This is a genomic window from Candidatus Abyssobacteria bacterium SURF_5, from assembly GCA_003598085.1.
In the GTDB taxonomy this organism is placed as follows: domain Bacteria; phylum Abyssobacteria; class SURF-5; order SURF-5; family SURF-5; genus SURF-5.
Window position 1 is genome coordinate 57,672 of sequence record QZKU01000068.1, and the last position, 57,671, is coordinate 115,342.

Below are 57,671 nucleotides of genomic sequence, written 5' to 3' on the forward strand. Positions count from 1 at the left end.
GAAATACCCATAGTCATCAGCGCCACGAGACAAGAGCAACCCATCACCCAGTCGCCCTCCTCCATCAGCATAATAACGGCGGAAGACATCCGTCGCTCAAGCGCTACCACTGTTGTGGATCTCCTCCGGAGCGTGCCGGGGCTCGATGTCATGAGGATCACTCCCTCAGACGCCAGTGTCTCCGCCCGCGGTTTCAATGAACCGAGCAATAACGACATGCTCCTTCTTATTGACGGCCGCTCGGCATATGTCGATTTCTTCGGGATTGTCGTCTGGGACGATTTGCCGATCGTACTTGAGGAGATTGATCGGATCGAGATAATCCGCGGCCCGGGGTCCGCCCTGTATGGCGCAAACGCATTTTCCGGAGTCATCAACATTATTACAAAATCGCCTGAACAGCTCAAGGGAACATCAGTCTCCGCGACAGCGGGTGAATTCCATACCAGAATCCTGTCCGTAACCAATGCCAATGTGTTCGACAACTGGAGCTACAAACTTGTCGCCGGATGGGACGAGGCAAATTCCTTCGAGGATTCCGGCGACAACGACCGCCGAACCTTCCGGGGTAACGTCCTGGTGAATTACAACTTCGACCCGACGCAACGAATCTATTTTTCGGCGGGGGGAACGGAAGGCACCGGCAATACTTTGACGCGTGTTGCTCAATTCGAGCGCGACGGGTTGAACGGTTTTGCGAAACTGAATTACGATTACGAAAATTGGAAGTTACAGACGTTTTACAACCTTATCGACATCGACGTTGAAGCCGACGATGAAAACGAGCGATCCATAATGAACAACGTCCTGGACTTCGAGCTCCAGCATTCGCTCTCTCCATGGGAAAAACACATGATCACGTGGGGAAGCAATTACCGCTTCAACAGCATAATCTCACATGAGATCATCGGAGACGACGAGGAAGAAAGTCTGTTTTCTCTCTTTGTTCAGGATCAGTACGCCATACAGGATGATATGACATTGACCGCCGGTCTTCGCTTCGACTCCCACCCGCTGACGGGGGTTCATTTTTCTCCACGCGCAAGCATAGTCTACGAACCATGGCGCGATCATATCTTTCGCGCCTCCGTCGCCCGGGCTTTCCGAAATCCCTCATTTGTGGAATCATACCTGAATCTTACATTTGTAGAACCGCCGGTCACAGTGTTTAGCAGAGGGGACACAGACCTGGATGCCGAGGAAATGACTTCCTTTGAGATGGGATACCAGACTCGCCTGTTCGACAGCCGCCTCGAATTCAAGGTGGACACTTTCTACAATATCCTGGACGAAATTATCGAATTCAGGAAAGCGTCCTCGCCGGATCCAACGACAATCCACCTGGAATTTTTCAATGCTGGAAAAGCAATCGCTTACGGCGGCGAGATCGGCCTGGTTTATCGTCCTGCAGCATGGTTTTCCACCTACTGCAATTATTCGTTTCAGGAACTGGAGGCTCGCAGCGACGGCGTCCAATTTCAGTTGAATGAAGAGGGAGAGAGGATAGAGTCGTCACCGCGACATAAATTCAACGCGGGCCTCTTTGCTTCTTCGGAAAGCGGTTGGAACGGCGCCGTAGAACTGAATCTTGTGAGCGAGGCGACCTTCGGATATCTTGACAGCGCTGCAGGCTTTGAGCCGGTCGAAACAGAACTGGACGATTATAGTCGCGTGGACGTCAGGATCGGCTATAGATTTACCAAGTACGACGTGGAGACCTCACTGATCATCCAGAATGCGCTTAACGACGTGCATCGGGAGTTCCCGATCGGTGAACGCTTACAGCGGATAGTGCTCCTCGAAGTCTTCGGCCGTTTTTAATTGAGATGAATTTAATCGAAAAAATACTTGCTCTCATCGCTCTCGCAGTCGCGGCCGTTTCAGTTCCATTTGATGCGGCGGTTGCAGAAGATAAGGAATGCAGGATAGCGATTGTCAGAAGCTGGGACCTGCCCGAATATAATACCGCGCTGGAAGGATTCCTGGAAATATTGAACCAGCGGGATCTAACCTGCAAAACGCTAACCTATAATCTGAAAGGCGGCGGAGAAGACGCACAGGCGATGTTGCATGAAATCCGCAGTTTCCGGGCTCAGTTGATCTTCACCGTCGGTTCGAGAGCGACCGCGCTGGTCTCCAAGAATGTGCGTGATATCCCGGTCGTCTTCTCGATGGTGCTGTATCCGGCGGCTAGCAGCTTCATCAAAAACATGGATCGTCCGGGAGCAAATGTGACGGGAGCCGCAATAGACATTCCGATCGGAAATCAATTTCTACTTCTCTCACGTATCGTGCCGAATCTCAAGCGGGTTGGCGTCATGTACAGCCCCGAAGAAACCCAACTCGTTGTGGAGGAGGCCAAGCGGGTGGCTACTTCGATGGGACTGGAATTGATTACCGAACAGGTATCTTCGGAAACTGATGTCCCTGACGCATTGAAAAACCTTGAACGCCAGAATATTCAGGCGTTATGGTCGGTGGCGGACGGAAAAGTATTCTCTCCTCAATCCACCCGTTATATCATCGAGCAGGCGCTGCGAAAGGCTCTTCCTTTCATGGGCCCGCACAGAGGCTTCGCCCGCGCCGGCGCTCTCGTTGCGCTTACCCCCGATTATAAGGCAAATGGACGACAGGCAGGCGAAATAGCAATCCGCGTATTAAAGGGAGCGAACCCATCATCAATTCCTGTGGCGACTCCGCGAGATATCGAATTGGCGATCAATCAACGCGTCGCCAACCACATCAGGCTCAGTATCCCTCCTTCCGTCCTTGAGGAATCGGATCAGGTTTTTGAGTAAGCCCAGGGCCGCTTCGCAGAAGCATAAGCGCCAAACCTAACCAGCATGCGCCTCCAACACAGGAAACAACGGCGCCGGCAACCAGACTCTTCGGCTCGAAGTTGATCTCGACGGTATGCCTGCCTCCGGGGACGGCAACTGCCTGAAAAATATAATTCGCCCGAAGTATTCTTGCTTTCCGCCCGTCGATCATCGCCTGCCAGCCGGGATAGTAACTGTTCGTTACAACCAGCAAAGCATCAGCCTGTGCTTCCGTCTCAATAAGAACCCGGCTTTCCGTACTCTCAAGAATCCTCGCCCCCTCATCCACGCCGATCTCGCCCGCAAGGGCGGCAAGACCCGGGTCTTCTTCGAGTATCACCTCGGAAGCAGGCTCAAAATCATCTTGTAATGCCGAGAGCACTGCATCCGGCGGTATGGTTCTAAAACGGCGAACGAGAAATGCACGAGCCAGGGGCTTGAGCGGCATCAGGTTGATCGATACGCCTGTGCGGTCGCTCAACGGCGGATTGAACGGACGCCCATGCTGATCCCGCTGATAAATAACACTGTACTTAACGCCACACAGCGAAGCAATTTCCGGCTTCTCCAGCAGCGGAAGAAATTCCACATGTTGCAGCAGGGGAAATGGATGATGCCCGCCAGCCGATTCCAGTCCAAACAAAGCAAAATAATTCGTATGTGCCGTGTTGTAAACCATGATCCTGGCATCGCGTGCCTTTTCTTCCAGGAGACGGGCCGCCTCATCTTTGACAAACAAATCGTCCACCCGAGCAGCAGAAAAGCTCCCTCCGTAATGCAGCCCGAGATCGAGCGCAAGCAGCACAATAAGAAACCAGGCGGAGTAACGGCTCAGGCGCCGGGAAAAAAACAGGAAATAGGCGAGGAAGATCGATGCCGCGGCGCTCGCGAGTGAAAACCATATTTTGTAATCGACGTCCGCCCACCGCAAGTCAGAGGCTCTTGCTGCCGCGGCGAGTCCGACAACCAAAACAATGGTTACCACTCCGAAAAGCAGAATGGCTTTTTTGCCGGCCGATTTGATGGAAACGGCGAATGCGCCGCCCGCCAATGCGAAGACAGAGAGGTTAAAGAGAATCGCGGCCCGGAACGGCCCGCGGAATTCGCGAACTAACGGCAGATCGGCCAGAAGGATCGAAATCCGGGTGTTCCCTCCCAGAGAATACGTGATTGAGAGCACTCCCAGCGCTACGAAAAAATACTTGCGGCTATCTTTCCAGAAAACGGTTGAAAAAGAAGCAAGAATAATTGGAATGATCCCAAAATAGCACAAGCCCTCTCCCGAAGGTATAAGATAATTAAGCAACTGTTCAGGTTGCGCCCCCCAAACACGGAACCAGTCGAAATCGGAAGAACGCAGGCTGAGACGGCTGTATTCCCATTGGGGCGCCAGTTGGATGCCGGCAAGAGCAAGCCCGATTGCGACGGCAGATGCGAATCCGAGGGACAACAGCAGGCGCTGCTTGATCGATTGCGGATAGAGAAGCAGGAAACCGGCGTACGCCGCTGCGGCCGCCATCGTATAGAAGGCAAATTGTACGCCCCCGGAAAGCGACTGGAGCGAAAAGACGATCGGAAGAAACAGGAGGTAAGCCGGCCTCAATCCGGACGCGAAAGCGGCCTCAACAAAATAAAAGACGACCGGCGTCAGAAGCATTGCCCGTATGTTCAGAGCATCTCCGATCAGCACCGAATTGAGGAAAAAGATGTTCCAGAACCAGAGCGAACCGAACGTCGCGCCCAACCGGCTGCCGACCAGGCGCCTGAAAAAGAGAAATGAGAACACCTGCGCGAGAATCAGGTGGATCAGCAAATCCCAGTTGAACGCCGTCGGCAACGGCAGGTTGGCCGCCGCGAATAATAGATCCGGCGGATAGAAAGGCGTAGCCAAAAAGGAACCGAGCAGGGGCATTCCGCAGTATATGTACGGCATCCACAGCGGAAGGTGTCCCCTGTGCAGGAGATCATAGGATACCTTCCTGAAGAGGTACACACTTCGACGGATGTCCAATTCGCCGTATATAAGGCTGTCGGTCCACAGCAGTGATCGAAAGTAAAACAGGAGCACCGCGACAAACACCAGGATTATGCACCAGTCGATTCTGCCGAGACGGCGGGTGTTCGCGCGAGAATCCTCCTCATGCGGAATTCCTTCCCGGAGAGGAGGCGTGCCCTCAGGAAGCGCAGAAACAGAAGGAAGTTGATCCGGTTCTTTCATGCATCTTAGGCGACAGCCATATTCCTCTTATAAGGATTCAGCGGCTTTCGTGGAGAGATATTTTCTTTCTTCAGAATCAGGAGGTTCATGCCCGGCATCGAGTTCTCGCGCAAGCGCCACCAAAAAATCCATGGCTTTGGAGAGATTCTGCGGTCCTATGTTCTCAATACGATCGGTTATTTGATGCCAGTGAGGCACTTCATCGCTCCCATGAGGGAACGCCATAACAGTGATTCCTTTATACCCCCTTCCCGCCACGATAGCCGTTTCGGTATACCCTCGCGTCAATCGGATAGCCTCGATACCGCCGCCTACGACCTCGGCGGCTGCGGCGGCAGCCCGAAGAATGCCGGGATCGCTGTAATATTTCTTCAGCATTCCCTCGCACGTTACGTACCGCAATTCTCCGATGCCGAGGCATTCCAAATCAACGAAATAGGCGTTCCTCAACCGCTCGCCATGTCTGTTAAGGAACGCCCTGATTCCGGTGAGCGTCGCTTCCTCGCAGCCGGTGCAAACGATCCACACCTCTGTCAGCTCGAGCGGGTCGCGCGCAAAAAACTCGCCCAGGCTCAAAGCAAGCGCTGCTCCCGTAGCGTTATCATTCGCCCCTTCTGTAAACGGCGAGAAAAAATCTCCGTGAATCATGACAACCAGGAGAATGAGAACAGGCAGATCCAGCAAAAACGCAGCACTCGCTCCGGCTGCGAAAGCTCCTCCAACAGAACCGAATATGAAAACCAAAATCTTTAACACGACGCATACAAACACAAAGACAAGGATTCCCGGAAGGTGTCTGACTATTCTCGGGTGAAAAAGCTTTGGGGTCCGATTGGTATCGAGATGACCGATCACCACAAGCTGATTGCGCGCGTCCCTTTTGGGAGACACTTTCGCGTACACGTTTTGCGAAATTCGCTTGCAGAGAAGGTTGCTGAGCGAATATTTCCAGAAACTGAATTCACCGATGATGACGGCCAGGGCAATCAGGCAGATGAGGACACACCAAGGCCAAAATCTTCCATGTGCCGGCAGGTAAACAAGCGTTGCCACAAGAACGAGGATGCAAGCTATCTCCAGCGCGCGCCAGAGCGACGGCACACTGCGAAAGGTTTCAATCGCAACTTCACGTGCACCGCATTGCTCCAGTTCCGAGGCGGCGTAGGCTGCAGCGCGAGCCTCCGCCTCGGTCGTCGGCCCCCGAGGACCTATTTCCGCGCTGAAGAACTTCACACGTTCGAACGGGTGCTTTGACAACATTACGTTCTTTCGAGAAGCCTCAATCACGCTGGCATATTTCGAGAAGCACCCCCTTGGTGCTTTTCGGATGGAAAAAGGCGATGCGCGCGCCACCGGCGCCTGGTCTCGGTTTTTGATCGATAACTTGCAGGCCTTTCGCCTTCAATTCCTCAAGCGATTTCTCGACATCGTCCACCTGTACGGCGATATGCTGTATGCCCTCCCCGCGCTTCTCGAGAAATTTCGCCAAAGCGCCTTGCGGGTCGGTCGGCTGCAAAAGCTCAAATTCGGTGTCTCCAATCGGAATGAATGCGATCTTCATTCCTTCAAAGTCTTCAACATGCTCTACATTAAGTCCCAGCATGTCGCGGTACAGCTTCAGAGCGTCCTCGAGATTCGAAACGGCTATGCCAATGTGGTCCAATTTCCGTATCATGTCTCTTCCTTCCTTTCTCCTCCCCCGCTATCGCTGCATTGCTTTCTTCAAAATGCGGACAGATTCGATGGGGTCGACCGAGTGTACTTCAAGAACCACCGGGCCTGTAAACGAGATTGCTCGAAGCAATCCGATTACCGCGTCCACGTCGATGATTCCGGAACCCAATCCCTGGTGGTCGTCCATGACCGTCACCCGTTTGTCAAACAGCTTCTTTGTGACTCCGTGAAGGTGAACCTGTCCGAGGCGTTTTCCGTACGTCGTCGCGAACTTGTCGATCGACTCGTTTCGGAGTTTGATGTGCCCCACATCCATGCAGATCTTCGTGTCGAACTGTTCGACCAGTGGATTGATTTTCTCGAACGATATGTATTCCAGATTTTCCAGACACAGCTTTTTCGGTGGAATGATCTTCACGATTTTCGAAAGGCTGTCGGCGGCGCATGAAAGATATGTTTCTACTACCGCGTCATCCTTCAAGCCGACGCCCATGAGGTCTTCCAGCAGGCCGGCAATGTGCAGGACATACGTCAGCGGTTCGAGCGGAGCGCATTGTTCGGCGATCTCTTTGACCACCTGAAATGATGCCTCGCGGATCGCCTCGATGCTGGTGGTGAAATTGACGCCGCCCATGAACGGCAGATGAACCGAAAAGGTTATTCCGTCCCTCTCATGCAGCTCGCGCAATCCGGTGGAAGCTTCGTTTCGGAACTTGTCCCCCAAGACGGCGGGCAGCGCTGCAACGGCTTCGCCGCTGATCTCAATATGATTCGCTCCGGCCTCAATCAGTGCGCGCGCCTCGCGAGCCAGCGAATATTCGGGGCCGCCCAAAAAGGCGCGGGCAATTTTCTTCGGTTCGATCATGGTGCCGATTCTCATACTAATTTCCCTTCAATCTGATTTGAACGGTCAGCAACACCGGTTGCCCATGCACGGACGCCCGGACAGAATTCGAGCCGAACGGAAGGCGCAGTACCGGCATTATATCATTTGGGCGGAATGGCGCTCAAGCCGGTTTACTTCGAGTGGAGGAAATGATTTATTGTAACATTAGGACGCGCCCAATCCGAGGGGCTCGCTCGAATAAAGACCCCGGTAAATCGCGTAGGTTCTGAAGACCTTCTTTATGTACCTGCGCGTCTCATCGGCGGGGATGCTCTCAACGAAGGCATCGAAATCCTGTTTCGGCGCGCCCTCCATCCAGTTCCTGAGGTTGGTCTCCCCCCAGTTATACGCAGCAGCCGTCAGCATCAGGTTGTCCCCGAATTTGTTGAGCAGGTAGCGCAGGTAGTAACTGCCAAGCTCGATATTGACGGACGGCAGAAACAGGTCCGATCGCTCGAAAGAGGGCAATCCTAAATGATCCTGCGCCAGCCATTTGCCTGTCCGCGGCAAAATCTGCATCAGACCGCAGGCGTCCGAGGATGAGACCGTGGTCTCTCGAAAATGGCTTTCCTCTCGCATGACCGCAAGCGCAAACAGGGGGTCGATTCGGTATCGCGAAGCGCTTGCACCCAGGATATGGGGATACGCAACCGGGTACAAGAAGTGCCTGATACGATCGGTTCGAGGGGAATCGGTAAAAACCGTACTGAGCGTGGATGCAATGCGGAGCGAATCGTTGTAAGCCTGTAACTGATACAGGACAAGCGCCAGGGCGTACTGAGTTTCGGAGTCCTGTTCGGCGCTGGAAGCAAACTCAAGCTCCAGCTTCGCCTCCGGAAGCTCATTGACCACTAGAAATTGAAGACGCTGCATTGCCTTCTCATCCAGCCCTTCAATCAAGGGTTTGACGGCATCGATAATGGTTTCGCCAGCCGCATCGACAAAGCGTATTTGCGTCTCGTCAACTGCAAACAGGGAGTTCCAGTCGGCAGAATAGGGCTGCTCGTAGACCAAGGCGCCCGCTTCAAGCAATCGCAGAATCGCGCGCGCGCGAAAAGCTTGATACGAATCGCCGTACCTGGCAATGACCGTAGCAAAGGCCGATCTCGCGCCGTCAGAATCTCCGGCGCCCAGCAAACACTTTGCCCGCCAGAAAAGGGCGGCGGCATTGGCATCGGCGCTCTGGTTAAGCCGCAGCAACCGGTCGAAAACAGCCTGTGCTTTCTCAAAATCTTTCGCGAGGTAAAGATCCACCCCCCAGTGCTCCGCTGCAAAAAAGGCCGCCGCCGAACGAGGATAATCTCGAAGAATCCTCTCGTACTCCGCATATTCGCGAGGATCAGCCAGTTTCTCAAAAATCCGTGCGCGCTGTCGCAGCGCCTGTGATGAGAGAGAGTGCGAAGGAAAGCCCATAACTACCCGCTCGTATTCGGAGAGCGCATCATCCAACGATCCATTGACTCGAAAAATCTCCGCCCGGCTGTATAATGCGGTCGGCACAAAACGGTGGGCCGGGTGTTCATCGATTATCCGCTGATATATCTCTGCGGCCTGCCGCTTTTGTCCGTTCAGCGATACCGCCTGCGCCAGGTAAAGGAGTGCATCGGGCTTCAGGTGCGGCGCATCAGGATTATTCACCAGAGCGTCCAGGAGAGCAAACGCTTCGCTTCCCCTCTTGTTCTGCAGATATACTTTAGCCACAGCTATTTGTTTTTCCGGGGTGTCCACGCGCCGCACCATGCCGACCGCCTCAAGCGCTTCCGCCGTTGCCGGTCGGCCATGGATCAACTGCCAGCAGATGCTGTCGCTCATGTCCGGATCATCCTTCTCCAGGAAAATTTTTGCCAGCACCAGCTTCAACGCAGTCGCCTCGCCCGAAGAACTGACCTTGGAAAGCGCGGCTTTTATGACGGGGAGAGCTCGAGCAAACTCGCCTGCTTCGAAATAAGCAAGTCCAAGCTGTACCTGAGCGGAATTCCGGACGGGTGACGCCGGATGCCTGTCGATGAGGTTTTCAAGAGCCGAAACTGCCAAAGTATTGTCCTGCAGCTTCACCGCACATTGCGCCATTCGATACAGAGCATAATCGGCGACAACTGAATAAATATCCGAAGCGGCGCGGTATTGCTCGATCGAGGCAGTATATTCTCCCGCCTCCTGCAGCTTCACTCCTTCCAGAAACTCGCGTCCTCCCGGAATGATTTCGTCTGCGGCATAAGATGGCTGGATGAAAATGAGAACATTCAGCAGGGATATGAGAAGAAGTGTGCGCATGCCGAAGCGTATCTCAGATACATATGACGTCGATGCCGGCCCGAACCAGCGCCGCCGCACATACACCGTTTCCTTCAGTGAGTTCTCCCCCAATATGAATGCGGCCGAATCCGCACGAGGGGCTATTGCTCTTAACGTAAAATACTTTTATTCCGAGCTCCCCCGCCACTCGTACCACCTCGCCGGCTCCACGAAGATATTGAAGCGTAACATCCGTCCCGTCCTCCGACAGAACCGCTGACTTGCCATCGATCACATCCTCGCCCGTTCCGGCCGCAATCTCCGCTCGCAAACGCGGCGTGCTGAGCCCGCCCAATTGCTCCGGACAAAACGGAATGACTTTTCCCTGAAGAAACAGCTCATGGACGCGGCGATCGGTCGCCGAAGTTCCGTCATATCGGGTCTTCAAGCCGACAAGGCATGCGCTTGCCCCAATCACTTTACCTCCGTCCCGCTAAGTATGCGCAATTTGATTACATCCATTATACTTATCCCCTCCTGCTTCCGCAAGAAGAAAGAGCCGTCTTCGCAGTATTTTCTGAGGTTCCGTTTGTGTCGAAGATGAGAGCCCCCATCAACCGCCCATCCGTTCCTCCAGCAGTTAACCAAAACGCAAATCATTGACAAATATCTCATGAAAAGATAAACTTTTTCGGAGGGAAACGGCTGTCGCCGTTCCGCTGTTGCAGTTTCTCTCCATGAAATAGAGGGTAGAACCCGCTTTGGACTCATAGGATTCTTCATACCGTCAAATGCGACGCGGCCGTTAATACCGAAGTTGGAGAAACGCGAACGGAAACTCCAGGTACACCATGATCGCGAACCCGTAGGGGCTAGCGAAAGCCGTTGCAGGCGCGGCGACTGTATGGGTGGCGGTTTAGGTGAAGGGAGAAAATCTATTCCTTGGGGGGGAACAATGAGAACGAAATTAATTATCGTCGTGGTGTCAGTATCCGTATGCTTTGCGTTGATGCCGCAGAAAGCTGCAGGCGACCTGATCAAGTTCAGGCACGGCGCGAAAAAACAGTGTGTCGTTCTGGAGGAGACCGAAGATTGGGTAGTCTTCCTGACTGCGTATGGCGAGATGAAGATGCCGATGAGCCGTATCGAGTCGATTGAGCGCGAGTCGGAGGAGACAAATAAGTCGCTCAAGGAGCAATGGAACCGGCAACCAAAAACGCAAAAGGAAGAGCCGGAGAAACAAGAGACCGTGAAAGAAGAAAAACCACAGGTAAAACGCACCTACAAGGTTGAAGCCAAGAGACGGAGGGTAATGGTAGGAGCCCGTAGTTCCGGATTAAGCTCCAAAGAATTGGAGTCTTCTTTCACTATAAAAGACATGGGAATGGTGCAGGGCAGCCGCCTTTTCCACGTTTCCGTCATGTCTTACAAGAACGCGTCGATAAGAATTTCTCCGCCTGATTTCTATGCATTTTCAGTCAACAACATGAGAATCAATCCCCACCCTCTGGACGGGTACCCCGATCTGGACGCTAAAGTCTCCTTCAATCAATCGGCGTCCGGACACATAAGTTTTCCCACAGCCGTGAAAATTGAGAAACTTGTTCATAAGTCGGAATTGGCCGAATTTGAATTGAATCTGGAAACCGGCGAGGCTGTCGCCAAAGAAACCGGTCTGTAACCGAATGGCGCGCTCGCCATAGCTGGACCGTTATAGTGTATGGAAAGGCGCTCTCCGAAATGTCCCCCATCGAATCGCTGAATGAAAAGAAGAAGCGGGCGCGAAAAATATTCTCGCTCCTGAGAAAAGAATATCCGGACGCGCGCCCGGAACTCGAGTACTCGAATCCGCTGGAACTGCTGGTAGCCACCATTCTCTCCGCACAATGCACGGATGAGCGCGTGAATCAGGTGACAAGAATCCTCTTCAAGAAATATCGTTCTCCTCAGGATTACGTGAGGGTGCCGGACGAAGAACTGGAGCGTGAAATCCGCTCGACCGGCTTTTTCAGAAGCAAAACCAAAAGCATTAAAGGATCGTGCCGGATGCTCATCGAGAAATTCCGTGGTGAAGTTCCCCGCACCATGGATGAGATACTCGAGTTGCCCGGCGTGGCGAGGAAGACCGGCAACATTGTCCTCTCGCACGCGTATGGTGTTATCGCCGGAATAGCGGTGGACACGCACGTCAAGCGGCTCTCTCAGCGGCTGGGTCTCACCGAGCACACGGAGCCCGGCAAGATCGAAATCGACCTGTGCGCGCTCCTGCCGAAGAAAGACTGGCCCATGTTCTCCGACGTGCTGATCTTCCATGGCAGGCGCGTGTGCTACGCCCGCAAGCCGGCTCACGATCGTTGCGTCGTGCGGGATTTATGTCCGTCTCGCGACATCTGACTCCTTTTTCACCCCACGAGTTCGTCTTACAACAGCCCATCGCAATCGCTCATCCGGCGTTTGCCGATGTTGACACGGTCCCAGCCATCTGGTATTCTAACATACTGTGGAGCGTCCGGAGAGGTGTCCGAGAGGCTGAAGGAGCACGCTTGGAAAGCGTGTGTAGGGGTAACTCTACCGAGGGTTCGAATCCCTCCCTCTCCGCCATTTTTGGCTGTGCCAAGGATTGGCAGAGCAATTGAATAACGCAGCAATAGAACCATAGATTGTCGGTTCAATTGCGTCTATTTTCCATTGCTCCCCTGTTCTCAAAGAAGGCGAAAATTTGCTGTTCCTGTTTGAAGCAGCTTGACGGAGCCCATTTCGGTTCCATTCCGCTTTTTCATGCTTCTTAACCTGCCTTCACTTTCCAATTCAGGTAAATGAGCGTATATTTATCTGGGAGATTGCACAGGATACGGGCTTTTGTTCACGATTGTCTGATTTCTGCCTAAGCCTTCTCCGTCGAACTACCGGTAACTTCGGACTTCTACACCTTGAAAGGGAGGAAATATGGTTGATACTCGTCAGGTACAAGTGGCGGAAGGTGTCTACTGGGTCGGAGCCGTCGATTGGAATGTCCGCACTTTCCATGGATTCACATACACCACTCCGCGCGGAACAACGTATAATGCATACTTGATCCTGGACGACAAGATCGCTCTCGTGGATACTGTCTATGCGCCTTTTACCAATGAGATGATGAGCAGGATCGGCACGTACGTAGACCCTTCGAAGATCGATTACGTCATCGCTAACCACGTCGAGACCGATCATTCCGGCGCGCTGGCGGCCATACTTTCGGTCGCAAAAAACGCCAAGCTGGTCTGCGATGCCCGCTGCAAGGATGGCCTCGAGAAAAATTATTTCGGCAACTGGGATTACCAGATCGTCAAGACCGGCGACACTATCAGCCTGGGGAAGAAAACCCTCAGCTTCATTGAGGCGCCGATGCTGCACTGGCCGGACAGCATGTTCACTTACATACCTCAGGAGGAACTTCTGCTCCCGAACGACGCGTTCGGCCAACATCTTGCCTCGACGGAACGCTTTGCCGAGGATTACGACCGGGCGGTACTGATGGAGGAGGCGGCAAAATATTATGCCAACATCCTCATGCCGCTCTCGCCCCTTGTTCTCAAAAAAATCGAAGAGATCGGCAAGCTGAAATTGAGCATCAAGACTATCGCCCCCAGCCACGGCCTCATCTGGCGCAATCCCGAGACCATTATTACGGCCTATACTCGCTGGGCGAGCGGCGAATCCGAAAAGGCCGTGCTGGTTGTGTACGACACGATGTGGGGCGCCACGGAGAAGATGGCGAAGGCCATTGTGGAAGGTATTGTATCCGAAGACGTGTCGGCAAAGCTTGTTCGCATCGCCGTCTCCGACCGCAGCGAAGCCGTAAGGGATTGCCTGTTGATGAAGGGGCTGGTGGTCGGCTCTTCCACAATCAATGCCGGAATGCTGCCCACGCTGTCGCCTTTCCTGGAAGATCTGCGGGGGCTCAAGCCGCGGAAAAAGATCGGCGCTGCATTCGGCTCGCATGGCTGGGGCGGCGGAGGCGCAAAGGCCGTTGATAAGATACTGCGGGAAATGGGAGTCGATGTCGCCGCAGATCCTGTTACCGTCAAGTACATGCCGGACCAGGATGAACTGCGCAAGTGCTTTGAACTGGGCGCATCGGTCGCTCGCAGAGTCAAGTCCTGATTACTTCAGATGATGAAGCACGAAGATTACATGCAGGTAGCGCTGAGAGAGGCGCAGAAGGCTCTCGATATCGAGGAAGTGCCGGTTGGTGCGGTCATCGTCCATGAGGGCCAAATAATCGCCAAGGCGCACAATCAGCGGGAGTTGTTGCGCGATCCGACAGCCCACGCGGAAATGATCGCGATCACTCAGGCGGCCGAGCATTTGAAGAGTTGGCGCCTCGAAAAAACGGTGATGTATATAACGCTGGAGCCCTGCCCCATGTGCGCGGGCGCGATCGTGCTTGCAAGGATTCCTCAAGTGGTCTTCGGCGCGAGTGATCCGAAAACCGGGGCGGCCGGCTCATTGATGAACATCCTGCAAGACGCTCGCCTCAACCACCAGGTGACGTTGGTGAAGGGCGTTCTGGAGGAGCAGTGCGGTTTGATCCTTCGTGATTTTTTCATTCGGCTTCGCGGGCGGGGCTATTGAGGACAGACGGCGGGTGCGAAGGCATTTCCTCTATCTTTTTGAGCAGTGAATCGTTTTCGGGATCGAGTTCTCGAGCGCGCTCCCACTGTTCCTTCGCCTTCTCCGGCTGGTTCAACTTCAGGTAGATATCGCCGAGATGTTCGCGGACGATCGGGTCGTCTTCCTCAACGTTTTCCACTGCCTTCTCAAGAATCTCCAGCGCCCTCTGATAATCGCTGCGTTGATAGTATATCCAGCCGAGGCTGTCAAGGAAATAACCATTATCGGGCTGGATCTCGAGTGCGCGGTTGACTAAAGATTCGGCCTCCTCGAGGTGGATTCCCTTTTCCGCAAACATGTACCCGAGGTAATTCAGCGCCTCGGCGTTTTCCGGGTTGAGTTCAATTGTTTTCCTCAACTCTTCGACCGACTCATCAAACCGATCCGTTTCTTCATACACAATGGCAAGGCGGAAATGTCCAACCTCGCTCTCGGGCCGTATCGAAACCGCTTCCTTGAACGCCGCGATCGCTTGCTCGTAATCCTGCCGTTGATGATATGCGGCGCCAAGCATCAGATAAACCGGCTCGTTTTTTGCCCCGAGCTCGATTGCTTTGGTGAATGCCTTTATCACCATATCGGGCATGTCCTTTGCCCCGTAAAGAGTCCCGAGCCGCAGATACGCGCGCAGCGCGTCTTCATCCAGTTCGGTCACCTGCGCATAATGGTTCAGCGCTTCATCCAGTTTTCCCTGCTCTTGATAAACCGTCCCCAGCAGGTAGTGCGAAGTGGCGTCACTGGAATCCTTTTCAATCGTCTCTTCAAACTGCAGGCGCGCCTTTTCAAGTTGTCCCGTCCGCATATAAAGGAGACCGAGCGCTTTCTTGAAATTAAGCATGAACGGCCGCATTTCTACGAGGGCTTCATACTGTTGAATGGCTTTGTCCCAGTCTTCTCTGCCTGAATACAAGAGGCCGAGTTTCTTTCGCGCCTCGGTGTTGTCCGGCGAGAGGGATATAAGCGTTTCGTATTGCGCTATGGCCTCATCGACATCTCCCTGCATCTCATAGACGACTCCGAGATTGTAGATGAGGTTGGGGTTCTGCGGGAACATCTCCAGCCCCTTCTGAAGTTCTGCGGTCGCCTTATCGGGATGCCCGAGTTTCAGATAGGTAAGGGCCAATTTATTGTACGCCCACTCGAGGTCCGGTCTGATTTCGATGACTTTTCGGTATATCTCGATCAAGTTATAGAAGTCGCGGTTTGCTTCGAAGACCTCCGCAATCGAAGTGATGGCGGTAATATCATTCGGTCGAATGCGAACGACTTCCTGAAAATGTTCGTTTGCCTCGTCGTACCGCGCCTGGTGCGCATAAAGAGCGCCGAGTAGCATGTGGGCGTTGTAATCGTCCGGGTCAAGATTGATTGCGCGCAACGCCTCTATGACCGACATCTCATTCATGCCTTTTGCCAGATATGCCCTCGACAGGTGCACGTGGATGCGCGCGGCTTCAGGATCGATCTCGGCCGCCTTCTTGAGAGACTCGATCGCCCCGTCAAAATCTTTCGCCTGCAGTTGAAGCAGGCCGTGCAGATAATGGGAATAGGCCTTGGAGATAGGAGCCGGCGTCGCCCCCCCGGAAAACTGCACGGACGATGCGCCCGCGCCTCCCGCACGCGCTCCCGTCGCACACCCGGCGGATATCAAGACCAGCATGAATATTTGAGCGAGCAGATATATCTTCTTCATAGCAATAAGGGATTCAAAAATTCCTTTACCGGCGCAAAGCTCCGGCGGTGAATGGCGGATATTCCATGCTCCTTGAGGGCGGCCAGGTGATCGGAGGTCCCATATCCTTTATTGTGCGCGAAACCATACACCGGATGCTTCCTATCGAATTCAAGCATCATCTCGTCTCTGGTCACTTTCGCGACAATGGAAGCAGCCGCCACCGACATGGAAAGACGGTCGCCCTTGATTATCGTCCGCTGTGGGATACCGAGCGTGCTCCGGTGGCGCCCATCGATAAGCACTAGATCCGGGGCGGCATCAAGATCCTCGATTGCCAGCCGGAAGGCGAGAATGCTTGCATTATGGATATTGATGCGATCGATCTGCTCGACACTGACCACGCCCACTCCCATGTCAGCCGCTCCGGCTATTAAAGCAAGAGCCTCACGCCGCTGCGCATCAGTGAGTAACTTCGAGTCATTTATGGCGGGCAACCGCTCGAGAGACGATGTCAGGATAACGGCGGCCGCTACTACGGGTCCGGCAAGGCACCCGCGTCCCACCTCGTCGACTCCGGCCACTACCGCAAAACCTTCCGCTTTCGCCTGCGCCTCGTGCTGCAACATATGCTGCACGCGCCGCCTGACCTGCGCGTCGGCGTTCTGTTTTGCCTTCAATTCCCTCCACAGCTTGACGGCGCCGGCTCGCGAATCGCTCTCCAGGGCATCGAGGAGCTTCCTCGGGTAGGGCGGGCTCAACGATGCCAGAATTTCCTTGATCTCACAAAGATTTTTGCCGGCAAGATCTTCAATGAAGGCCGCCATTTGTCGCCTCGTCCAGCGGCTCATGGAATACTCCGATCGATAATGCGCTACTCGGGAGTTTTCCCGGCGAAACGCGCCCGTTTGGTGCGCACGCGCGCTTTCTTCCCGACGCGCTCCCTGAGATAATAAAGCTTCGCCCGTCTCACTCTCCCGCGAGTCACAACTTCAACTTCCTGAATTTTTGGAGAATGCAAAGGAAAAACGCGCTCGACACCGATACCGAATGTGACCTTCCTGACGGTAAACGTTTCACGCAACCCGGTTCCTTTGCGCCCGATCACAGCTCCCTCAAAGACCTGAACGCGCTCTCGCCCCGCTTCAAGCACTTTCAGATGGACGCGGACGGTATCACCTATCGTAAATTCGGGGATGTCCTTCCGAAGCTGTTCCTGTTCGATTGTGTCAATAATGTTCATGTCGCTGACTCCTCCACCCGATTCACCGATCCCTGCGGGTCTCGGGCATTCACCTTTCCGCTCGCTTAAGCTCCTCGATAAATTGCTTTTCCTCTTCTGACAGCGAAGTCCTCTCGAGCAACTCTCTCCGGTTTTGAAATGTCTTCCGTATTGCCTCGCGTCGGCGCCATTTTGTTATCTCGGCGTGATGGCCCGAAAGCAGGACATCCGGCACTCGCATACCGCGAATGTCCGGGGGCCGCGTATACTGTGGGTATCCGAGCAGCCCTTCACTGAAAGAATCCTGTTCGAGCGACTCGGGCGAGCCGATCACTCCGGGAATCAGCCTGCATATGGCGTCGATCATCACGAGTGCCGGGACTTCGCCTCCCGTCAGAACATAATCTCCGATCGAGAGTTCATCGGTCGCCAGTCCGGCGACCACCCGCTCGTCCACTCCTTCATACCTGCCGCAAATGATGACCAGGTCGCGCTCGAGGGCCAGCTCGCGCGCCTTCTGCTGATTGAACAATTTGCCCTGCGCACTGGTCAAAATTATGCGGGTGCGTGTCACATCCAGCGGGAGTGACTCAACAGCTTTGAAGATGGGCTCGGGCATCAGAACCATCCCCGAGCTGCCGCCATACGGCTTATCGTCCGCCTGGCGATGCTTTCCCCCGCAATAATCCCTCAAATCAACAAGTGTAACGGAAATGATCGCTCGTTCGACAGCGCGCCCGATGATGCTTTCCGAGAGCGGCCCTGCAAGCATGCCGGGGAAAAGCGTCAAAACGAAAATATTCATGCTGCGGCAACCCCTACTCGAGAACAGATACGTCCGCTATGAGTTCGCCGCGCTCGATGTCGACCTCAACGATCACATCTTCAATCGCCGGCAACAGCGTCTCCCTGCCCCGGTCGTCGAGCACCCGGTAGATATCGTTTGCCGGTGTGCGCCATACGTCGGTAACCCGGCCGACGATTTGCCCGCCCGTGTCCTTCACAACAAGGCCGACCAGATCGTCAATATAATACTCATTCTTGGGAAGAGGAAAGCGCTCCGCGCGCAAAACATATACTAGCGCTCCCCGTGCCGCCGCTATCTCATCAGCGCTCAGGTTGTTCACCTGTACGATTACCCGGTTTTCAATCACCCGCACCGAGGCGACGGGGAAAACGAGGGTTTGATTCTCCCTGGTCTTGAGGCGGAGCTGGCGCAGTAAATGGAAACGTTCAGGATGGCTTGTGTCGGGCGCGATTCGCAACTCGCGCCGCGGGACATTGACCGAAATTACCTTGCCAATAATGACGTCGTCTTTGTCAGGGCTGCGACTGCCATGGCCCTTTCCTCGGCTACTCGACAATCTCAAGCACCACTCGAATATTATCTTTGGTCGCGGCCGCATTGAGCAACGTGCGCATCGATTTTGCCGTGCGCCCGTGCTTCCCGATAACCTGCCCCATGTCATCCGGATGAACTCTCAACTCGAGCACTTTGGTTTTCCCGCCCTCGACTACATTGACTTGAACGGCTTCGGGGTGGTCAACGAGCGCCTTCGCGATGTACTCCACCAGCTCTTTCATGGCTGTGCCTCCGCTGTGACGTTGCTGCCCCTTGAGGGTCAGCCCGGCCCCGCAAATTGAACGTCAAACCTACGATTTCACTCTGCTTTCGTCGATTTTGGCGAGGAAACCTTGCTGAGGATACCTTGCTTCTTCAGCAGGCTATGCACCTTCTCCGAGGGAATTGCTCCCTTGTCAAGCCAGTAAAGAGCGCGTTCTTCATCAATCACCACTTTCGACGGCTCTTGCTGGGGATGATAGTATCCAATGTTTTCCAGAAATCGCCCGTCGCGCGGACTTCTCGAATCTGAAACAACCAGACGATACTGATCCACCTTTTTCCTTCCGACTCGCATCAGTCGGATCTTCACCGGCATCGTATTCCTCCCATTCTTGAAGACTTCAATTATTTTCTAGTTTAACAAAAAGAAAAACTTTGGTAAATAGCGCAGATCCACTAAATCTTAAAGTTCATACCCCCCATGCCCTTCAGCAGACCTGAACGGCGCACCTGTTTCATCATTTTCTGCATTTGCTGAAACTGTTTGAGCAGTCTGTTGACGTCCGCCACGCTGGTTCCGCTGCCCTTCGCGATCCTGCGCTTCCGGCTGCCGTCTATGATGCCCGGCAGTTGCCGTTCTTTTCTGGTCATCGAGTTGATCATGGCTTCAACCTTCACCAGGTCCTTTTCCTGCGGTTGCAACCCTTTGAACCGGGACATCCCGGGCATCATGGCCATAAGTTCGTCAAGCGGCCCCATCTTCTTTACCTGCTGGAGCTGCTGCTGGAAATCTTCAAAGGTGAACTGCGCTTTCAGAAGTTTTTCCTGCAGTTCCATCGCCCGTTTCTCGTCGATTGTTTCCTGCGCCTTCTCAACGAGCGACAAAACGTCCCCCATCCCCAGAATGCGGGAAGCGATTCTATCCGGATGAAAAACGTCGAACGCATCCAGTTTCTCGCCAAGGCCCGCGAATTTAATCGGCTTCCCGGTGACCGATCGAATGGAGAGTGCGGCCCCGCCACGTGCGTCTCCGTCCAACTTCGTCAGGATCACTCCCGAAATGCCGACCCTTACATGAAAATTCTCCGCCACATTGACCGCATCCTGCCCGGTCATCGCATCGGCCACCAGCAGGGTCTCAGTCGGTTGTACGACATCCCGGATTTGCTGCAACTCCTGAATTAATTCGTCATTAATATGGAGGCGTCCGGCTGTATCCAGAATAATTACATCACACCCCTGTTGCCGCGCATATTGAAGTGACGCTTTGCAGATTCTTACGGGATCCGTTGAGGCATCCTCGCTGTAAGCCGGCAATCCCACCTGCTCCGCTAATATTTCAAGCTGCCGGACTGCGGCGGGTCTGTAGACATCCGCTGCAACCAGCAAAGGACGATGGCCCCGGCTGCGCAGAAAGCGGGCGAGCTTCGCCGCTGTAGTCGTTTTGCCTGAACCCTGCAGCCCAATGAGCATTATGACGGTCGGTGGCGACGAGGAAAACTCAAGGGACTCGGCGGTTGTTCCCATTAGAGCAACCAACTCGTCGTGAACAACCTTGACTAGTTGCTGTCCAGGAGTGATGCTCTGAAGCACTTCCCGGCCGACCGCCTTCTCTTGAACCTGATTGATGAAATCTTTGACAACCCGATAATTAACGTCGGCCTCCAGCAACGCGAGGCGGACCTCCCGCAGTCCCTCTTTCATATTCTTCTCGGAAAGCTTCCCAAGTCCGCGGAGGTCCCGAAAAGTCTTCTGCAGTTTTTCGCTCAGGCTCTCAAACATTGATATAACTCACCCACTATAAAATAGCCGGGAAAAATTCCCGGCCTCAAATCAGTATAGTACAGAACTGCTTAAATGTCAATGAAGTTGATCCTCTATTGGAGGGATTTCAGGCGACGAAGGCGAGAAGCCGCTGCGGGGGAGATTTCTCTCCCCCGCAAAGAAAACTGAGAATGAAGTCCTGCTACTCTGCAGCGGCGACTACTGATTGTTGTCCGGAAATGAGCTGGCTGACATAACACTTGAGCGTGTTATCCCAGTGGATGATGTACCATAACCCAGTTTTCTGGTCATAGTAGCGCATGCTTTCTTTTTCCAAGCTCTTTACATCTCCTTTCCTGATGACAATCGATCCATTATAAAGCACTCAAGAGCTGAGGCCTTTGCCTGTCGAACAGGATACTGCGTCGCAAGAAGTAAAGCCGCTCGAATGAACCTAAAAAACGACCACGGAGAGGGCTGAAATGTAGATCTTCTCCCGTTTCCGCTGCTTCTCCCGGGATCGCAAAACCTGATTCAAATCTGATTGAAGTCCCACGAGAGATGCGTTTGCGATCCGCTCTGCCCTCCCCGTAGTCAATCCTCCCGTCATACCCTCTCCTGCCGGTAAAGTGTCTTCAGAACATCCATGAACTCGTCGATGTCCTTGAATTGACGGTAAACGGAGGCAAATCGGACATAGGCCACTTCGTCAAGATTGCGCAGCTCCTCCATCACCATTGCGCCTACTTTTTCCGAAGACACCTCTTTTTCCATTGAACTGTTAATGCTTTTTTCGATCCGGTCTACCAAATCCTCGATCTGCTCGATTCCGACCGGTCTTTTTTCACACGCTTTCAAAATACCGATAACGATTTTGCTACGGTCAAAAGGCTCGCGCCGGCCGTCCTTCTTTGCAACCATGAGCGGGATTTCTTCTATTCTCTCGTAGGTGGTGAATCGCTTCGTGCAGGAGAGACATTCGCGGCGGCGGCGGATAAGCTCGCCTTCTTTAATGGTACGCGAATCGACTACCTTATCCTCGGGGTGACCGCAATAGGGACATTTCATTCAAAAAAAACCCTCAAAAATTCAGGTGGGGTATCCGGTATTTGGTATCCGCGCGATTATACCACGCTACATATAGGGTGTCAAGCAAAATTTTTTTGAATCTTTGGCAAAAAACCCGATCACGAGCTTCTGTAATACGTGATCGCGGTCTGCCCATAATATCGCGTTTCCGCTGTAGTTATGCCAGCCAGAGAGTCGGGGGCGGTTGTTTTTTTGAAATGCTCTAAAACAAGGATTCCGCCCTGCGCCACGATTGGATTGGCGGCGAGTGTTGCGGCGACTCCAGTCAGGATGTCGCTTGCATACGGCGGATCTAAAAGGATCAAACGAAAGGTTTCCCCATGGCGGCTCAGCATTTTAACGGCGTCGCGGAAATCAGATCGGACGATCCGGCTTTTGTCCTGCATTCCTGCCCGTGCGATATTGTCAGCAATTACGCGAACAGCTGATCGATCTTTTTCGACGAAAACACAGAAGTCGGCGCCTCGACTGATAGCTTCGATTCCCAGAGCCCCGCTTCCGGCAAAGAGGTCCAGTACCCGGGTTCCTGATACCAGTCCGCCCAGTGTCTGAAAAACCGCCTCCCTTACCTTATCCGAAGTCGGCCTTGTTTCAAGGCCTCTGGGAGCTCTCAGCACAATACCTTTCATTTGGCCGCCGGTAATTCTCATGATTTTTCCCTACAGAGGAACCTTCTTCGATCGGCTGGTTAACATTGATTTAAGCACTTCGTTCTGGGGCAACTCAAGGAATGGGTCGGCTTCGAGAATAGCCATCATCTGCTGGCGCGCCTCCCGGAGCAGATCCATATCTCGCACGAGGTGTCCGACGCGAAGCCTTAACCTGCCGCTTTGAGCTGTGCCGAGAAACTCTCCGGGGCCTCGCATCTGGAGATCACGTTCGGCTATCTGAAACCCGTTGGTTGATGATTCCAGGAAATGAAGCCTCTGCCGCGCTTGCTCAGTTGCAGCATCGGCAATCAGGAAACAATAGGATTTATGCATTGAACGCCCAACCCGGCCGCGAAGCTGGTGTAATTGGGTAAGTCCAAACTTATCCGCCCCTTCAATAATTATTACAGAAGCATTTGGTATGTCCACGCCGACTTCAATGATGGTAGTAGTCACAAGAATCTGAATTTGACCGCTTCTGAATCGATCGAGAATTCTCATACGTTCCTCAAGATCCATTTTACCGTGCAGCGGCGCAAGAACATAATCTGGAAACGCTTTTGTATAGAGGGCAAGCGCTCCCTTAATGTTTGCCGCCTCCACGTCTACTCCCGAAGCCGCACCGATATGAGGACACACGACAAAGGCCTGCCTGCCTTCTTGTAGCTGTTTCTGAAGGAACTTGAGCATTGGTCGGCGGTTCTCTTCTGCAACGAGAACTGTCTTGACGAAGGATCTTCCCGCGGGAACCTCATCAAGCAGGATTGTTTCGAATTCCGAATACAATGTCAGGGCAAGTGTTCGAGGAATGGGTGTTGCAGTCATCACGATCAAATCCGGCGAGACCCCTTTATCCGCGAGGGCGATCCGCTGGTTTACGCCGAAACGGTGCTGCTCATCCACGATTGCCAGACCCAAATCAGCCAGGGGCACATTGTGGCCAATAAGGGCATGGGTGCCAATCACGAGGCAGGGCTTTCCGGACGAGATGAAAGCCACCGCCTCCTTCTTTTCAAGGGCCGGTCTTCCCGCTGAAAGGAGAAAGACAGGCACGTCGAATCCCTCAACCAAACGTTGCACCTGTGTGAAGTGCTGTTCGGCCAAAATCTCGGTGGGCGCCATAAGAGCTGCCTGCCGGGAATTCTCCACTGCTTTGAGCATCGCATATATCGCCACCGCCGTCTTCCCCGAACCCACATCCCCCTGGAGCAGGACATTCATCTGCCGGGAGGATTCCATCCTCCGGAATATTTTATCCACTGCGTCCGCCTGGGCGGCCGTCAGCGAAAAAGGGAGCCGGTCCTTAAGGAGCCCTGTCAGCAGAGGGCGTGCGCAGAAGGAAATTCCATGACTGGCGGCTTGATTGATTTTATATAGAAGGTTTACCTGCAGTGCGGCGAATTCCTCAAAAGCAATTCGTTTTCTCGCTTGCTTCAACTCGTCCTCATCATGGGGAAAATGAATGGAGCGAAATGCATCCTTCCTCGGCGGTAGAGATTGCCATTGAAGCAAGCCATGCGGCAGCGTCTCTGGAATGTCTTCAAGAAAATCGTCGAGGGCCGACCGAACCAGTCGCCGCAACGTCTTCTGACCAATCCCTTCGGTCAGCGGGTAAACCGGGATAATGCCGAGCGTGTGCAGGAAATCTCGTCCGCCGCCCTTCAGAATCTCGATATCGGGATTCTCGATCTGAATCTTGTTTCGGCAGCCAACCGTTCCGGAGAGAATCGCTTTGCTCCCCCTCAAAAGCTTCTTGAGCAGATACGGCTGATTGAACCAGACAGCCTTGATGCTGCCGGTGTCGTCGTGAACCGTGCATTCAATTATGTGTAGCCGCCGCGCCCGCAATGCACGCACTCTTCCTATCTCTCCAATGATTACGGCCGCGGATAATGTTTCCACTGACGAGATAGGAATGACGTTTCGTCGATCAAGGTACGATCGCGGAAAATGAGACAGGAGATCCTCTATGCTCCTTATTTCGAGTTTCGAAAGCAGGAAGGCTATTCTTGGACCGATTCCCCTGCACTCGCTGACGGGTGACGCGAGGCTACGAGCGGCGGGTCGGCGACGTATCGGTTTCCTGGTCGGGCTTGCCATTGTTTCCGGGCTCGGCTGTTTTCTTTCGTGCAATTACCAGCATGTCAATGAACTTGAACTTGATCACAGATCGCTCAAGACCCAGCGCCCGGACAACTCGCTGCGCTGCATTTGAAATTCGAACACTGTAGGGGGCCAGTTTCGTTGCCAGAAACGACATGCTGCACGGCCACACGCCCCGCCGGACATCAATCATTTGAAAGCCGGTTTGCGACAGAATAGTGTTTAAAGTATCCCTCGAAAAAAAGTAGTTGTGTTCGGCTGCCTTTTTGAAGCCGAACCAATGCGGTCCGAACACCCGCGCGATCAAGCTTCCTGCATCGGGCAACGTCAGAAACAGGTAGCCGTTTGGCTTGAGTATCCGATTCACCTCGGCCAATTCCGTCGCCGGACTAAACGAGTGCTCGAGCACGTCCCACATGGTGACGATTTCAAATGAGGACGGGGCAAATCCGGCGCCGGACACAGTGCCGGTATGAACCTGCGCCCGCGCCTGTGCCCGAGCGATATGTGCGGCATGCGCGGAAACCTCCACCCCCTGCACGCTCCATCCCCGGGAGGCGGCCAACTCAAGGAAATAGCCGTATGCACATCCCACATCCAGCAAAGAAGCAGGCGGTCGAATGAACCGCTGGATGAGGTCGAGGTGATCCGAGAAGACTTCGCGAAGTCCCGCTGCATGACCGGCATAATCATCATACCCCAGAACCGATGGATTGCTGCTGACGAAATAATCCTCCGAATAAATAGCTGATTGCTCACCGGCGGGCCGCCGCGGGTTCGTGTAGATCAGTCCACACCGCTGGCAACGCACGATTTGAAACTCGCCGACTCTGCAGTACAGCGTTTCGTTAGCGGCTCCACAAAGGTTGCATGGGACGTGTTCCAAAACGGAAACTCCTGCAAACACTGAAAAAACAAAGTCCGGAGAGCAATAGGCCTTCCGGACTCATCTCCTCTTGACTTGCCTGAACCTCAGGATGATGAAAGCGCCTCCAGGGCTGTTTCGTTCAGATTCTTTTGGATGGAGTAGTGGTATTGGGCTGCAGCTTCGGATCCTTCGTAAATCTCCTGGTTCAGCCGTTCTTTCAGCAGATTTGCCCGTGCTCGACTGCTTTCAATGAGATCGAGACTCTGCTGGGCCGATGTTATCAGATAGTTGTTGCGGGCTTCAACCTGTTTCACGGCTTTCTCAACATTGGCGAGCGCCCCTTTTTGGATAACCAATTCCCGCTTCGTCTTATCCAGTTGCAAAGCCACATTTTCAAGGCGCGTCTCGACTGAAGGACGGTCTGCGATTTTTCCTTCAATTTGGGATGTCTGATCCAGCAGGTCCGAGCGCTTCTTCAGTTCATCGCGTATCGCCGTTATGGCCTCAATATTGCCGACCGCGCGGTAACTCGCCAACTTGCTCTCGAATTGTGCGTTCTCAGCCTGTGTCGCGGCAAGTTGTTCCGCCGGAGTCGGTCCCTTTGACAGCATTTTCTGAGCTACTTGACCGACCGGCCGAACACCAAAGAAACCCGCAAGCAAACAGACAACGACTATCGCAGCCATTACCAGGAGGCTCTTGATCCCGCCTTTCTTGCTGGAAGGAACATATTCCTCGACATCGGGTGGCGGAGAAAGCGGTCCTTCAGGTTCAAAAGTCCCTTCCTCACCGCCGGCAGTGTCCCCAAGATCCAGCCCCATGCCCTGATCTTCATCAAGTCCGGCTCCGGCAGCCTCGATCCCGACATCTGTTCCGGCTGCCCCTCCTGAATCGGAGAAACCGCTGTCGCCGGATGCACCGGTTTCGAGGCTAATCGTATCGGCGTCAAAATCCTCCTCAAATCCGGTGTCAGCTCCGAAACTATCCTCTCCTAAATCTCCGGGAATTTCCTGCGAGACATCCGTCTGCTTCCGTTTTCTGAAAACGCCGAAGATCTTCTCGAACATAATTCCTCCAACTGGAATCAGCTTCCTAAGATGTTTGAATCAGATGCCACTGCGCCGGCTGATGGAGCGGGGGCCGTCTGGTCCGGATTCAAATGGGACAGATAGTCCTCGAGGTTTCGAAGTTCCTCCTGGAACTTTCGATGGTCTTCACCCTCCAGCTCAATGAGGAGGCGCTGAGCTATTTCCGCACGCCCCATTTCGTTTCGGAAACGGGCATATTCCTGTTCGGTTTGCTGTCGTAATGCTATGACTCGCAGCCTGGCATCTTCTATTCTGGATCTTACGCGGCTGATTTCGCCCCGCGTATCCCCCATTTCCGCCTCCAAATCGCTGATCTGTTTCAACAGCTCATCATAAGCGGCTTCTCGTTCTCTTGCTTCATTGTAACTCTGCTCCAATTCCTCCACCGGGCCCTGCGAATCTCTCGCCTGCGCGATCTGCTGCTGCAAATTCTTCACTTCGGCCGGACTCCCCATTTTCGTAAACTCATCGACTTCGGCTTTCAACTTTACATTTTTTCGCCTCTCATCAGCCAACTGAGTTTCGACATCAACCGTCGGCTGCTCCGCGCTGGAAAGACCAACCAGTTTCCCCACGTAAGGCCAACCAAAGAACTGGAAGACTCCTCCCACAATAAGCGCGATAATGCCGGCGGCAATGGTAATTATAAACCTCCGCTTCGGTGAGGCGGGCTTGGCCCCGGCGGCAAATTCTTCTAACGGGACCCCTTCTCCTTCCTCGCCGAATGTCGGCTGTTCGGGTTCTTGCGGCAGGCCTTCTTCATATCCTGTCGAGATTCTATCTCCTGAAACCTCATCGCTCAGCGTCCCTTCGTCGAAGTCGCTTGCGCCTGTGGAAAAATCCATTTCAGCCGAATCCAAGCCGGCGTCGGCGAAAGAGGCGTCCCTCTTTACTGAAACTTCGGAATCGACAGGCGCCGTACCAATCTTATCTATTGATTGTTCTAAATCGCTCAGGTCTCCAAAGCTGTCGCCGAGCCCGATGTCCTCGTCAAATCCCTTGGCGTCCATGATAGTTGTTTCGCCGCTCTGTTTTTTCTGACGCCTGGTGAATCGTTTAAAGAAGCCGGAAAATTTCTCGAACATGCTCCGTCCCCTTTTCAAAAATCACTGTATAGTTGGTCGATGCCTGCCTTTAGGGGGGATTATACAGCAAAAAGGATTGCTTGTCAAAAGGTTGCCGCCTCCCTGTTCCCGACGAAGGCCCTAACTCCGAGGTAAATCCTCGGCAAAACCTGACTCCGCTCCCTATTGGTTCTTTCACAATTCGACATGAGCACTATGAGCAAGCATTATGCCAACCAGAGCAAAGAAAAACAAAAACAACCTTGAGGGGAGAAAAAGACGGGCTAACACCCACCGGGGGAAAAAGTTATGTCGGCTTCGCAAGCGTCGGCTCGAAAGCCCCTGCATTAATGCAGAAGGAAGGCGCCTATTATTTTGCCTCCATATCCTATGAAATAAATCCCGAAAAGGAGCAAAAAGACTCCGCAAACCTGAATTGCCAGCTTATAGCCTCGTCCCGTCAGAAAGCGCCGGCCGGAACCGATTGCAAATCCGACGGATCCAAACCACAAGAAATCGGACAGAATGTGGCCGATGTAGAATGTGATGATTCCCGCGATTCCGGCCTCCCCGGCAGCCCATATCAAAAGCGCCGGGGCTACCAGGAACCACCATATGGACCAGTAGGGGTTGCTGATCGTAACAGCCGAACCGTTCAGGATAAGATTGTGGGGGGGCCGGGGGTTGTTTGAGGAAATCGCGCCTTCATCATAAGAAGGACTTCTGAGCGCGCCGACGCCCATCCAGATAAGGATTACGCCGCCAACAAGTCCGATAAAGCCGGACACGCTGCTATTGAAGACAAATCGATTAAGACCTGCGGCAAGTACGATAACGAGTGCAAGCTCGCAAAGCGCATGACCGGTTGAGAGCCATAAGGCCGACCACTTGCTGCGGCTGATCGATTCCTTCACTGTGACAGCAAGCAAAGGCCCCGGCATTACGGCCCCGGTGAACCCGATGCCGAGTGAGGTCAGGAAAATTATGAGGAGTTGATGAGCCATCCTCGATGACGAATAGGGCGGGAAGCTTCGAGCTTCCCGCTGGTTTTTCTCGAAGCCGATCAGCTTCTATTTTTCGGCTTCTTCCTTTTCCTTTTTCGCCTGATCAATAATACGTTGCGTTATATGGGCAGGCACTTCTTCATAGTGAGAGAACTTCATCGTATACGAGCCCCGCCCGCCGGTGATCGACCGAAGCTCGGTGGAAAAATTCAGGATTTCGGCCTCGGGAACTGTTACCCGGATGATCTGTCCGTGTGGAGTGGCTTCCATGCCGAGAACCCGGCCGCGCTTCGAGTTGAAAATGCCCGTGATGTCGCCCATGAACTCCTCGGGCACGAGCACTTCCACTTCCATGAGCGGCTCGAGCAACGCCATTTGCGTTTGTGAAGCCGCCTTTTGAACCGCCTGAGAACCCGCGATCTTAAAGGCCAATTCAGACGAATCAACCGAATGCATCATGCCGTCATATAGCCGCACCTTGACGTCTACAACCGGAAATCCGGCCATTATGCCCCGTTCCAGCGCCTCAACCACTCCCTTTTCAACGGCGGGCACGTAGTTCTTTGAGATTGATCCTCCAAAAATATCGTCCTCAAATTCAAAGCCTTCTCCGCGTTGCTTCGGAGTGAGTTCCAACTCGACTTCACCGAATTGACCGCGCCCCCCAGACTGCTTCTTGTGGCGATACCGTGCGGATGCCTTCCCTTTGATCGTTTCCTTGTAAGGAACACGAGGAAGCGAAGTTTCGGCCGAAACATTAAACTTGCTTTTCAGCCGGTCCATGATGACGTTCAAATGAAGGTCTCCCATACCCGCGATGATTTCTTCCTTGGTCTCCTGATTTCGATACACTTTGAAAGTCGGATCCTCATTGGCAATCCGGTTGAGAGCCTGCATGATCCTGTCTTCATCGGCACGGGACTGCGGCTTTACCGACAGGCGCACCATCGGTTCCGGGAAATCGATCGGATCGAAGAGAAGGAAGCGGTTGCTGTCGCACATGGTATCGCCCGCTTCCGTAACTTTCAATTTGGGAATGGCGGCGATTTCACCCGGGCCGACTGAATCAACGGATGTCTGTTCTTTTCCTTGCATGACGAACATGTTTCCGATGCGCTCCTGCACCTGCTTGTTCGCGTTATAAAAGCCGGTTTCGACGCGAACGGTGCCGGAGAACACCCGGAAGTAAGTCAATTGACCGATATACGGGTCGGTCATGGTCTTAAACACGCGAGCGGCCAACGGTGCGGACGGGTCCGGCTGAATCTCCTCGTACTCTTGTTTCTTGTTCTTCGCTTTCCTTCGAGGAACGTCAAGCGGCGAGGGGAGGCAATCCATCGCAAAATCAAGCAATTCCTTTACCCCGATACCCTTCTCGCCGGCTCCGCAGAGAACGGGAACAATAGCGCCCGAAGCGATGCCTTTTTTCAAGCCTGCTGCGGTCTCTTCCTCGGAGAGAGCGCCTTCCTCAAGATATTTTTCGGTAAGCGCGTCGTCCGTCTCGGCGGCGGCTTCAAGCAGTTTTTCCCGATATTCCGAAAATTTTCCCCGGATATCATCCGGCACCTGCGACTCATCCGCCGTCTTCCAGAGACTCACCACTGCCTTCAAGCCCGCCTCCTTGCCGATCGGTATCGTAAACGGAATACAGGCATCCCCCAAGCTCTCCCGAAGGGAAGCAAGAATCCTGTAGAAGTCGCTGTGCTCCTTGTCGAGCTTGTTCACGAAGATGGCGCGAGAGAGATGGTATTTATCGCAGTACCGCCAACTGGTGATCGTGCCCACTTCGATTCCTGCCGTCCCATCCACGAGCATGAGTGCGCTATCGAGTGCTGCCAGAGAGGCGGCCATTTCACCGACAAAATCCGCGTAACCCGGATTGTCGATGATGTAGATCCGGCCTTTTTGCCAGTCGGTATGCGTCAACTTCAAGGCAATGGTAAATTTCCTCGTCACTTCCTCATCGAGATAATCTCCAACCGTATTTCCGACATCAACGGACCCCATGCGGCTGGTTTTGCCTGTTTCATTCAGAATGCGCTCCACGAGGGAAGTCTTGCCTGTTCCCCCGTGGCCGACTAGGCCCACATTGCGGATATCCTTTACATCAAACTTAGCCATTTTCTCCTCCCTGTGTTGGCTTATGTAGTTTCTTGCAGTCTCTGTCGTATCTTCAAGAGGCCGATGATCGTCTTCGCGTCGACGATCTCGCCTGCGTCTATTTTCCGAAACGCCTCGGATAAAGCTACAGGATGCGCCTCGATTTGCTCGTCTTTATCAAGTTCCGCCTTCGCGGGCTCCAGGTTACGGGCCGCAAAGACATGAAGAAATTCGTTGCAGAAGCCGGGCGACGTATAAAAGGCGCACAAGCGCTCCATCTCGCGTGCGCGATAGCCCACTTCCTCGATGAGTTCTCTGTGGGCGCATTCTGTGGGATCTTCCCCCCGCTCCAGCGTGCCGGCCGGGATCTCCCAGAGAACTGCTCCCGCACAATAGCGAAATTGCCGGATCAGGATGACTTCGTGCGGCGAGAGCAATGGCACAACGGCTACTGCCCCCGGATGCCGAACAACCTCACGTTTCGCTCCGCTACCATCCGGATATTGTATGGTTTCGACTGAAAGATCGACCACCCTGCCGCAATATATTTTTTCCACATTTGTTATGACAAAATCTTTCACGAGCACTCTCTCGTAGCAACAAATCCCGCTTTTCTCGGAGCTGCCGGGAAATTCCGCATATTATAACATAGTGGGGGCTGCGATGACGGCAACGCCGGCGGAGAGGCTGAAGACAAGCGCGCGGTCAGACAATTTCAGTTCCGTATGTCTTCTCCATGCGCGTGAGGGCAAACCTGTGCATTTGCTGATCGAAGTCAGCGACTCCCTTCTTGGGGACCGTGACTGAATAACCCCTGTCCCGGAGACCACCGACCGTGTCCATCACGCAAATCGAGGTGCAAACGCCGGTGACGGTAACGTGTTTTACCTTATTTTCTTTAAGAACTCGTTCAAGCCTGGTGCCGTACAAACCGGAGAACCTCCGTTTCGGGACGACCTTGTCGCCGCGCTCTGGCTTCAATTCCGAAATAATCTGTGCGCCCGCAGAACCTTTTACCGCATGCTTCGGGAACAATTGGAATTCTTTATCATTCGGCGTGTGGTCATCAGTGAGATAGATAACCAGGTCGCCACGTCCCCTGGCTTCCCGTATTTTATCCCGAACGAAGGGCACAATCCGGTCGACTGTCGGCCCAACATATAACGCCCCTCTCTTATCAACAAAATCTTTCAACATATCGATGACTATCAATGCTCTTTTCGGCATCTTTTCCTACTCCCTAAGATATCCAAGGGGCGGCGGCCCAGGATCAACATTTTGCAGCTAATTATCATCGAGCCGCCGAAGAAAGTCATCAACGTCGAAGGGCGGAAATTCGTTTTCGCCGGCAGCTCTTTCGGGAGCCCCGAGTGGGCTCCGCAGAAACTTCTGCTGACAGGAGCGGCAGAGATCAAATGTAAAGTGTTTAAATACATCCTCTTCCAGCTCCTTCGGGTTCATCGCTTCCATCTTCTCGACCAGCCTTTGAATCTCCTCTTCATAATCTCGTTCGAGATCGGACGGCTCTATCTTCATTGTATCATACGCTGCAAAGATATTCATTTTGAGCACGTACCGCAGCTCGGTCAGTTCGATCCTGACGCCGCACATGTCACACACGTAATACTTCATGTGGACCTCTTTACTTGCACAAGATGAACCCAATCATTTAAATTTACCACAAAATTCAGGCTTTTTCAAAGTTTGGCCGCTTCCCGCTCTGAACTTTCCACCGTTAATCGCCCTTCTCCGTCTCTGCAACATCCGAGACGATTTGCTCTCGCCGCAACATGGTGAAGAGGGTTTGAAACTCCTCAAATACCTCATCGCAGGTTCCGCGCACCACGCGGCAAGGCGGAAGTGAATTCAAGAAAATTCGCCCGTAATATTTTGCGGCTACTCGCTTATCGAGAATGAGGACGGCGCCGTGGTCGGTGCGATTGCGGATCAGCCGGCCGAATCCCTGTTTGAATTTGATGACTGCCAGGGGGACTGAAAACTCGATGAACGGATTGCCTCCGCGCCGCTCGATATCTTCGGCGCGCGCCTGCACGATGGGGTCGTCGGGCACTCTGAATGGCAGCTTGGCAAGGACCACGCACTCAAGGGATTCGCCCTCCACGTCGACACCCTCCCAAAAGCTGAGCGTGGCGAAAAGAACCGATGTCGTGTCGCGCCGGAACCGCTCGAGCAATGCTGTCCGGTTATCGTCCCCCTGCCGGAGCGCATTGACGCCGAGTTCCTGCTCGAGCCTGGGCGCAAGCTCGCGGTAGGCCCATCCCAGCATCGAAAAAGAGGTGAATAGTAAAAAAGCGCGGCCCTGCGTGATGCTGAGGCAGCGAAAGATCGTTGACACCAGGACATCGCGAAATCCTGAATCGCCGGGATTGGGTACATCGGTGGGAATGCCCAGCACAGCCTGTTCGGCAAAATTGAAAGGCGAAGGCAGGCTAAGGAACCGAATCCTTTCTTCGTCAATCTTATCCAACCCGATGCGTGAAAAAAGAAAATCGAATCGACCCTCGACCGTCAATGTCGCCGACGTGAGCACAACCGTTGGAAAACATACATACACCTGCTCCGCGAGGGCGGGCCCCACGTCCAGCGGGACAGAATAAAGCCGGACGGCCGGATTTTTGGCGCGTACTTGGGCTTCAATCCATCGGACATGGTCGATACCCTCACCAAAGATGACATCCTCTACGGTGGAGGCGGCGGAGTCGATGCGGTTCGCGATCGCATTTATTTCGATCCGGTCATCCGAGAAATCGGTGTCGGAGCCTTTTTCCCGTTCGATTTCCTCGAGCTTTTTGAGCACCAGCGCCAGCCGCGATACGAATACGCGGAGCTCGCTCAGGAGCTTCTCGACCGCCGGCAGGCAGTCGTGTGACCAGCGCTCATTATCCCGGAGCGACGTCCCGATTCGCATCTTCAGCTCGCCGTCCGCCCGCTGAGTCAAGTTGTAATTATGAAGGAATTCGAGAAGAGTATCGAACGCGCCATTAATGTAATGCTCAAGATCGTTTTTCCGGGGAATGATTTCTTCCTGAATGTTGAGGATCAGATCCTCGACGCGCTCCTTTCCGGCTGGCGCACGCATCAGCTTTGCTCTGAGAGCGGAAATCAATCCGCCTTCCTGCCTGCGCGACTGCGCATGATGGATGCGCCCGAGCAGGCGGAGAAGGCCGAGGCGTGTTATGTGGGAGCCGAAGTATGAGGTCGCCGAATCCTCGATGTTGTGCGCCTCATCGAGAATCACGCGGCGGTATCCCGGCAGAATAGCCATATCCGAATAACTTTGGGTGGCATTGCGGACGGAAAGATCGGCAAACAGCAGATGATGATTGACCACCAGAAGGTCGGCACAAGCCGCTTCGCGGCGGGCGCGATTAACAAAGCAGTCGGCGAAATGGGCACAGTTGACCCGGGCGCACGAATCGCTCTCGGAATTCACCTTATCCCAGAGATCGGCCTTCGGGACAAAGTTGAGGTCCGACCGGCTGCCGTCGCGCGTCTGTTTCGACCATGCCAGAATATGCTGGAGCGTCTCGCGCTCATCCGCCGCCGCCAGCAGATCGAACTCGCGTTCGAGCATCGCCGCCTTGCGCAGACAGATGTAGTTACCCCGGCCCTTCACCAGAGCCGCCTTGCACTCGATATTGAGCGCCGACAAAAGCGCCGGGATGTCTTTCCTCATCAACTGCTCCTGCAAGTTGATCGTGTTGGTGGAAAGAACGACGCGTTCCTTGTTCCGAACAGCCCAACAGATTGCCGGAATAAGATACGCGAACGTTTTTCCCGTGCCCGTTCCCGCCTCGATCGCGGCGATCCCGTTCCGGTTGAATGCATCCGCGACCGCGCGCATCATCTCGATCTGCTGCTGCCGGTGCTCATAATTTTTCAGTTTGCGCGCGATCGGACCGCCCGGCCGGAGCATGTCGGCAAGAGAATCCTCTTGCAGTAACTCCAGCTTCTCGCGCGCAAACGCGGCGACTACTTCATATACCTTGGTAGCGGAATTATTGATGATATAAAAGCCGACACCGGCCTGGCCGAGATTGCTTGCAATCGAGATGTCGGCGGACGATGGCGTCAGCCCCCCGCCGGGATGGTTGTGAATAACCACGTCGCCAGGACGCGCATGCTGAGTGATTGCAGGAACCGCATCCTGATTCCCATGCGCAAGCGGAATGACTTTCACCACCATTCGCTTCTCATTGGTGGCGCCGATAAAGAACACTTCATTCCCGCCGGCGGATTCGATCTCGGTCCGGAGAGCTGTAATCGCGTTTTGCGCTATGAGCCTTTTAGCTGACAACATTTATCCATTTCTCCAAACTTTATTATACGCGCATACTCACAAGGGAGACAACAACGGCAGGACCGAAAGAAGAGAAGAGAAACCCTGGACCCGTCACGCTTGATCTTTATTTATTATCTGCATATAATTTTGAATCTGACCTTTCAAAGGAGTCATTCTCACGGGAGTAAAAAGACGAAGACAGCTCTCTTGTTGATCCAGTCGCTGTCGTCCAGGAGAGAATAATGAAAGCCTTAATGTTGAAGGGGCCGCGTGATGTGTCATTGGAAGAGGTCCCGATTGCTCCGGCAGGGTCCTCCGGCGTGAAGATACGGGTAAAAAGAGGACTTATCTGTGGGACCGACCACTCGATGTTCACCGGTTCGTTTCCGGTGCCGGGCGATTATCCGTTTTTCATTGGGCATGAATTGGCGGGAGTCGTCGAGGAAGTCGGCCCGAACGTGCGTGATATTGCCCCGGGACAAATCGCCGTGACGAATCCAGTGCTCTTCTGTGGTGAATGCTACCGCTGCCGCAATGGGCAGCAGCATTACTGCGAGCGGCTTACTGAATTGTGGAAACCGAACGGCGGGTTTTCAGAGTATATCGTGGTCGACGCGCAACAAACCTTCACGGTGCCCGAAGGCATCAGCCTGGATCAGGCCGCTTTTGCCGAGCCCGTGTCCGTGTGCGTCCATTGCATCGATATGGCGGATATCAAACCGGGCATGAGCGTAGCGATAACGGGGGCCGGTCCGATAGGGCTGATCCTTCTGCAGTTGGCGATCCGATCGGGAGCGGCTTTCACATTCGTGTCGGAACCGGTGGCCTCGAAGCGAGAGATGGCGCGAAGACTTGGAGCCGATGCAGTTGTAGATCCCTCGGTTGAAGATGTTCAGGAGAAGGCTTTCGCGGCAACCGGCAACAAGGGGTTCGACGTTGTCATAGAAGCATCGGGCAACGCGCAGGCCGTTCAGGACGCCTACAATATCACGGGCAGCAAAGCATCGCTCTTTTACTTCGCCGTTTACCCGATGGACCTGACCTTGTCGCTGAGCCTGTTCATGCTCTACTTCAAAGAGCTGACGATTAAAGGCGTCTTTTTTTCTCCCTATACATTCCCGCGCGCGATCAACATATTGCCAAAACTGCAGCTTTCAGACCTGATCACTCACCGGCTTCCGCTGGAGAGAGCTGCCGAGGCGTTTGCTTTATACGAGACGGGCCAGCCGATAAAGATAGCGATCGAGTGCTGAGAAAAAAATCGGCGAAAACATTCTGATTTCATGAAATCACTCTACTTTGACGTGAGTGTCCCGAAGATTCTGGCGACACAGTTTCTGTCGAGAATCTTCTCAGCCGTTTATTATTCGTCGCTCTCCCCCGTTCGATATGGCGATATACCCGAGCGGGAGCTTCCTGGTCCAAACTGGGTCAGAGTCAAAACGCTGCTTTCCAGCATCTGCGGCGCCGACCTCTCGCTGTTCTTCGTCCAGACCAGCCCCTCAATTTCAATAGCTGCCCTTTCCGGGGTGCCCCGAGTCTTTCTGGGACATGAACTGGTCGGGCGCGTACTGGAAGTCGGGCCGGCCGTGCGCGATCTGATGCCGGGCGATCGGGTGACGCTTCAAAAATATCTGCCATGCTGCTCCATAAAGGAAATCGAGCCGCCATGCTCTTCTTGCCGAAACGGCAACTACACGCTCTGCGACAATTTTTCTGAAGGAGCGTCGTTTGAGAATCTCGGCGCCGGGTTCAGCGAACAATTCCTCGCCCACAGGTCTCAGCTTGTGGAGGCGCCCGATACCATAAAAGATGAAGAAGCTGTCCTTATCGAGCCGGCAGCGGTCTCCCTCCATGCTGTCCTGAAGCGGCCTCCGCTCGATGGAGAAAAGATTCTTGTCATCGGCGCAGGAACAATTGGACTGAATGTCATCCAGTTCGCAAAGGCGCTCAACCCGCACTGCAAAATCCATCTCCTGGAGAAGATCGATTTCAAGCGGCGGCTCGCTCTTGCGCTTGGAGCGCATCATATACTCTCCGGTGATCCGTATCAGGCTGTCGCCTCTTCGACCGGCGCCAAAATGTACCGCGGTCCCCTGAAGAATACCATTCTCCTGGGCGGTTTCGACGCAGTATACGACTGCGTCGGCTATTCTCAAACGATCCATCATTCTCTTCGCTGGCTCAGAGCCGGGGGCGACTATGTGATGATCGGAAACCAATTATCACCGGTTACTTTTGATCAGACGCCTGTATGGCATCAGGAATTGAGGCTGATCGGAGTTAACGCCCACGGCTGCGAGACCTTTAACGGCGAGCGGATCAGCAGCTTCGCACTGGCCATGAAGATGATTCAGAAAAAACATGTCAGGCTTGACGGTTTCATCACGCACCGATTCCGCTTGCACGAGTACAAACAGGCGTTCAAGATTTTCAGGCAGAAATCGGAGCCGGTAATCAAGGTGGCTTTTGATTTCAAATAAGAAAAGACATCGAGCGGCTCCCAGAAGCCAAAGAAAGAATCGATTCCGAAAAAACCGAAAAAAAGATATTCTGCCGGAACACTGAAAGGAGAGGATGAAGGTGCCCGAACGAAAGAATTTTCCTCCAAAAGCATACGAAGGCATTGTTCGCGAAAACTATGAGGGCATCGAGATGAGCCATTACCGCGATCGGCCCAATAACCTGGTCGAACTACTTGCCCGCTCGGTTGGCAGTTTCCCGAACCGCGAGGCGGTGGTCGATGATAACGCGCGGCTCACCTACAAGGATTTCGACAACCTGGCGAACAACCTGGCGTACTACCTGCAGGAGCTGGGCGTGAAGAAAGGCGACCGCATCGCAATCCTCATGCCCAATTCGTGGGAATTCGCGGTGGCATACTACGGCATCATCCGAATCGGCGCGATCGCTGTCCTTCTCAACTGGCGATGCTCCTCTTCCGAAATCGAATACATGCTGAACGATTCCGGCGCATCTTATCTCCTCATGAATTCAGAATACTGGGATAAAATCAAACCCGTTCAGAAACAGCTCCGCCTGAAAGGCATTCACTGTTGCGGAGAGGCGGCTCCCGCCGCCACAAAACCTTTCGGCGACCTTTTGAAGCAGGCGCCGAAATCGGTGAAAGCTGATCCGCCGGTCATCCAATCTGACGGAGCGGCGATACTCTATACTTCAGGAACAACGGGCAGACCAAAAGGCGCCCTGCAAACCCACCGCAATTGTGTCTCCAACGCGATCATCGCTTCCCGACTCGCCGAAGGAAGCGAAACCGACCGGACCCTCATCATCGCTCCCATGTTCCATGCCACTGGCATCAATTCCCAGTTGACTGCCTTCCTCTCGATCGGCGGCTGCTGCGTCATCCGTCCCTTCTTCCTCCCGAACGACACGCTCGCAAAAATTCAGGAGGAGAAGATAACCTTCGGAGCCGGTGTCGCGGCGATGTTCTATTTCCTTTTGAACCTGCCCGATTGGGCGGATTATGACCTGAGCTCGCTCAAGTATTTCTTCATGGGAGGCTCGCCGGTGCCCGTCGAACTTTTCAATCAACTTGCCAAAGCGCTTCCCCATGTCAAATTCGGCAATGTATGGGGACTCACCGAATCCACCTCCATCGTGACCTATAATCCGCATGTCGATATCCTGCGCATACCCGAGGCGGTTGGTCCGCCCGTGCCTGTCCTGGAGGTGAAAGTGCTCGATCCGGACGCGAAGGAACAGGAGCGCGGCGCCGTCGGCGAGTTGTGCGTCAAAGGGCCGAGCGTGGTAAGAGGCTACTGGAACAATCCCGAAGCCAGCCGCAATACCATCATTGATGGCTGGCTCCGCACCGGCGACCTCGGCTACATGGATGAAGATGGATACGTCTATATCGTCGACCGGATCAAGGACATGATCGTATCCGGCGGCGAAAACATATACTGCATCGAGGTCGAGAATGCGCTCATGCAGCATCCCGCCGTGCTTGATGCCGCCGTGGTTGGCGTGCCGGATCCGGTGATGCAGGAAGCGGTGAAAGCGGTCATTTGTTTGAAGCCGGGTATGACCGCAACCGAAAATGAAATCAAGGAGCACTGCAAGAAGCTCATCGCAAGCTACAAAAAACCGAAACATGTTGTCTTCAGCGACTCGATGCTCCCGCGGAATCCCGGGGGAAAGGTTTTGAAAAGCGCGCTGAAAGACATGTAGAAGAATCACAATCAAAAGAAAGGGTGAGGTATGGATATTCAAGGAAAAACTGCTCTTGTTACCGGCGGCGCTTCCGGTCTTGGCGAAGCGACCGTGAGAACTTTGGTCGGGGCGGGCGCGAATGCCGTCGTTCTGGACGTCAACGAAGACCTGGGAAAAAAATTGGCTTCCGACCTGTCCGGAAAGGCCACTTTTGTGAAGACAGATGTGACCAGCGAGGCCGACGCCAATCAGGCAATCGAACGGGCGAGGCACGAATATGGCGGGGTTCATTTTTGTATTAACTGCGCCGGAACGGGACTGGCAAGGCGGACCGTTTCAAAAAGCGGATATCATGAACTCAATTCGTTCGAATGGCTGATCAAGTTGAACCTCATTGGAACGTTCAATGTCGCCAGTAAAGCGGCCTTCGCAATGACCTTCAATGAGCCGAACAAGAACGGCGAGCGAGGCGTAATAGTGAATGTCGCCAGCATCGCCGCGTTTGACGGCCAGATAGGGCAGGCGGCTTATTCCGCATCCAAGGGCGGAGTCGTCGGAATGACTCTTCCAATGGCGCGTGATCTGGCGGGAGTTGGTATTCGAGTGGTCACCATTGCACCGGGCCTGTTCGACACGCCGTTGATGGCCATGCTGCCCGAGGAGAACCGCCAGGCGCTTCACGCCTCGGTCCCGTTTCCGCGGCGGCTGGGGCTGCCGCAGGAATTCGCCATGCTGGTCGAGCAGATTATCCGCAACCCCTATATCAACGGAGAGACCATCCGTCTCGACGGCGCGCTCCGCATGGCGCCGAAATAATACCGGGCCGAGAATGGCCTTAAATCATAAGGTTTTGTCCTGCCGTCGGCCTGGCCCGTTCACGGACAATAATTCAAAGATTTGGCCTCTATCCCTCCGTTCATGGCTGCGTAGATGGGAGACACAGGAAACTGATCTGTCGTCTTGTCGTATCGCCTGAATTCAACATGCCCGTCTAGATACAACACGTTCATTCCCGCCGGGACATGGCTGAACTCGCTTATGTTCGTCGATACCTGGTCCCACATAAGCGGAAGTAAAGCCCCGAGACCGGGAGAGCCGCCGGAAGATAATACCTGATTGATGTCTCTCAGCATATACCGGTCGACATCATAGGACAGCCGCATGATGTAGCTGCTTCCCCCATTGCCCGAACCGCTGAATCCGAACGAAGCAATATTGATGTCGCGCCCTCGCCACCCGTCCGAATTGGAGACGCTGATTGGCATAACCGAATCCAGCCAGCTATAAATCGCAAGGCCCGCCAGCGACTCACTATCGTTTGTCAGCAGCCAACCGGCGTACACGTAGCTGAGCGGACCGATACAATCCGGATGAACGACTCCGCTGTGGAACGCCTGACCGGTCGAATTGAAGGAGCCGTCGCTGAGTGTCGTATCCACAACCAAGCGGAAATTGGTCTTCGGGTCATACTCGGGATCCGAGGGACAGGCCATAATGGCTGCATCAGTCAGGTACTCAGGATACAGCGCATTCGGCTCAAACATGAACGTCGCGCTCTGGTTCTGACAAGGCGGATAATCGCCGGAATTCTCGTTCGCGTAGAGAACGAAAATCATTCCTAATTGCTTCAGGTTATTTACACAGGCCGTCCGCCTGGCGGATTCCCGCGCTTTCGCCAAAGCAGGCAGCAGGATTGCAGCCAGTATCCCGATGATGGCTATAACGACCAGAAGTTCGACAAGCGTAAACCCTTGCCGCGGACGAAAGAAACGCTTCATCTTTTTCACCCCCTTTCGCGTCAGAAAATAAATGAGCTTCTTCGCTACACAGGATCAGGTGAAACAGAAAAAGGATCGTGGGAGGGTGAGGAGTCCCCCTTTGATGAAAAACCGTGCCAGTTCTTCAAGGATATGCGAGGTCATCATATCGCACATATCCCGATTTGTCAAGACTCGGAAACGATTTTCCATCTACCATTGCCATGGTAGGTATCAGCGAAAAGATTGAACTTGCGCCTGCACGATACACACTGAAAATCGTGCTCGAGGATATCTGCCGGCCACAGCGCTCCTCTCGTGATCTCTTTCAGGCTGCATGTCCCCTTGAGCAGTCGGATGCTGCCTGCAGCAAGAAGCCTGACAATCTCGTCTTTCAGGCAATGATATTGTTCAGGAGCGGTGATCTCGACCGGCATGCCAATATCATCGCAATGTTCGCACATAAGAACGCCTTCTAAGCAGACAAAGGCGGCCGCCTCTCCGCCCACGGCCGCGCCTGTTCGAGTTGGGCAGCCAGGCGAAACAGAGTCGCCTCGTCTCCGAAGCGAGCCACGAAATGCGTCCCAATCGGAAGACCTTCCTTATTCCAGTATAACGGCACCGACATCGCCGGCTGGCCGGTAAAATTGCAGATCGGCGTATAGGGCACATACGCGCCCGAGCGCATGAGCCCGTATAAAGGATCATCGGGCGGAGAATCGAGAGTCCCCAACGGTAACGGCGGCTCGGCCAGCGTTGCGTTCAGCCAAATGTCATAGTCAACCATGAATCTCGCCACCTGCCGGGAAATCTGTTGCAGGCCGGCTACCGCCATCAGGTAATCGGACGCGGAGACCTGTTTGCCCATCTGGTAAAGAGCCCATGTCAGCGGTTCGAAATGTTCCTCAGAGGGCGTTCTCCCTGACAGCATTGAGAAAGCGCTAATCGCCCACGAGTGGCCGGCGGCATACAGCGTCATGAACATCTGGCTGACTAATTCGCCTGCGACCGCAGGCGCCGCCTCAGTGACACGGTGCCCGAGCTTCTCGCACAATTTAGCGGCGTCGCGAACCGCGTCAATGCAGTCCTGGCTCATCGGAGTTCCCGTTCCCGTTTCCGTTGTGAACGCGATCCGCAAGCGCCCGGGATCCGTCTTTGCTTCTTCCAAATAAGGCCGCTCCTGCGGCGGCGCCCAATATGGGTCGCCCGGAACCGGACCGGCAGTCGCATCCAGCAGCGCCGCGCTATCACGCACCGAGCGCGTTACCGCGTGTTCAGCAACTAATCCGCCTATCATATCGCCCAAATCGGGCCCGAGAGAATTGCGCGCGCGCGTCGGCTTGAGTCCAAAGAGCCCGCAGCAGGAAGCGGGAATTCTGATCGAACCGCCGCCGTCATTGGCATGCGCGAAAGGAACAATCCCGGCGGCCACCGCCGCCGCCGAGCCGCCGCTCGAGCCGCCCGTGCTTCTCTCGGTGTTCCAGGGGTTGCGAGCGGGCCCAAAGAAATGAGGCTCGGTGGTCGGCACGATTCCAAATTCAGGCGTATTCGTCTTTCCGATCACCACGAGCCCCGCCTTCTTGTGGCGCGCCACCAGTTCGCTGTCGTGGTCGGGAATAAAATCCTTCAGAAACGCCGAACCCGCCGTCTGGCGCACGCCGCCGTACGTGGCTCCCAGATCCTTGAGAAGAAAAGGCACGCCGGTAAACGGGCCATTCGGCAATGCGCCTTTGGCCGCTTCCCGTGCCTGCTCATACATGGGCGTGACGATCGCATTCAGCTTCGGGTTCAGCCGCTCGGCTCGCTGGATCGCCGCCTCAACCATCTCGATCGGTTTGAGCTCTTTCCGCCGCACCAACTCGGCCTGCGCGGTTGCATCCAAAAAAGTCAATTCATCTGCTGATCCCATGACAAGCTCCTCCCTCTGCTTCGTTAGCGGTGCATGGTGTAGATCTGCGAAAGAATAGGAATGACGTCGGCAAGACCTCCAATATAAGAAACGGGATAGCTCAACCGCACTTTCGCGAGTTTCCGGATTCCGGAAAGTGCAGGCGCCAGTTTATCCGGAGGCAATGCGATGACTATCTCATCGTCGGCCACCTGGCCCAGCGCCCTTTCTCCGTAGCACGGTATTGCCAGCGCCGGTTTCCGGTCCACATAACATTGCCCCAATGAGTCGGCACAGGCGCCCTCCCCTATGAACGAGAATTGAAATTTCTCATACTTCTCTTTTTGAAGCCCGCACATGATCATCATGATCTGCGCAGGATTGCCATATATTAGAACCACATCGGGCTCGAATTTTCCGTCAGTCAGTGGAGCAGCCGCTATCGCGCCTCCGGCCGGTATCCTCTTATAATCCTTCTGCTGTTCCATCGCTTCTTCGGCCGAGCCAAACCATGTCGTCGAAAGCATCGCCGATTCCCTGGCCATACTGTCGGCATCAGGGTTCTTCAAGCCGTGCAGCCGCATGCATCGATCCAGCATCGGACTATTCTCAGTGGCGCCGACCGTCATGCCAAGTGCGCGCACCATGAACGGAACCTGACAAAAGGTGAAAGTACGCTCGGGAATATGAACATTTGGAATAGCAGAGAGTTCTTCGGCTTTCTCGAGCTTCCTGTAAGCTACCACTTTCCCCTTCAACCGCAAGAGATCTTCGAGTTCCTTTCCTTCGTCAATCAATCGGCCCATTTCTTCTTCCTCCTTTGTTGTCAGTAAGGGGAAAAGTGCTAATTCACCGACCCGCGATTCCACACTATACTGCAACATCTTTCTCAATGTCAAAGGCTGGCGGAGCCGCTTTTCCGCCTATATCTGACTCGAATCATCGTTGTTGCGGCATCAGGTGAACATGAACATATTTGATAAAAGAGATGGGGCTTTACTGAAAAAAACATTCATGTGAAATATATTTTCACCGAAGGCTATCCATGAACATGAAAATAAAATCTGCAGCGCTCCTTATATGTTTGTCGTTGGTCTTTCCGTTCAGCGGCTGCGCTTCGGTTTCTCAGGATCATCGAGGGGCGGCCGTTGGAGCGGGCGTGGGCGCAGGCGCCGGCGCCGTAACAGGCGCGATAGTTGACGAAGGCCTCGGCGGGGCGGTTGTCGGCGGGCTTGTCGGTGCGCTCATTGGCGGGGCCATCGGCCATTACGCATATGATGAAGCGAGGTCCCGGCCAGAGACCGCGCACAGATACAGCTATGAAACATGGAAACAACCGCTGCTGGAAATAGAGGAAGTATCCGCTTCCCCGCGCACGGTGCGAGCAGGCGAAACTGTGAATATCAACATGACCTATGCGCTGCTCACGCCATATCCGAACACGTCTACTCCGGTAACCGAGCTGAGAGAAATAACGTACTACGGCCAACTGGTGGGAAATCCCGAGGTCCGTGTCGAGCATTTTGACGGGACCTATAGTTCAAGCGTTCCGCTTCATCTTCCACCGGATGCCGGCCGAGGCGAGTACCGCGTGAGAGTGACGATATTTACGAATTTCGAACGTGAGGTGCGCGAAACCAGCTTCTCTGTCCGCTAAGCTGGAGATCAGTGGGATGATCCGGTGCGGATTCCCTGCCGGGAATTGCGCCGAATGAATTCGGCGTCGATGGCTGCGAGGGTCCTGCCTTTTTCAGTCGCCCAGGCCGGCGCAAGCAGGATCGTGCGCGGGCCATCGGCGGTGAGGCGCTGAATCGAGACCGTCGGCGGGATACACTCCAGGAAGTCGCACACTAATTTGATGTACTCGTCGAACTCGAGCGCCTTGAAAAGCCCTTCTCGATAGTCCTTCTCGATCGGCGTATCCTTCAATACGTGCATCAGGTGGATTTTCAGACTGTGGATATTCATTTCACCCACGGCGCATGCGGTCGCCATCATGTCGTCGCGGGACTCTCCCGGCAATCCCAGAATAACATGCACGCAAATCTTAATGTCGCGCTGCTTCGTCCGATCGAGCGCATCGAGAAAAACCGCATAATCATGCCCGCGATTAATAAGCCGTAGTGTCTTGTCGTGAATTGTCTGCAGCCCGTATTCGATCCAGACTTCATGACTCGAGCGGTAACTCTCGATCAGATCGAGAACCGACTCGGGAACGCAATCGGGACGGGTTCCAACGGAAAGAGCCACCATGTCTTCAAAAGCAAGCGCCTCATCATAGTATGCTCGCAGGATCTCGATCGGAGCATATGTATTTGTGTACGCCTGGAAATAGGCGATGAATTTCTCCGCCTTGTAGCGCCGGCGCATGAACTCCATTCCCTGCCTGACCTGCTCGGCGATCGGGCCCGGTGCTTTCCTCGTGTTCGCGCTGAATCCCTTATTGTTGCAGTAGGTACACCCGCCCCATCCCAATTTCCCGTCGCGATTCGGGCAAGTGAAACCTGCATCTATGGTCACTTTATATACCTTGCAACCAAAGCGTTCTTTCAGATATTCACTGAATTGATAGTATCGCTTTGCATGCAGTGCGATGTGTTGCATCCATACCACCTGAGCCCATTATAATCAAAGCCCATGTCGATTTCCAGAGAAACTGGAATGTGGTCTCAAGGCTTGCGCAGAAAAAAAAGAATATCTTCGATGATTTTCGCCGGAACCGAATCTCGATTCGAATGCGTCAGTTCGATGAGGTCTGCATCGTCTCTTTCTTTTAAGGAATCGGCGAACGGATTCGGCTTGGCCATGATAACCGCCACCACCGGGCTGGAGGAGCCGAACGCTTTCAGAACCACCTGACGAAATCTGTGACTGAACAACTCCATTTTGCCGATCTCGTCGATAATGACGATATGCCCTTCCTCGATCGCCCGCTTGATGGCGGGAACGGCTACCGAATCCATCGATTCCGTATCCACTCCATATCGTCCGACTCGCTGCTTACCGGGAATCCCGATGTGGGAAAGCGGAGCGCGCCGCCCGTCGAGCGTTACTATCTCAAATCCGACTCTGCGGCCGCCTTCTCTCATTTCCTCCGTATAAAATCCTGAAGCGCGCGCTCCGAGCCCTTCCGCTACTTTTCTTATGGCAGTCGTTTTCCCGATCCCGGGAGCGCCTGTTAAAAGAATTTTGGAAGACATAGACGCCTTCTTAATTCTTCAGCGGCCTTCCACTGAGATGTTTCTTCAAGTACTGACCCGTGTGTGAAGCGATCGTCGCCGCTATCTTCTCGGGAGGACCAAACGCCACAACTCGGCCTCCCTCATCCCCGCCGCCGGGCCCCAGATCAATTACGTAATCCGCGCACTTGATCACTTCCATATTGTGTTCGATCACGACAACAGTGTTGCCCATATCAACGAGCGCATTGAAGCAGTCGATCAACTTGCCGATATCATGGAAATGCAGGCCTGTCGTCGGTTCATCAAAAATGAACAGGGTCCTCGTGGATTTTCCTTCGGCGATATGCGCGGCCAATTTCAAGCGCTGGGCCTCGCCCGCCGAAAGCACATTCGATGGTTGTCCGAGTGTGAGATATCCCAGCCCGGTATTCATGAGCACCTTCAGACGGCTTCTTAGCGATGGGATATCCCCGAAAAAGGTGCAGGCCTCCGACACGGTCATCTGAAGGACATCGTGAATGGTCTTGTCCTTATACCGGACATCCAGAATTGACGATTTGTACCGTCTGCCGTCGCACGCATCGCACGTAATATATACGTCGGCCAAAAACTGCATCTCTATCTTGAGCGTGCCGTCGCCGCCGCATTTTTGGCACCGCCCTCTTCCCACGTTGAACGAGAAGTCGCTCGCGGTGAACTGGCGCAACTGCGCGGAAATAGTCGAAGCGAAAAGGGTGCGGATCTCGGAGAAGGCATGCATGTACGTGATCGGGTTCGAGCGCGGCGTCCGCCCAATCGGAGATTGATCCACCATGATCGCCTGCTCGATCTCGTCTACCCCTACCAGCGCCTCATGAGCGCCCGGCCGGTCGCACGAATAGCCTTGCTGGCGCAGAATGCCCCGATACAACGTCTCATCCACGAGAGTGCTTTTTCCCGAACCAGACACGCCGGTCACACACGTGAGCACTCCCAGCGGAAAATCAACGTCGATATCCTTCAGATTGTGCTCGCGCGCACCCAGCACCCTCAGATAGCCATGCGGAAGTCGCCGGGCGCGCCCATTGCCTATCGTCCGTTTCCCGCTGAGATACTGCCCCGTCAGCGATTTGCGCGAGCGCTTCAGCTCCTGAACGTCCCCCTGAAAAATGATCGAGCCGCCGCTGGCGCCGGCGCCCGGCCCCAAGTCTACCACCTCATCAGCCGCAGATATGATATCTGCATCATGTTCGACAACGAGAACCGTATTGTGCGTATCGCGAAGTTTCTTCAGAATGTTGATCAATCTGTCGTTATCTTTTGGATGCATCCCGATGCTGGGTTCGTCCAGAATGTAGAGGGTGTCTGTGAGACCCGAGCCTAAACACGAGGCGAGATTGATCCTCTGCGATTCGCCACCCGAGAGGGTGCGGGTGAGACGGTCAAGCGTAACATAATCCAGTCCGACGTCCACAAGATACCGCAAACGCCGTATAATCTCCTTCAAGAGCAGGTCGGCAATTTCACGCTTCTGCTTCGGAAGCTCCAGGCTTTCCAGAAAACTTATCGACGAGGTGACTCGGCTGCGGCAGAGATCGGCGACTGAATTTCCCGCTATCTTGACTGCAAGCGCTTCAGGTCGCAGGCGATCGCCATTGCATTTCGGACAAGTGACGTAACTGCGGAACCTGCTGAGAAGCACGCGGATGTGAAGCTTGTACTTCTTCTTTTCGAGCATCTCGAAGAATTTGATGATGCCGGGGAAGAAGCGCTTGCCTTCCATCAGCAAGCGTACATTCTTCTCCGACAGCCGCTCGAACGGGACATCAAGCGGAATCCTCTCTTTTTCCGCGATCTGCCTCAACTCCGCCATCGGCCACTCGTAGTTCGGAAATGTCCATGGCTTGATCGCGCCTTCATTCAACGTCTTCTGCTTGTTCGGAACCACGAGATCCATATCGAGCCTGATGATGTTTCCGAATCCATTGCATTCCTGGCAGGCGCCCAGCGGGCTGTTGAAAGAGAACAGTTGAGGAAATGGGTCTTCGTATTCAAGATCGCATTCGGGACAGAGATGGCGGCTGGTAAATTTCAGCTTCGGCCCATCCACGATGTGAACTTCCAGCCTTCGATCGCCTTCGCCATAAGCCAATTCGAGCGAATCCGCCAGCCGAGAGCGCGATTGCGGACTTATCTGCATCCGGTCAATAACCAGCCCCCATTCCGCTCCGGCCGGCAACGCTTCTGAAACCGCCTCTTCCAGCTCGCGAATCCTTTTCTCAACTATTATTCGCGCAAATCCGCGCTTGCTGAATTCCGCCAGTTGAGCCGGTGTGCTGTCCGTGACAATTCCTTTTGGGGCAATGATGAAGGCCCTCTTCCCCGAGAAAGCAACAAGCGCCTCCAATATGTCCTCGACCGTGTGCCTTCGGACCTGCTTGCCGCAGGAGCGGCAATGGACATTTCCGATGCGGGCAAACAAAAGCCTCAAATAATCATAGATCTCCGTTGCTGTGCCTACCGTCGAGCGTGAACTTTTCGAAGGCGGTTTCTGCTGAATGGCGATTGCAGGCGGGATACCCTCAACATTGTCGAGGTCCGGCTTATCCATCTTTTCCAGGAACTGGCGGGCGTATGCCGACAGAGACTCGACGTAGCGGCGCTGCCCCTCGGCATAGATTGTGTCGAAAGCAAGACTCGACTTGCCCGAGCCGCTCACTCCGGTTACTACCGTAAGCCTGTTGCGCTCCAGATACAGATCGAGGTTCTTTAAATTGTGAACACGAATGCCCTTGAATCTGATTTTCGGATTTGCCCCCGACATACTAAAGGAAGAAACCTCTATGCTACATATTTAATCACAACCAAACATTTCATTTTATCACTAATCCTCGAAACGTGTCAAAGACAGGGAGCCTCCAATGATTCATATTCAGGAGCCATGGCGGGTGCGCAGCAGGATAGAAGTCCGGATACGCTTTCTCAGACAAACTGAAAAACTACGGGGACTGTTGCGCTGGTTGCAGGATCGGCGCTTCGGGAAGAACGGATTGAGGCATGGTGATTCCGGAAACCGGCGGAAGAGTGATGATGAACGAGCAGCCATTCCCATTTCCCGGGTCCACCCGCAGTGAGCCGCCATGGGCACGGATGATCCTTTCAGCCGAAGTGAGACCGACACCAATGCCCTTGGTCATTCTCGCGCCTGATGAACGATGAAATAGTTTGAAAATGTGCTCCCTCTCTTCGTCTGACACACCCGGCCCATCGTCGCTCACTTGAATCTCCACGCAATCTTGGTTTTTCTTCACAACCATTTCAATCCGGTTTCGCGAAAATTTGATTGCGTTGGTGAGAAGGTTTTCAACGGCTCTCTGAAAGTATTTCTCATCCACGACGGCCGGCACGGACTCTCCCTCGGCATGAAGACGATAAGACAACTGTTTTTGTTTGGCCCGCGCCTCAGACTGATAGGTAAGAACGATCTCCTTAACCAGAGGCGCCAGATCCGTGGGCCGAACATCCAAAACCGCAAGCCCGCGCTCAAATTTCTTGACCTCGAGAAAGTCCTCGACCAGCATGTTCACTCCATTGCACGCTCGTTCCATTTTCTCGTAATATTCGGGATATTTGGGTGGAGAAATCGTGCCGTCCCGCATCATATAAATAATGAACAGAATCGCTGATATCGGGTTCTTGATGTCGTGCGTCAGCATGTACAGGAATTCTTCGCGCTCAGATTCCAGCGCCAGTTGCGCCGTGATGTCGCGAGCCAAACCTTCAGTGCCCAAAAAGACATTCGCCAAGTCGTAGATCCCGCGCGAATTGATCTCAAAGTCGCGGTACTCGCCCGCCTTCGTCTTGAGCCGGATATGCAAGCCCCGTGTTAACCGCCGCTCATCCGACCTGCGCTCTTTCAAAACAGGCTCGTACTTGCGGTAATCATCGGGATGCACAATCGTCGAAAATTCCTGGCCGACCAGTTCCGCTTCCGTGTATCCCAACAGCTCCCCTACCTCATGATTTATTGAAGAAATAAGGCCGCTCGGTTCGAGATAGTATAGCAAGTCAGGAATATTATTCAGCAGGTGGCGCACTTTTTCCTCAGACGCCTGCACATCCTTCACCTTCTGCTCCAGTTGAGCCGTAATTCTGTTGAACGAGTCCACAAGCGTATTGATCTCGGCGCGCTCGTTGCGAATCTCCAACCGCCTCGATAGATTCCCGTCGGCGATCTCCTTGGCGGCCTCCGACGTCTTCAGTATCGTCCGCACTATTGTCCTGGACAGAAAATACCCGAGCAGCGATATCAGAAGACTGCAACCAAGAAGCAGACCTACCCTCGCCCAAACCTGCAAGCCCGGCAGCCAGATGGCCCCGATCAGATACGTGCTCAGGAGCAAAGGAATGACGCCCGTCAGCGCAAATGAGAGGGTGAGCCTGTAACCGATTCGTTCGTCATAGATGCTGGGGGATAAATATTTCGTGCCCATCATTCTCCCTTGGCCCGGTAGATATAGGCTATCGGTTAACTATGGCCGGAGCCAGTGCCCGGCAACTTGGCAAATCAAGCACAAATTGTGCCATGACAAGACGTGACACCGATGGATCAGATGCAAAACTGAACAAAGAGGATTGCCAAAGAGTGGGATTATGGCATCATCCGGTTTAAAAAGAAGAGTAAGAGAACAGACAGAGCCGAGGATTTTATTGCTTTTCAGACCGACGGTATCGATAAAAGAGATTAACTACTGGTTAGTGCAGCCCTTGCCAGCATCCCGCCAGCCGCGGATCCGTGGCGCCGGTCAAACTCCCGTCTTCCTCGATGCGGATACACTGGGATCCGCCGAAGAAATCGATTTCGTCGGTCAGCGGGTGTCCCCGTTGGGACAGCGACTGCACAACATTCTCCCCTATCGCCGCTTCAAGGACAAGTCTGCCGTTTTCGTAGCTGCGCCATCGTGGCGCGTTGATCGCTTCCTGCGGCGACATGTCGAGATCGATAATGTTCGTGAGGATTTGCAACAGCCCCTGGGTTTGTTGATCTCCTCCAATGCATCCAAGGACCAGATAAGGTCTGGATTCGCGCAGAACCATACAGGGAACAAGAGTGTGCATCGGGCGCTTGTGCGGCTCCAGCGCGTTGCAATGGCCGGGATCGAGTGAAAAACTTTTTCCCCTGTTCTGGAGGATGATCCCGGTATCGCCCGCGACCATTCCCGACCCGAAGAGGTCGAAGAGGCTGTTGATGAAGGAGACGGCATTGCCCTCGGCGTCGACAATTGAGAAATATGTCGTGTCTCCGCTCATGCCTGCGGTCGCGCTTCCAGCTTCGGCCGCCCGCCCGGGATCAATGCTGCTCCTGTACTTGCGAGCACATTCCTCGCTCAGCAGGTGCTCCACCGGAACATCGTGAAACTCTGGATCACAATAATATCGGGCTCGGTCGCGGAAAACGATTTTCTTGGCTTCGATTTGGTAATGCAGCAGGTCGACGGGATTAAGACTCAGCGACTTCACGTCAAGTTTTTCAAAGATGTTGAGCATCTGGAGCAGAGCCAGCCCCTGCGAATTCGGCGGGATGGTAACGACTTCATATCCGCGATACGTCGTGCTGATGGGCTCGACCCAGTTCGGGCGATGTTCGACAAAATCGCGTTCAGATAAGACTCCGCCCGACTGCCGAACGAATTCGGATATTCGGCGGCCCAGCGGGCCCTTATAGAAGGAGTCGACTCCTTCCTTTGCCACCTGTTCGAGACTCTTCGCGAGGTTTTCCTGAACCATTCGCTCACCCGGCCCCGGCATTCCGCCAAACGGTTTCAAATAGATTTCTTCGGTAGTCGGATATCCGCAGATGACGCCGGAACTGATTCCGATAAAGATGGCGATGGCGGCATTGATCTCGAAGCCGTTCCTCGCCAGATCGATTGCGGGCTGAAGAAGGCTTCCAAAAGGAAGGACGCCGTAACGCTCATGTAGCATCGCCCATCCGCTCAGCGCGCCGGGTGTGGTGATTGAGAGAGGCCCTCGTTCGGGCACTGCGGCATGCCCGCGCTTCCGATACTCTTCTATCGTGGCCGCAAAAGGCGACCTGCCGCTTGCGTTCAATCCAACGACTTTGCCTTCTTTTTTGAAATACACCAGGGCAAAAGCATCTCCCCCGATGCCCGTATTCGCCATGTCCACAACATTCAGCGCTGCCGCGACCGCAACCGCCGCGTCGACGCAATTGCCCCCCTTTTCGAGCACTGAAATGCCCACGCCGGTTGCAAGCGGGTGTGCGGTGGCCACCATGGCTTTATATTTCTCCGCTTTGGCCACAGAACCTCCTTTGGTTATATTATTTCGTAAAGGAAATGACGCCCGTCACGTCGTTGTCGCACCTTGCCTTCGTCATGGAGGATGCCAACATTGCCCAGCACGTCGCTGAGGGCGAGGTATAGGTCTTCGTCCGAATTGAAAAGGAAAACCGACCGGCAAATCTGGTAGAGAGTCTTCGGCCCATGCCTGAGCGCCCGGAGAATATGGGTTCGCCTCTTCCGATGGCGCTCGCGGACTTCGCCATTGATAATGCTGCAACCGTGGAAAGGATCGCCGTGACCGGGGAGCACCTGCTTCGGTCCGAGCATTTCGAGGCGCTCAAGACTTTCCAGGTGCAGATTGAGCGGATTGTAGTCGGCATTCTGTACCGATACTTCGAGTTCAATGAATGCGGTTATCCTGGAGGTCGGCAGCAAGGTGTCGCCGGTGAAAAGGAGGTCATGCTCATTGTCCAGAAAACAGATCGAGCCGCCGGAGTGACCGGGAGTATGGATTACGTTGAGCGCCATCGCATCGAAAAGAAATTCCTCGCCGCCGCTCAAGGCAATTGCGGAAGGCGCTCGCGGCTTGATTGCGGGGTCCTCCGGTCCATCCACCAGCCTGACCGCCAAATCATGAGGAACTCCCAGCGAATGAAAAAACTCGATCTCTTTGCCCGGATCTTTTCCGCTGCTCGGAGCACCCGTCACCCGGCTGCGCTCCGCATGATGATAATAAATCTCCGCACCCGATTCAGCCTGGATGCGCGGCGCCAGCGCCCGATGATCGGCGTGGCCGTGCGTCAGAAGAATCCGCTTTATATCCGCCACCGAGCGTCGGTGCTCGGACAACGCCGCGCTGAGAGCCTCGTATGCCTCGCTGCTTGCGATTCCCGTATCAATCAGTGTCGGCACCGAATCGTTGATGAAGTAGCAGTTCGTCTCAATGTTGGAAGAGGAGTTGGGAGTACATATCTGGTGGATGGCCAAACGCTCTAGCAGATGCTGCGCCGGATTGCTCATCACAGCTTTGCGACCCGTCGAATAAACTCGTAGGTCTTCTCCTTGACGATATCCTTATCGTAGTCGACCGTGATCACATGATATGACCGATTTACTTCAATCACGGTCTTGTCGGAGCTGCCGAGCAGCTTATGAACGAGCCACACGTTCGGAGGATGTACCGTGTTGTCCTTCGTGCTCTGGATCAGCAGAGCCGGCACGGTGATGTCCTGAAGGTCGTTCCTCACGTGCGAGAGAAGTTCAAGCAGAGAAGATATGCACTCGAGCGGCGTGCGGTCGTAACTCTCCTGCGCTTCCTTGGCGGCAGGATCAGCGACATCGCTTTCGGATGGCGGCTTGAATGTAAGAACCTTCTTCGCCAGCGGAAGGATCGGCAGAAGGATGTTTTTCAGGTAAATGGGCGCGCCGTAGGCCGCCACTCCGGCAACCTTGTACCGTCGCGCATAATGGGCGGCCATGTGAAGGCTCAATGTGCCCCCCATCGACATGCCGCACAAGAAAACTTTCTCGCAGCTCTTACTCAGTTCCGCAAGATTGTCCACCGCCCCCCGGTACCAGTTGTGCCAGTTCGTCTTCAGCATGTCGCGAGCGCTCGTCCCATGTCCCGGCAGCGGCCGGCACAACACCGTCAGCCCTTTGCCCGCGAGATACTCACCAAGCTCGCGCATTTCAAATGGGGAACCGGTGAACCCGTGAGTGAGAAGGCAGCCCACCGGGCCGTTTGCGAATTTGAATGCCGCAACTTTATCCGGATTTAATGTTCGCACTGTAATGTCTGAGTAAATGGCGCGCGACTACGGTTTTAGTATTTATCGTAATGGACGAATTCCTCGATCGCGCGCCGCTTCGGAGCGCGGCTGTCGGCCGCCGGCACGCCCACCGGCGTCATCGCTACCACCGTAACACCCTCGGGCACTCCCAGCGCTTTCTCCGCTTCCTCTATGTTAAAGGCGCCTATATGAACGGTGCCGAGCCCCATTGACTGCGCCGCCAGCACCAGGTTCTCCATCGCGAGCCCCATGTCATACATCAGCCAGTCGCCCTTGCTGGTGAGCGCCTGCCCCTTATAGTAGCCGGACTGTCCCTTCTTCGCGCATCCCACGATGACAACGGGCGCTGTCTTCACGGCTTCCGTAGATGGATTACCGGGCGACAATGTGGCGGCAAGCTTCTCTTTCACGGATGCATCCTTCACCACAATTATCTCCCAACACTGCACATTCGCCCATGACGGCGCCCACTGAACGGCCTCGAGCAGCGTCCGCAATTGCTCATCCGTGATGGATGTATCCTTATACTTCCTGATGCTGCGCCGCGATTTGATCGCATCAATTGTGTCCATGCGCTTCCTCCTGATCCTTCTTCCCTGTATCCCTTGAACGAGCTTTCTCTTTTTACACGTGCAGTAATTCTCTCACCATTTTTACGATCGCCGGCATCACCGCAGAAGCGTTTTCGTGGATGGCGATATCGGAAAGATGTCGTGTCAAACCCGTCGGCTCCGGATTGACTTCAATGACTTTCGCTCCTCGCGCCTTGGCCGCAAACGGCAGGCTGGCAGCCGGCTCAACCTGCGCAGACGTCCCGACCACCAGCATGACATCGCAATCGCGCACTTCCGACTGGGCCGCGAGCAGTGCATGCATCGGAATCATTTCACCAAAGAAAACGACGTCGGGCTTCAAGATGTTCAGGCACGCGCACATCGGCGGAAACATTTCCGGCGGGATCTCTTCGCGCGAATAGCGGCGACGGCACGAGAGACACACGAGGTTGCGGCCGTTCCCGTGAAACTCGATAACGGATGTGCTTCCGGCTGCCTGATGAAGTCCGTCGACATTCTGCGTCACGATGCTGCTCAGTTTGCCGATGATCTCGAGCTCCGCAAGTCCCGTATGGCCCGGATTGGGCTTGGCGCCGATCACGAGGTCGCTCAACTCGCGAAGCATGGTCCATATCTTGAAAGGATTTGACCGAAAGGCTTCGATGGTGGCGTACTCCATCGGGTCGTACTTGTCCCACAGGCCCTGGGTGCCTCGAAAAGCGGGAATCCCACTCTCCACCGAAATTCCCGCTCCTGTGAGCGCGATCACTTTCGTTGCGCCGGCTATCTGCTCGGCCGCCTCTCGAATCAACCTATCCACGATTCTCAATCCCTGTCATTTCAGCAAATGGCGCGCGATCACGATGCGCTGTATCTGGTTGGTCCCTTCGACAATCTGCGTGACTTTGGCCGATCGCATCAAACGCTCGACGGGATAATCCTGCATGTAGCCGTATCCCCCGAAGATTTGCACCGCGTCGGTGGTAACCTTCATCGCGGTGTCGGTCGCAAAAAGCTTCGCCATCGCGGCCACGTGCGAGAACGGTTTTCCCGTGTCTTTGAGCCAGGCGGCCTCCCTGACAAGGTTGCGCGCCGCCCGAACCGAGGTGGCCATATCGGCAAGCATGAATTGTATTCCCTGGAATGCCGAGATCGGCTGATTGAACTGCTCTCGCTGTTTCGCGTATTTGATCGATTCGTCAAGAGCCGCTTGCGCCAGGCCGACCGCGGCTGCGCCAATCGTGATACGCCCCGAATCCAGCGCCGTCATCGCTATCTTGAATCCGTCGCCTTCTTTGCCGACCAGGTTACTCCGGGGAATCCGGCAGTTATCGAAAATGATTTCTCGCGTCGGCGAGGAGCGAAGCCCCATCTTTTTTTCCAGTTTCCCCGAATGAAAGCCGGGCGCCCCATTCTCGACAATGAAGGAACTGATTCCACGCGGACCTTTTGAATGGTCCGTTTTTGCCATCACCAGGTAAACGTCCGCTACGCCGCCGTGGGTAATGAATACTTTCGTGCCATTCAGGAGATAGTGGTCGCCGTCGAGAGTCGCCGACGTCTTCAAAGAGGCGGCGTCCGAACCGGCATTCGGTTCAGTCAGCGCGAACGCGCCAAGCTTCTCGCCCGAGGCCAGCGGCGCCAGATATGTTTTCTTCTGGGTTTCGTTTCCGAATAACCCGATCATTATCTGGGGAAGCCCCTGAACGGCCAGTCCGACCGCGGTCGACAGGCACTGCTTTGCGATCTCCTCAATAACTATAACATATGTCGAATAGTCCAAGCCCGCGCCGCCGTATTCCTCCGGGCACGGAATTCCAAGCAGCCCGAGCTCGGCCAGCCTGCTGTATATCTCCCGATGGAATTCCCCTTTCTCGTCCGCCTCGGCCGCGATTGGAGCCAATTCCTTCTCGGCAAATTTCTGAACCGTCCGCTGGAGTTGCGCCTGCTCTTCCGTCAATTCAAAGCCCATCGCCTGCTCCTGTTCCCCCTCGTCGATTCCGGATGTAACGTCTCAAGAAAAGCCTCGATACGGGTAAGAGCGGGCCCTTCGGCGTATGCCCGCTCGTCGTTCATGTCGCCCTCGATAACGATGCCGGGCACACCGCCCGCTCCTGACAGAATTTCTTTGATGACATATTGCCCAAGCGAGTAAGGCTTGCAGCTTCGGTTGGAATGAAAGATCACTCCGTCGACAGAGTATTGCTCAATGATGTCACGCATCATTTCCGCCCGGTTCCGCAAGTTGATATTCACAAATGCAGTCGCATAAGCACGTCCTAAAGCCTCGATCGGATTACCGGCATCCAGTTCATATGAAACCCAGCCGTTTAAATAGGTCGATGCCGCCACGCATGCCTTCAGCTCTGCAAATTTGCGCGAGAGGTCGCGCAGCTTGAACCATATCGGCAGGTTATCCCATAAGAGACGATACCGCTCGCCCGGGACTGCCGCAACTCCTTCATCCACCCTCTTTTGAATCTCGCCGAGCAGCTCCTCATAGAATTCGACCACCAGTTGCGTGCCCCGCAAAGTCACGATCGGCGCCATCAGGATGAACCCGTCGAACGCGGTTATGGGCGAAGGAGCCATCTTACATGCTCCGAGTATTTCTCCCCACAGACGAATCGCCCTACCCGAAAGCTCAACAACCTGCTCCAACTTGGTCACGCTGCAACCGTTTCCGGTTATCGATTCCATTTCAGCGATCGCACGTTCGATCTGGCAGGTCATATAGGTAAGGCTGTGCTCGGTAAGCTCCTCGTGGATGTAAGGAGTATCGAACAGGACCAGTGGAACTTGAAAATATCGCGCCAGCACTTCATACCATTTCATGACGGTCCCACACGTATTCGTGCAGCAAAGAAGGAAATCGGGGCGGGGAAGCCCTGAAATGGGACTTCTGCCGGATTCGATCGAGCCGATATCGCAGCGGAAATAGGAACAGGTATCGCGGGAATATCCTCGAGTTTCTGCGATTTCACATAACTCGGCGCCCATCTTGGAAGCCCCGCACATCGCCGCATGGTTCTCCGGATACACCGGGATCACATCCATCGCGATCAGG

Annotated in this window: 53 protein-coding genes and 1 tRNA gene (2 of these 54 cut by a window edge); 12 read left to right on the forward strand and 42 right to left on the reverse strand. The window is 54.2% G+C overall.

Annotated features, from left to right (window positions below; genetic code table 11):
* Positions 1 to 1,821, forward strand: the 3' portion of a protein-coding gene (locus C4520_09985) for a TonB-dependent receptor (GenBank protein RJP21334.1). 234 nt of this gene lie to the left of the window's left edge; 1,821 of the gene's 2,055 nt are visible here — the last part of the coding sequence; the start codon falls outside the window, past its left edge; it ends in the stop codon at positions 1,819 to 1,821.
* A 5-nt stretch (positions 1,822 to 1,826) separates the two neighbouring features.
* Positions 1,827 to 2,798: a hypothetical protein gene (locus tag C4520_09990; protein ID RJP21335.1), complete on the forward strand. Its 972-nt coding sequence runs from the start codon at positions 1,827 to 1,829 to the stop codon at positions 2,796 to 2,798.
* Here C4520_09990 and C4520_09995 read toward each other — a convergent pair.
* The 7 genes from C4520_09995 to C4520_10025 all read right to left on the reverse strand — a co-directional run bounded on the left by C4520_09995 (position 2,749) and on the right by C4520_10025 (position 10,492).
* The gene (locus C4520_09995; GenBank protein RJP21336.1) at positions 2,749 to 5,037 is read right to left on the reverse strand and encodes a hypothetical protein; all 2,289 of its coding nucleotides are present in this window, start codon (positions 5,035 to 5,037) and stop codon (positions 2,749 to 2,751) included. The genes C4520_09990 and C4520_09995 overlap by 50 nt on opposite strands.
* Positions 5,038 to 5,064: 27 nt before the next feature.
* On the reverse strand, positions 5,065 to 6,297 hold the full coding sequence (locus C4520_10000; GenBank protein RJP21337.1) for a M28 family peptidase: 1,233 nt from the start codon (positions 6,295 to 6,297) through the stop codon (positions 5,065 to 5,067).
* Positions 6,298 to 6,316: 19 nt separating this feature from the next.
* Complete coding sequence (gene mce, locus C4520_10005; protein RJP21338.1) at positions 6,317 to 6,712, reverse strand: methylmalonyl-CoA epimerase; 396 nt, start codon at positions 6,710 to 6,712, stop codon at positions 6,317 to 6,319.
* A 27-nt stretch (positions 6,713 to 6,739) separates the two neighbouring features.
* The gene (locus tag C4520_10010) at positions 6,740 to 7,591 is read right to left on the reverse strand and encodes a sugar phosphate isomerase/epimerase (protein ID RJP21339.1); all 852 of its coding nucleotides are present in this window, start codon (positions 7,589 to 7,591) and stop codon (positions 6,740 to 6,742) included.
* A gap of 171 nt (positions 7,592 to 7,762) precedes the next feature.
* Positions 7,763 to 9,931: an outer membrane protein assembly factor BamD gene (gene bamD / locus C4520_10015; protein ID RJP21340.1), complete on the reverse strand. Its 2,169-nt coding sequence runs from the start codon at positions 9,929 to 9,931 to the stop codon at positions 7,763 to 7,765.
* The gene (locus C4520_10020; GenBank protein ID RJP21341.1) at positions 9,885 to 10,310 is read right to left on the reverse strand and encodes a DUF523 domain-containing protein; all 426 of its coding nucleotides are present in this window, start codon (positions 10,308 to 10,310) and stop codon (positions 9,885 to 9,887) included. The genes bamD and C4520_10020 overlap by 47 nt, the downstream gene beginning before the upstream one ends.
* Entirely contained in the window at positions 10,307 to 10,492 is a 186-nt protein-coding gene (locus C4520_10025; protein RJP21342.1) for a hypothetical protein, read from the reverse strand. The genes C4520_10020 and C4520_10025 overlap by 4 nt, the downstream gene beginning before the upstream one ends.
* 295 nt (positions 10,493 to 10,787) lie before the next feature.
* On the opposite strand from C4520_10025, the gene C4520_10030 reads away from it, so the two are divergent.
* The 5 genes from C4520_10030 (at position 10,788) to C4520_10050 (ending at position 14,446) form a co-directional block, all read left to right on the forward strand.
* Positions 10,788 to 11,513 carry a hypothetical protein gene (locus C4520_10030; protein ID RJP21343.1) on the forward strand — a complete coding sequence of 242 codons (726 nt, stop codon included), beginning with the start codon at positions 10,788 to 10,790 and terminating at the stop codon, positions 11,511 to 11,513.
* Positions 11,514 to 11,572: 59 nt separating this feature from the next.
* A complete protein-coding gene (gene nth, locus C4520_10035; protein ID RJP21344.1) occupies positions 11,573 to 12,226 on the forward strand; it encodes an endonuclease III in 654 nt (217 codons plus the stop codon).
* 117 nt (positions 12,227 to 12,343) lie between these two features.
* Positions 12,344 to 12,433 (forward strand) — tRNA-Ser (locus tag C4520_10040).
* A 345-nt stretch (positions 12,434 to 12,778) separates the two neighbouring features.
* Entirely contained in the window at positions 12,779 to 13,975 is a 1,197-nt protein-coding gene (locus C4520_10045) for an MBL fold metallo-hydrolase (protein ID RJP21345.1), read from the forward strand.
* 9 nt (positions 13,976 to 13,984) lie between these two features.
* Positions 13,985 to 14,446 (forward strand): nucleoside deaminase, encoded by a 462-nt coding sequence (locus C4520_10050; GenBank protein ID RJP21346.1) that lies wholly within the window; start codon positions 13,985 to 13,987, stop codon positions 14,444 to 14,446.
* Here the strand turns inward: C4520_10050 and C4520_10055 are convergent.
* The 20 genes from C4520_10055 to C4520_10150 form a co-directional block, all read right to left on the reverse strand.
* On the reverse strand, positions 14,418 to 16,175 hold the full coding sequence (locus C4520_10055) for a tetratricopeptide repeat protein (GenBank protein RJP21347.1): 1,758 nt from the start codon (positions 16,173 to 16,175) through the stop codon (positions 14,418 to 14,420). The two genes, C4520_10050 and C4520_10055, sit on opposite strands and share 29 nt — an antisense overlap.
* On the reverse strand, positions 16,172 to 17,005 hold the full coding sequence (locus tag C4520_10060; GenBank protein RJP21348.1) for a ribonuclease HII: 834 nt from the start codon (positions 17,003 to 17,005) through the stop codon (positions 16,172 to 16,174). The genes C4520_10055 and C4520_10060 overlap by 4 nt, the downstream gene beginning before the upstream one ends.
* Before the next feature lie 23 nt (positions 17,006 to 17,028).
* Entirely contained in the window at positions 17,029 to 17,397 is a 369-nt protein-coding gene (locus tag C4520_10065; protein ID RJP21349.1) for a 50S ribosomal protein L19, read from the reverse strand.
* A 49-nt stretch (positions 17,398 to 17,446) separates the two neighbouring features.
* Entirely contained in the window at positions 17,447 to 18,181 is a 735-nt protein-coding gene (gene trmD / locus C4520_10070; protein RJP21350.1) for a tRNA (guanosine(37)-N1)-methyltransferase TrmD, read from the reverse strand.
* 13 nt (positions 18,182 to 18,194) lie between these two features.
* Positions 18,195 to 18,845 carry a 16S rRNA processing protein RimM gene (gene rimM / locus C4520_10075; GenBank protein RJP21351.1) on the reverse strand — a complete coding sequence of 217 codons (651 nt, stop codon included), beginning with the start codon at positions 18,843 to 18,845 and terminating at the stop codon, positions 18,195 to 18,197.
* Positions 18,730 to 18,960, reverse strand: coding sequence for a KH domain-containing protein (locus C4520_10080; GenBank protein ID RJP21352.1), 231 nt, complete (start codon positions 18,958 to 18,960; stop codon positions 18,730 to 18,732). The genes rimM and C4520_10080 overlap by 116 nt, the downstream gene beginning before the upstream one ends.
* Before the next feature lie 77 nt (positions 18,961 to 19,037).
* Positions 19,038 to 19,316, reverse strand: coding sequence for a 30S ribosomal protein S16 (locus tag C4520_10085; GenBank protein ID RJP21353.1), 279 nt, complete (start codon positions 19,314 to 19,316; stop codon positions 19,038 to 19,040).
* Positions 19,317 to 19,396: 80 nt separating this feature from the next.
* A complete protein-coding gene (locus C4520_10090; GenBank protein ID RJP21354.1) occupies positions 19,397 to 20,722 on the reverse strand; it encodes a signal recognition particle protein in 1,326 nt (441 codons plus the stop codon).
* Between the two features lie 588 nt (positions 20,723 to 21,310).
* Positions 21,311 to 21,772, reverse strand: a complete 462-nt coding sequence (gene nrdR / locus C4520_10095; protein ID RJP21355.1) for a transcriptional repressor NrdR — start codon at positions 21,770 to 21,772, stop codon at positions 21,311 to 21,313.
* Between the two features lie 119 nt (positions 21,773 to 21,891).
* The gene (gene rsmD, locus C4520_10100) at positions 21,892 to 22,443 is read right to left on the reverse strand and encodes a 16S rRNA (guanine(966)-N(2))-methyltransferase RsmD (protein ID RJP21356.1); all 552 of its coding nucleotides are present in this window, start codon (positions 22,441 to 22,443) and stop codon (positions 21,892 to 21,894) included.
* A gap of 9 nt (positions 22,444 to 22,452) precedes the next feature.
* The gene (recG, locus tag C4520_10105; protein ID RJP21357.1) at positions 22,453 to 24,543 is read right to left on the reverse strand and encodes an ATP-dependent DNA helicase RecG; all 2,091 of its coding nucleotides are present in this window, start codon (positions 24,541 to 24,543) and stop codon (positions 22,453 to 22,455) included.
* Positions 24,494 to 25,453, reverse strand: a complete 960-nt coding sequence (locus C4520_10110; GenBank protein ID RJP21358.1) for a class I SAM-dependent methyltransferase — start codon at positions 25,451 to 25,453, stop codon at positions 24,494 to 24,496. Before C4520_10110 ends, recG begins: the two co-directional genes overlap by 50 nt.
* Before the next feature lie 65 nt (positions 25,454 to 25,518).
* Positions 25,519 to 26,481 (reverse strand): hypothetical protein, encoded by a 963-nt coding sequence (locus C4520_10115; protein RJP21359.1) that lies wholly within the window; start codon positions 26,479 to 26,481, stop codon positions 25,519 to 25,521.
* A 17-nt stretch (positions 26,482 to 26,498) separates the two neighbouring features.
* Positions 26,499 to 27,587, reverse strand: coding sequence for a hypothetical protein (locus tag C4520_10120; protein RJP21360.1), 1,089 nt, complete (start codon positions 27,585 to 27,587; stop codon positions 26,499 to 26,501).
* 326 nt (positions 27,588 to 27,913) lie between these two features.
* Complete coding sequence (locus C4520_10125; GenBank protein RJP21361.1) at positions 27,914 to 28,570, reverse strand: lysine transporter LysE; 657 nt, start codon at positions 28,568 to 28,570, stop codon at positions 27,914 to 27,916.
* Between the two features lie 66 nt (positions 28,571 to 28,636).
* On the reverse strand, positions 28,637 to 30,691 hold the full coding sequence (fusA, locus tag C4520_10130) for an elongation factor G (GenBank protein ID RJP21362.1): 2,055 nt from the start codon (positions 30,689 to 30,691) through the stop codon (positions 28,637 to 28,639).
* Between the two features lie 20 nt (positions 30,692 to 30,711).
* Positions 30,712 to 31,251 carry an NUDIX hydrolase gene (locus tag C4520_10135; protein ID RJP21392.1) on the reverse strand — a complete coding sequence of 180 codons (540 nt, stop codon included), beginning with the start codon at positions 31,249 to 31,251 and terminating at the stop codon, positions 30,712 to 30,714.
* Between the two features lie 124 nt (positions 31,252 to 31,375).
* Positions 31,376 to 31,897 (reverse strand): cysteine hydrolase, encoded by a 522-nt coding sequence (locus C4520_10140; protein RJP21363.1) that lies wholly within the window; start codon positions 31,895 to 31,897, stop codon positions 31,376 to 31,378.
* A 57-nt stretch (positions 31,898 to 31,954) separates the two neighbouring features.
* A complete protein-coding gene (locus C4520_10145; protein ID RJP21364.1) occupies positions 31,955 to 32,302 on the reverse strand; it encodes a hypothetical protein in 348 nt (115 codons plus the stop codon).
* A 103-nt stretch (positions 32,303 to 32,405) separates the two neighbouring features.
* Positions 32,406 to 34,991 carry a helicase gene (locus tag C4520_10150; protein RJP21365.1) on the reverse strand — a complete coding sequence of 862 codons (2,586 nt, stop codon included), beginning with the start codon at positions 34,989 to 34,991 and terminating at the stop codon, positions 32,406 to 32,408.
* 224 nt (positions 34,992 to 35,215) lie between these two features.
* Between C4520_10150 and C4520_10155 the strand changes: the two genes are divergently transcribed.
* From C4520_10155 to C4520_10170, 4 genes are all read left to right on the forward strand, one after another.
* A complete protein-coding gene (locus C4520_10155; protein ID RJP21366.1) occupies positions 35,216 to 36,226 on the forward strand; it encodes an alcohol dehydrogenase in 1,011 nt (336 codons plus the stop codon).
* 30 nt (positions 36,227 to 36,256) lie between these two features.
* Complete coding sequence (locus tag C4520_10160; GenBank protein ID RJP21367.1) at positions 36,257 to 37,456, forward strand: hypothetical protein; 1,200 nt, start codon at positions 36,257 to 36,259, stop codon at positions 37,454 to 37,456.
* A gap of 94 nt (positions 37,457 to 37,550) precedes the next feature.
* Complete coding sequence (locus C4520_10165) at positions 37,551 to 39,167, forward strand: long-chain-fatty-acid--CoA ligase (protein RJP21368.1); 1,617 nt, start codon at positions 37,551 to 37,553, stop codon at positions 39,165 to 39,167.
* 30 nt (positions 39,168 to 39,197) lie between these two features.
* Positions 39,198 to 39,965 (forward strand): 3-hydroxyacyl-CoA dehydrogenase, encoded by a 768-nt coding sequence (locus C4520_10170; GenBank protein RJP21369.1) that lies wholly within the window; start codon positions 39,198 to 39,200, stop codon positions 39,963 to 39,965.
* A gap of 59 nt (positions 39,966 to 40,024) precedes the next feature.
* Here C4520_10170 and C4520_10175 read toward each other — a convergent pair whose 3' ends face one another.
* The 4 genes from C4520_10175 to C4520_10190 form a co-directional block, all read right to left on the reverse strand.
* A complete protein-coding gene (locus C4520_10175) occupies positions 40,025 to 40,927 on the reverse strand; it encodes a prepilin-type N-terminal cleavage/methylation domain-containing protein (protein RJP21370.1) in 903 nt (300 codons plus the stop codon).
* A gap of 167 nt (positions 40,928 to 41,094) precedes the next feature.
* Positions 41,095 to 41,370, reverse strand: a complete 276-nt coding sequence (locus tag C4520_10180) for a hypothetical protein (protein ID RJP21371.1) — start codon at positions 41,368 to 41,370, stop codon at positions 41,095 to 41,097.
* Positions 41,371 to 41,381: 11 nt separating this feature from the next.
* Positions 41,382 to 42,815: an amidase gene (locus C4520_10185; protein RJP21372.1), complete on the reverse strand. Its 1,434-nt coding sequence runs from the start codon at positions 42,813 to 42,815 to the stop codon at positions 41,382 to 41,384.
* 23 nt (positions 42,816 to 42,838) lie between these two features.
* A complete protein-coding gene (locus C4520_10190) occupies positions 42,839 to 43,678 on the reverse strand; it encodes a hypothetical protein (protein RJP21373.1) in 840 nt (279 codons plus the stop codon).
* A 167-nt stretch (positions 43,679 to 43,845) separates the two neighbouring features.
* Between C4520_10190 and C4520_10195 the strand changes: the two genes are divergently transcribed.
* Positions 43,846 to 44,451, forward strand: coding sequence for a hypothetical protein (locus C4520_10195; protein ID RJP21393.1), 606 nt, complete (start codon positions 43,846 to 43,848; stop codon positions 44,449 to 44,451).
* Between the two features lie 8 nt (positions 44,452 to 44,459).
* Here C4520_10195 and C4520_10200 read toward each other — a convergent pair whose 3' ends face one another.
* The 11 genes from C4520_10200 to C4520_10250 all read right to left on the reverse strand — a co-directional run.
* Positions 44,460 to 45,383 carry a TIGR01212 family radical SAM protein gene (locus C4520_10200; protein ID RJP21394.1) on the reverse strand — a complete coding sequence of 308 codons (924 nt, stop codon included), beginning with the start codon at positions 45,381 to 45,383 and terminating at the stop codon, positions 44,460 to 44,462.
* An 80-nt stretch (positions 45,384 to 45,463) separates the two neighbouring features.
* Positions 45,464 to 45,994 carry an NTPase gene (locus C4520_10205; GenBank protein ID RJP21374.1) on the reverse strand — a complete coding sequence of 177 codons (531 nt, stop codon included), beginning with the start codon at positions 45,992 to 45,994 and terminating at the stop codon, positions 45,464 to 45,466.
* 10 nt (positions 45,995 to 46,004) lie between these two features.
* Entirely contained in the window at positions 46,005 to 48,779 is a 2,775-nt protein-coding gene (gene uvrA, locus C4520_10210; protein ID RJP21375.1) for an excinuclease ABC subunit UvrA, read from the reverse strand.
* Between the two features lie 175 nt (positions 48,780 to 48,954).
* The gene (locus C4520_10215) at positions 48,955 to 50,451 is read right to left on the reverse strand and encodes a PAS domain S-box protein (GenBank protein ID RJP21376.1); all 1,497 of its coding nucleotides are present in this window, start codon (positions 50,449 to 50,451) and stop codon (positions 48,955 to 48,957) included.
* 259 nt (positions 50,452 to 50,710) lie between these two features.
* Positions 50,711 to 52,279, reverse strand: a complete 1,569-nt coding sequence (gene ggt / locus C4520_10220; GenBank protein RJP21377.1) for a gamma-glutamyltransferase — start codon at positions 52,277 to 52,279, stop codon at positions 50,711 to 50,713.
* 14 nt (positions 52,280 to 52,293) lie between these two features.
* On the reverse strand, positions 52,294 to 53,283 hold the full coding sequence (locus tag C4520_10225; GenBank protein RJP21378.1) for an MBL fold metallo-hydrolase: 990 nt from the start codon (positions 53,281 to 53,283) through the stop codon (positions 52,294 to 52,296).
* Positions 53,280 to 54,047: an alpha/beta fold hydrolase gene (locus C4520_10230; GenBank protein ID RJP21379.1), complete on the reverse strand. Its 768-nt coding sequence runs from the start codon at positions 54,045 to 54,047 to the stop codon at positions 53,280 to 53,282. The genes C4520_10225 and C4520_10230 overlap by 4 nt, the downstream gene beginning before the upstream one ends.
* A gap of 35 nt (positions 54,048 to 54,082) precedes the next feature.
* On the reverse strand, positions 54,083 to 54,622 hold the full coding sequence (locus C4520_10235; GenBank protein ID RJP21380.1) for a nitroreductase: 540 nt from the start codon (positions 54,620 to 54,622) through the stop codon (positions 54,083 to 54,085).
* Positions 54,623 to 54,674: 52 nt separating this feature from the next.
* Complete coding sequence (locus C4520_10240; protein RJP21381.1) at positions 54,675 to 55,424, reverse strand: NAD-dependent deacylase; 750 nt, start codon at positions 55,422 to 55,424, stop codon at positions 54,675 to 54,677.
* A gap of 15 nt (positions 55,425 to 55,439) precedes the next feature.
* A complete protein-coding gene (locus C4520_10245) occupies positions 55,440 to 56,576 on the reverse strand; it encodes an acyl-CoA dehydrogenase (GenBank protein ID RJP21382.1) in 1,137 nt (378 codons plus the stop codon).
* Positions 56,561 to 57,671, reverse strand: the 3' portion of a protein-coding gene (locus C4520_10250; GenBank protein ID RJP21383.1) for a 2-hydroxyacyl-CoA dehydratase. Its footprint extends 143 nt past the window's final position; only the last 1,111 of its 1,254 coding nucleotides appear in the window; the start codon falls outside the window, past its right edge — the gene reads right to left on this strand; it ends in the stop codon at positions 56,561 to 56,563. Before C4520_10250 ends, C4520_10245 begins: the two co-directional genes overlap by 16 nt.

Bases quoted from the DNA above. Each gene is read 5' to 3' on its own strand.
- C4520_10235 (RJP21380.1), bottom strand. From the start codon at position 54,622: ATGGACACAATTGATGCGATCAAATCGCGGCGCAGCATCAGGAAGTAT.
- rsmD (RJP21356.1), bottom strand. From the start codon at position 22,443: ATGAGAATTACCGGCGGCCAAATGAAAGGTATTGTGCTGAGAGCTCCC.
- C4520_10125 (RJP21361.1), bottom strand. From the start codon at position 28,570: ATGGCTCATCAACTCCTCATAATTTTCCTGACCTCACTCGGCATCGGG.
- C4520_10025 (RJP21342.1), bottom strand. From the start codon at position 10,492: ATGATTTGCGTTTTGGTTAACTGCTGGAGGAACGGATGGGCGGTTGAT.
- C4520_10170 (RJP21369.1), top strand. From the start codon at position 39,198: ATGGATATTCAAGGAAAAACTGCTCTTGTTACCGGCGGCGCTTCCGGT.
- C4520_10195 (RJP21393.1), top strand. From the start codon at position 43,846: ATGAAAATAAAATCTGCAGCGCTCCTTATATGTTTGTCGTTGGTCTTT.
- C4520_09990 (RJP21335.1), top strand. From the start codon at position 1,827: ATGAATTTAATCGAAAAAATACTTGCTCTCATCGCTCTCGCAGTCGCG.
- C4520_10245 (RJP21382.1), bottom strand. From the start codon at position 56,576: ATGGGCTTTGAATTGACGGAAGAGCAGGCGCAACTCCAGCGGACGGTT.
- nth (RJP21344.1), top strand. From the start codon at position 11,573: ATGTCCCCCATCGAATCGCTGAATGAAAAGAAGAAGCGGGCGCGAAAA.
- mce (RJP21338.1), bottom strand. From the start codon at position 6,712: ATGATACGGAAATTGGACCACATTGGCATAGCCGTTTCGAATCTCGAG.
- C4520_10060 (RJP21348.1), bottom strand. From the start codon at position 17,005: ATGAGCCGCTGGACGAGGCGACAAATGGCGGCCTTCATTGAAGATCTT.
- C4520_10190 (RJP21373.1), bottom strand. From the start codon at position 43,678: ATGTTGCAGTATAGTGTGGAATCGCGGGTCGGTGAATTAGCACTTTTC.
- fusA (RJP21362.1), bottom strand. From the start codon at position 30,691: ATGGCTAAGTTTGATGTAAAGGATATCCGCAATGTGGGCCTAGTCGGC.
- C4520_10165 (RJP21368.1), top strand. From the start codon at position 37,551: ATGAAGGTGCCCGAACGAAAGAATTTTCCTCCAAAAGCATACGAAGGC.
- C4520_10000 (RJP21337.1), bottom strand. From the start codon at position 6,297: ATGTTGTCAAAGCACCCGTTCGAACGTGTGAAGTTCTTCAGCGCGGAA.
- C4520_10115 (RJP21359.1), bottom strand. From the start codon at position 26,481: ATGTTCGAGAAGATCTTCGGCGTTTTCAGAAAACGGAAGCAGACGGAT.
- C4520_10160 (RJP21367.1), top strand. From the start codon at position 36,257: ATGAAATCACTCTACTTTGACGTGAGTGTCCCGAAGATTCTGGCGACA.
- trmD (RJP21350.1), bottom strand. From the start codon at position 18,181: ATGAATATTTTCGTTTTGACGCTTTTCCCCGGCATGCTTGCAGGGCCG.
- C4520_10175 (RJP21370.1), bottom strand. From the start codon at position 40,927: ATGAAGCGTTTCTTTCGTCCGCGGCAAGGGTTTACGCTTGTCGAACTT.
- C4520_10150 (RJP21365.1), bottom strand. From the start codon at position 34,991: ATGTTGTCAGCTAAAAGGCTCATAGCGCAAAACGCGATTACAGCTCTC.
- C4520_10010 (RJP21339.1), bottom strand. From the start codon at position 7,591: ATGAGAATCGGCACCATGATCGAACCGAAGAAAATTGCCCGCGCCTTT.
- C4520_10155 (RJP21366.1), top strand. From the start codon at position 35,216: ATGAAAGCCTTAATGTTGAAGGGGCCGCGTGATGTGTCATTGGAAGAG.
- C4520_10215 (RJP21376.1), bottom strand. From the start codon at position 50,451: ATGATGGGCACGAAATATTTATCCCCCAGCATCTATGACGAACGAATC.
- rimM (RJP21351.1), bottom strand. From the start codon at position 18,845: ATGACATGGGGCAGGTTATCGGGAAGCACGGGCGCACGGCAAAATCGA.
- C4520_10045 (RJP21345.1), top strand. From the start codon at position 12,779: ATGGTTGATACTCGTCAGGTACAAGTGGCGGAAGGTGTCTACTGGGTC.
- C4520_10205 (RJP21374.1), bottom strand. From the start codon at position 45,994: ATGTCTTCCAAAATTCTTTTAACAGGCGCTCCCGGGATCGGGAAAACG.
- C4520_10030 (RJP21343.1), top strand. From the start codon at position 10,788: ATGAGAACGAAATTAATTATCGTCGTGGTGTCAGTATCCGTATGCTTT.
- C4520_10145 (RJP21364.1), bottom strand. From the start codon at position 32,302: ATGAAGTATTACGTGTGTGACATGTGCGGCGTCAGGATCGAACTGACC.
- C4520_10185 (RJP21372.1), bottom strand. From the start codon at position 42,815: ATGGGATCAGCAGATGAATTGACTTTTTTGGATGCAACCGCGCAGGCC.
- C4520_10120 (RJP21360.1), bottom strand. From the start codon at position 27,587: ATGTTCGAGAAATTTTCCGGCTTCTTTAAACGATTCACCAGGCGTCAG.
- C4520_09995 (RJP21336.1), bottom strand. From the start codon at position 5,037: ATGAAAGAACCGGATCAACTTCCTTCTGTTTCTGCGCTTCCTGAGGGC.
- C4520_10080 (RJP21352.1), bottom strand. From the start codon at position 18,960: ATGAAAGAGCTGGTGGAGTACATCGCGAAGGCGCTCGTTGACCACCCC.
- C4520_10180 (RJP21371.1), bottom strand. From the start codon at position 41,370: ATGTGCGAACATTGCGATGATATTGGCATGCCGGTCGAGATCACCGCT.
- C4520_10140 (RJP21363.1), bottom strand. From the start codon at position 31,897: ATGCCGAAAAGAGCATTGATAGTCATCGATATGTTGAAAGATTTTGTT.
- nrdR (RJP21355.1), bottom strand. From the start codon at position 21,772: ATGAAATGTCCCTATTGCGGTCACCCCGAGGATAAGGTAGTCGATTCG.
- C4520_10050 (RJP21346.1), top strand. From the start codon at position 13,985: ATGATGAAGCACGAAGATTACATGCAGGTAGCGCTGAGAGAGGCGCAG.
- uvrA (RJP21375.1), bottom strand. From the start codon at position 48,779: ATGTCGGGGGCAAATCCGAAAATCAGATTCAAGGGCATTCGTGTTCAC.
- C4520_10055 (RJP21347.1), bottom strand. From the start codon at position 16,175: ATGAAGAAGATATATCTGCTCGCTCAAATATTCATGCTGGTCTTGATA.
- recG (RJP21357.1), bottom strand. From the start codon at position 24,543: ATGGCAAGCCCGACCAGGAAACCGATACGTCGCCGACCCGCCGCTCGT.
- C4520_10085 (RJP21353.1), bottom strand. From the start codon at position 19,316: ATGCCGGTGAAGATCCGACTGATGCGAGTCGGAAGGAAAAAGGTGGAT.
- C4520_10065 (RJP21349.1), bottom strand. From the start codon at position 17,397: ATGAACATTATTGACACAATCGAACAGGAACAGCTTCGGAAGGACATC.
- C4520_10090 (RJP21354.1), bottom strand. From the start codon at position 20,722: ATGTTTGAGAGCCTGAGCGAAAAACTGCAGAAGACTTTTCGGGACCTC.